Genomic DNA, 57671 nt, shown 5'->3' on the forward strand with positions numbered 1-57671 from the left:
CCAACCATGCGTTGAATCAAAATAGAACTTGAAAAATTATCAATAAAAAAGAAATATACCGCGGTACTCACGATTAGTGCAAAAGCTATTGGTACGTTTAGTAAGAACAAAATTAGAAGAACAGATAGTACGACAATTAAGGCCACTTTATTCTCCCCCTTCTTTTTTTAGCTCAGCTTTTAGACTTCGAATGAGTAATCGGGTAAAATGAATAGCTGTTAGCCCCCCCCCAATTGGTACAGCAATATCAATATATTGGTAGCTTATTGCTAATATTGGTGTGACCTTACTGTGAGCTTGTGCTGTTAAACTGCTTCCAAGATAGATTAATACATAGATAAGGGCTGAATAAATGGCGAGGGCCCTAATAATGATGGCGGAAATTTTTAGAGGACGTGGCATTTTATTTACAAAATAATCGACTCCAATATGGTTATCACGTTTCATGGCCGAGCTCATCCCAACAAAAACAAGCCAAATAAATAGTCCAACCGAAATTTCTTCAGCCCATGCAACAGGACTATTTAAGACAAACCGTAAAAAAACATTTATAACAGTAAGAGAGATAATAACAGCGAGTGCGAGTGTTGCAATAATATCATCAATGGGATCAAATATCTTTTTAATCATAATTTTCCCCTTTTACTGAACGATTTTAGCTTTCTCATAAACTATTAATTTGATTTAAGAAAGTAGGATTTCCTATTTAAGAAAATCCCACTCAATATGATTATTGTTTATTTTCAAGTAACTTTTGGATTTCCTCATATAAACCTGGAGTCCAATCTGGAAACGCTTCATACACGCTACTTACTTTTGCTTTAAAAGGTGCAATTTCTACTTCATGAACTTCTACACCCTCGTTTTTAAATTCTTCTAACACTTTATCTGTTTGTTCTTCTAATACAGTACGTCCATATTCTGCAGCATCATTACCAGTTTCTTTTAAGATTTCTACTACATCAGCTGGTAATGATTCGATAAAGCCTGTTCCTGCAATCCAAGATGTAATGAATTTTTGGTGACCAGTTAAAGATAAATGTTTAGAGATTTCTTGTGCTTTTACACCTTGTAAAACAGGAAGTGGGTTTTCAGCACCATCAATTAAACCTTGTTGTAATGAAGTATATAAATCACCAAGTGGAGTTGGTGTTGCCGTTGCTCCTAAAGCCTCAAATGTTTTAATGGACATTTGGTTATTAGGTACACGAATCTTTAATCCAGCTAACTCCTCTGGGGTTGTTACTTTTTCATTTGTCATTAAATGACGAACACCATATGCCGTGTTACCGTTTACAATATCAATATCTTGTTCTCTTAATTTATCTGTTAAACCTGCAAACCAATCAGTAGTTGTTAAGTATACTAAGTCATCTAAATTTTCAGTTAAGTATGGAGCTGTAAGAATACCTGCATCTGGAACATAATCCATTAAAAAGTCATAACCAGCCATAACAATGACGTTATTACCCATTTTTGCCTGTTCTACAACATCCTTTTCAGCACCTAGTTGCGAACTTGGATAAAGATTTAATACGATTTGCCCATCACTTGCTTCAGCAGCTAATTCCTTCCACTTATTTGCTTGTTGATCAATTGGCTCACCTGGTTGGTTACCATATGCAACATTAATTTCAATTTTTTCTTTTTCAGTATCTCCACCACTGGATGAGGAAGAACTCGAATTTCCTGAAGTTGTACCTGAAGAACATGCACTTGCAATCATCAATAAAAATACCATTAAAACTGCTAATAATGATTTTTTCATTTCCATACCCCTTTTCTTTAGACTTTTTTTATTTAAGGAGACGGATTACAGCGTTTTCATTTACTTATACACCTTCGTCCCCAATAAATTTGCTATTAAAATGTTGGGCCAATTCTCCAGATTCCAAAATCATGTTGTTTAAGTATTTCTGCTTTTGTAAGCTTGCCTGAGCAAACCATTCCGATTTCGTCAAAAATTCGCTTTCCAACATCTTCTACTGTTTCTTTACCATCAATGATCGTACCAGCATCAAGATCCATATTTTCTGACATTCTTTCGAACATTGGTGTATTCGTAGATATTTTAATAACTGGAGCAATCGGTGAACCAGTAGGTGTTCCTCTTCCACTTGTAAACAAAACAACTTGAGCACCACCAGCAACCATACCCGTTAGTTGCTCGATATCATGACCAGGCGTATCCATCCAAACCAACCCTTTTTCCGTTGGAGCTTCAGCATAATCTATGACCTCATTTAATTGACTTTTTCCAGCCTTGTTTGCAGCCCCTAAAGATTTCTCTTCTAATGAGCTTAGTCCACCTTTTATGTTTCCAGGACTTGGATTTCCTGTTCTTATATCAACACCCATTAGAATTGATCGGTTTTCCATCGCTTTAATAATTTCATATGCACGTTTAGCAACTCTTTCATTCTTTGCACGATTAGCTAGTAAATGTTCTGCTCCTATTAATTCAGTCGTTTCAGCTAAGATTGCAGTTCCTCCCTTTTCTACAATCATATCGCTCACTACACCAACTGCAGGATTTGCTGATAATCCTGAGCATGCATCAGAGCCGCCACATTCTGTTCCAATAATTAATTCACTGAAATCACACCATTCTCTCATTTGAGCAGAAGCTTCTTGTACTAGTTTAGTAGCTGCTTTTGCACCTTCAGCAATGGCCGATAAAGTACCACCATAATCTTGAATTGACACTGTTTCAACACGTTTACCTGTTTTAGCAATTTCACTTGCGACACTTCTAGCTTGGTGTGTTTCACAGCCTAATCCTAAAACAACGACACCATAAACATTTGGGTTAAGTCCTAATCCAACATATGTACGAAAAGTTTGTTCATAATCGACTCCGACTTGAGCACAACCATGTTGATGGATAAAAGATACTGTTCCATGTACAAGTTCAGTAATTTGTTTTGCCGCCTGAGTAGCGCAAGTAATTGTTGGTAAAATTAGCACATGATTTCTTACCCCTACTTTTCCATCGTGACGTTTATATCCTAGAAATTTAGCTTCAGCTTCATTGTTAGTTTCCAACAATTTTGTCACCTCTTCCTCTCACACCTTCTAAGTTGTGAACATGAACATGTTCGCCTTCCTCTATATCTCTTAATGCTTTCCCAATCACTTCCCCATATTTCATAATATAAGATCCACCTGTTATGGGTATAATGGCAAATTTATGCCCAAATAGTATAGTTTCCTTTACTATGATTTCCTTCGTTTTCTTGTCGGGAAACGTAACTGATAATTTGGTTTCAGCTGGTATTTCTTCTAATGCAACAGCTACACTGTCTTCAGGCCTCATAACAATTGTCCGATAGTTTTCTTCCTTCAAAATAATCATTTCCCCTTTATTCAATCGATATTATTTGATTTTTGAACATTTTAATATCTTTATATTTCTAAGATTACTATTTTTATAACCGTTTGCTAATGGGTGGTGTGGTAGTACCAGATTTGCGATAATATTAGACCAGATTGTTCCTCTCTAAGGATTGTTTCTTAAAAATATAACGCTTTCATTTTTTGTCTGTCTGGTAGTACCAGGCTTAAAAATAATGATATCATCATAATTATAGGTTTTCAACGGAATTTTCAAAACTTTTAGAATTTAATAAAATATTTACAATTATCCCTTTCTTTTGTATTTCATTTTTATTAAAATAAATCAAATGGTATATTGGTAATACCAGTCTATTGAAAAGGTGGCCCTATTATGGTTAAGATAAACCCAATAAAAAAAATAACTGTTACTGAACAAGTCATGGAACAGATTGCTTCATGGATCACATCAAATGAGTTAAATCCTGGTGACAAACTGCCTAATGAACGATTATTAGCTCAGGAATTTGGAGTGAATCGAGGGAGAATTCGAGAATCTTTACGCGCCCTTGCCCTAATTGGATTAATAACAATTAAACCCGGTGAAGGCAGCTTTGTAAATAAAAGTGAATCTCCTATTCCTGCTGAGACCATTGGCTGGATGTATTATAATGAAATAGACAATTTAGATGAAATATATGCTGCTCGAAAATTAATTGAATCCGAGGTTTTTCTTGAAGCAGCTAAACACATGACTGATGATGATATAAGTGTCCTAGAAAAAACGTTAATTGAATTGAAAAGTTTGTCCGTTAAAGAAAAGAACATTGTAGATTTTCAACAATTACTTGATGAATTCGATTTACACATGGGATTTTGTAGCAAAAATAAAATATATAACAAATTAATGCAAACAATTGTACATCTTCGCCATGAATCGATGTTAAAGATACTTAATATCCCTGGTGCCTGGGAAAATAGTATTGAATGGAGAATAAAACTTGTATTAGCGATAAAAGATCATGATGATAAAATGATAAAAGAAGCTATTAATCTTAATTTTACAAGAGCAAAACAATTCTATCGAAAAGCAGATTAAAGAGTTTCCCCGAAAGTCAATTGACACTTTCGGGATTTTTCTTTTTTTAAACTTCTTGTTTAAATGAATTCGTTAAACTCCCTAGCTTTTCAATTTCAATCGTAACCTCATCACCTTCTTTTAAATAAACTCTTTCTTCTTCTGGCATTCCTAAAATTACTCCTTCAGGCGTACCTGTAAAAATAAGATCCCCTGGACTTAATGTCATATGATCAGAAATATAGCTAACAATTTCATGACACTTAAAAACCATATCTGACGTATTAGAGTTTTGTCGTATCTCTCCGTTAACAATTGCCTTTATTTTTAATTGATTTGGATCGCCAACCTCATCACTTGTAACTAAATATGGACCAATTGGGCTAAATCCATCACACGATTTACCTAGTAACCATTGAGGCGTACGGAATTGTAAATCGCGTGAAGATAAGTCATTCGCATTACAATAACCAAAAACATAATCCAAAGCATCTTCTTTTGAGACACGCTTCGCTACTTTTCCAATGACTATAGCTAACTCAGCCTCATAATCATTCTCTGAAGAATTGAAAGGTAAACTGATTGTGTCACGATGGGATGAAATGGTATTGTCGAATTTATTGAAAAGAATTGGGTATTCTGGCAATGGCATATTTGATTCTTCAGCGTGTTTTTTATAATTAAGCCCTACGCAAATTATTTTCCCTGGTCTAGGGACAGCTGGCCCAAAAGTAATTTCTTTTTCATCTAAAAAGATGCTTTCATCACTATGCTCTAGCCCTTCTTTTACTAATACTTGAAGAGCTTCAACCTTACTCTGATTACGAAGAGTTTCTTCTATAGAATGAGGTACTTCTAAATTCAAAAGTTTTGCCGCTTCTTCAACATGTAAAACACCTTTATCCGTTTTAATTCCGAGCTTTAGTTTGTTATCTTGTTTAAAAGTTAATAATTTCAAGGTAATGTTCCCTCCCATATTTGTACTAAATTTATTAATAGAATTCTATTTAGCTAGATTTACCATTAACCACTCCACCGTCTATCATAAATGGAGATCCCATCATAAACTTCGATTCATCCGAAGCTAAATATAGTGCCGCATATGCTACATCTATTGGCTTACCCAAATCTCCACTCAATTGTCTTTCTTTAATTTTTGCAATAGCTGACTCTGGGTTAGGATCTTTTGATAAGTAGTCTTCAACAAAAGGAGTATAAATCGTACCTGGCATTAAAGCGTTTACTCTTATGTTATATGGTGCGTAATCAACTTGCATTGATTTTGTTAATGATAAAACAGCTCCCTTACTTGCTGCATATGATGCTCGATTGACTAATCCAATTTCTGCAATACATGATGACATATTGATGATTGAACCAGCTTTGTTTTTCATCATTAGAGGTACAATCGCCTTTGAAACAAGGAATACACCTGTAACATTAACATCAAGTACTTTTTTCCAAGTATTTAATTCTATATCATGGAGAGGGCCAATTCCGCTAATTCCTGCGTTGTTGAACAAAATATCTAACGATTTATATATTTTTCTATTTTGGAAGCCAATTCATTAACATTTTCTTCATCACTAACATCAACTTTTATGAATGAAGCCTCACCTTTATGTTCTTTTATTTCCTGTACAGTTGCACTTCCTGTTTCTTTATTATTGTCAGCTACTATAACTTGTGCTCCTTCTTTTGCAAAAAGGTAAGCAGTTTCTTTTCCTATTCCAGAACCCGCTCCTGTAATTAAAGCAATTTTATTTTTTAATCTCATAAGGTTCCTCCATTTGATTACACTTCAATAATAGCTTTTATAATATTGTTTGCAGGATTTGTAACTTCCTCAAAATCAGTTGCAATATCATCTAACTTAAAACGTTTTGTAATGATCGGATTTACATCTATATCTCCATTTTTGACGCATGAAATAACGTACTTGAAGTCTTCTCGTGTTGCATTTCGACTTCCAAGTAAACTCATTTCTCTTTTATGAAATTCAGGATCATTAAATGTAATATCATCCTTTACGAGACCAACATAAACTAGTTGTCCTCCATGACTAACATAATCAAAGGCATTCATCATTGATGACTTATTACCTGTAGCATCAAAAACAACTTCTGGAAAATTCCCATTTGTGATCTTTGATATTTCTTCAACTGGATCTTTAAGTGCATTAACCGTAAAATCAGCATGTGCCCAATCTTTACAAAATTGCAATCGCTCTTCATGAATATCCATTGCAATCACTTTTGCACCAGCAAGCTTTGCAAATTTCATTACACCTAATCCAATTGGGCCACCACCAATAACTAGAGCAAATTGATTGTCCTCAAGTTTTGCACGCCTTACAGCATGTGCTCCAATACTTAAAGGTTCAATCAAAGCAGCTTGATCAAAACTAATGCCATTTACTTTTAACACATGATCAATAGGTAATTTGATATACTCCTTCATACCACCGTCAATATGGACTCCGAATACTTTCATATTTGTACAGCAATTCGTTTTTCCTTGACGACAAGCAATACATTTCCCACATTCTAAAAAAGGAATAACCGCAACTGAATCACCGGCTTTTAATTCCCTATCATTCATACCAACTTCTACAATTTCACCAGATAATTCGTGTCCTAACACTCTGGGATATGTAAAGAATGGTTGATTACCATAAAAGGCATGAATATCTGTTCCACATATCCCTATCCTTTTAACCTTAATAAGCACTTCTCCTTGCTTAATCTTCGGTATCTCTTCTTCTTTTTCTGCAAATCGCTTTGGTTCTTCACAACTTATGACTTTCATGCGCCACACCCTTTTAGAGAGAAATTCAATTAAGTTTAATCCTTATTACATCACAAACATTTATACGAAAACGCTTTAACAAAATTATAAACATCATCAATAGAAATTGAAATTGCGAATATGACAAATTTATACCCTATTTTAATATATTACAAGAAACAGCAGATCGTTTAAGGAGTTCAAAAACATGAAACCTTTTAATCTATCAAAATTTTAAAAAGAGTAGCCTCAGACCATGAATCAACCCGAGGCTTTAGAAGGCATTTGATAGATTACAATATAAGCTTTAAGAACCCTTTACAAAAACTGTCTTAATTGAAGTGTAGAATTCTTTTGCTGCTTCACCTTGTTCACGAGAACCTGTACTTGAAGCCTTCATTCCTCCAAAAGGAGCTTGCAGCTCAACACCAGCACTTTCAGCATTTACACGAACAAGACCTGCCTCCATATCATCAATAAAACTTAAGAAGGAACTAATATTTCTTGTGAAGATCGATGCACTTAATCCGTATTTTGAATCATTTGCAACATCAATTGCATTTTCTAACGAATCTACTTTAAGTAAAGCTAATACAGGTCCAAAAATTTCTTCTTGCGCAATAATCATGTCAGAGTTTACATTTTCAAAGACTGCTGGACGAACAAAGAAACCATTTTGATATTCGTCATCAGTTAACACTTCACCACCATAAATAAGTGATGCGCCTTCTTGCTTACCTTTTTCAATATAGCTGCATACAGTGTTGAATTGTCCCTCACTTGCACAAGGTCCCATCCAAATACCATCTTTCAAACCATCACCAATTGTAATTTCATCAATTTTCTTAAGCAGAAGCTCTTTAAATTGATCATAAATATCTGCCTCAACAATAACACGACTTGTTGCCGTACATTTTTGTCCAGTAGACTTTAAACCACCGCTTAATACGGCATCAACAGCTAAATTTAAATCGGCATCTCTTGCTACGATTACTGGGTTTTTACCACCCATTTCAAGTTGGTATTTAATACCTCTTTCTGTTGCTGACCTTGCAACATTTTTACCAACACCTTCAGAACCAGTAAACGTAATGCCATTAAGTAATGAATGATCGATAAGTCCTTGACCAATAACTGACCCAGAACCTGTAATGAAATTAAGAACCCCCTTTGGAAAACCGGCTTTTGCAAAGCATTCAACAACTTTAGCAGCAGTTACTGCAGCCTCAGTAGCTGGTTTAAACACAACGGTATTTCCATACACTAACGCTGGTGCAATTTTCCAAATAGGAATAGCTACTGGGAAGTTCCATGGTGTAATAACACCGACAACACCTAAAGGAGTTCTTCTCGTAAACATTAGTGCATCAGGTTCTGTTGACGGAATTGTATCCCCATTTGAGCGCATTCCTTCCCCAGCATAATAACGGAGAATAGCAACTCCTCTTGCTGTTTCACCTTTTGCTTCTGGTAATGTTTTACCCATTTCACGCGTCATGGTTTCTGCAATATCCTCAAGGCTTTCCTCTAGAAGATCTGCTACTTTATATAACAATTGCCCACGAGCAACTTGCCCCAACTTACGCCACCCTTTTTTGGCATTGTGTGCTGCATTTACAGCTTCGTCTAAATCAGCCTTTGATGATTTTTGTACATTACCTACAATCTCTTCTTTATTTGCTGGATTATAGCTCGCAATCACATCATGATCAGAAGATTGTTTCCATTCATTATTAATAAAATTTGAAAATGTTTGTGCTACTGTTTTCGTATGACTCACTAAAATCCACTCCCTATTTTTTAAATTAATTTATTGAAACTCAAGGTGACAAATAAATTCACCTTAGTATGAAACTGTTTCTTTTTTTGCTTGTTGTTTAACTGGATTTATAAGAATACCAACTCCTGAAATTTCAATTTCAATTGTATCCCCGTCAGTTAATGTGAATTCATTTGGAGGAACTACACAAGTTCCAGTTAACAGTACTGTGCCATCAAAGATCTCGTTATCAAGAACTAGGTATGAAACTAATTCATCTAGCTTTCTTTTTAATTGATTTACACTCGCCATTCCATCAAACACTTTTTCATTATTACGGAAAATACGGCAAGTAATGGTTAATTCATATGGATCATCTACAGCATCCGCTAGTAAAATTGCTGGTCCAATTGAACATGAATTTTTCCAAACTTTTGCTTGTGGAAGGTAAAGAGGATTTTCACCTTCAATATCACGGCAACTCATATCGTTCCCAGCTATATAGCCTAAAATTTTTCCGTCTTTATTAATAACTAATCCTAATTCTGGTTCGGGAATTTGCCAATTTGAATCTGAACGAAGATAAACTTCCTGTCCCGGACCAACTGTACGTGCAGCTGTTGATTTAAAGAAAATTTCCGGACGCTCAGCATCATACACTTTATCATAAAACGTAGTAGCATCCAGTTTTCCTTCTGTTGCTTCATAATTTCTAGCATCACGACTTTTTTCGTATGTAACCCCAGATGCCCATACTTCTGGTGCATCAAGTGGTGTTGTAAGGATGATATTTTCATATTTTTCAACTGGCTCATTAGCAGTAAACTCTTGAGCTAATGCTAATACTGTCTTTCCTTGTTTCTCTGCTTCGTTAACAAAAGACATAAAATCAGGGTATGGTAAGTCAAATACTAAACTCTCATTATTAACTACTGCTAATTGAAGTGTGCTTTCATACTTCTTATAACGGATTATTCTCATAGTAAACCCTCCTGTTTTATATTATAAAACTCAGTTTTGTTATATAGATAAAAATAGGCTAAGGCCCATTTATCATATCCTTTTATATCCATATCCTAGTGAAACGGATATTTGCTCACCAGTTTCTTTTAATAACGTTTTATACTCATTTATTATTTCATCTTTTGCCTTAGCAGAAGATAAAGACATACTAATTGCTGCAATGACCTTATTTGTATGATCCATTATTGGAACTGCCAAACAGAAAATACCTGGTTCATTTTCTTCATTATCAATAGCAAATCCATTATGACGTACACTCTGTAGTTCACTCAAAAACTCTTCGTTATTCATGATCGTTTTATCTGTTCTTTTCGTATATTCATAGTTAGTCAAGATATTCTCAATTTCACGATCATTTTTAAAAGCCACTAAAGCTTTTCCAACTGCACTTGTGTGTATTGGAACACGACGCCCAACTTTTGAATAAAGCACAGTCACTCCATGACCTTCTACTTTATCAATATATACGCCTTCCTGGCCATCTAATATAACTAAATGGACAGTATTCTTTGTTTGAAATGCTAATGATTCTAAATATTTTCTTGCATTTGTGCGAAGGTCCATATTTTCGATAACATAATTCCCTCGTTCAAACAATTTAAGGCCTAAGGAATACTTTCCATTCTCTTCATTTTGTTTTATGTAGCGATGGCTCTGTAATGTTTTTAGCAATGAATGAATTGTACTTTTATGAAGATTCATTCGTTTACTAATCTCTGTAATGCTTAATTCGTTTTCGCGGTCATCAAAAAGTTCTAGAATTCGTAAAGCTCGATCTACTGATTGGATAATTGGCACATTTCTCATTCCTTTTTTGGTAAATAAACTATTTAACACAATTATATATCATATTTTAATTACTAGAAATTACTACTAATATTGTTATTCTAGATTTTGCGATCGCAGCTATTTAGGAACACCAATTGATAAAATGTACATTTGTTTAAAAACCAATCTTTATACCGCTTACATTTTTTGATTCTGTACATTTAATTAGCATGTTGTTTTACAATATAAAATACAATTCTATATTACAGAACCAATATATTTACAATACAATACATTGGTTAAATTATCAATATAAAATATAGAAAATTCCCAACATTTAGTTTTTACTGACTTAGGGGACAAAGGGACAGGTTTGTCGTACCACCATTTATTGGAAACATCGGGTAAGTGAATACCCTAGCTCAAAAATTAACTGTCGACTTTTGATATAAAGGACTCAACTTGCAAATAATATAATGCGAAAAAGTATACTTGTTTTATAGCTTTAACCGATTAAATTCATTTTTATTAATTAAGGCTTTCCTCAATGCATCAAACCTTTTGAAATACCCTTTTACTAATATACATCGTTAGGCATCCGAATGAACTAACTACTATGAAAGGAAATAACATCGGGAAGGTAATGAACACCGCAATCAATACAATTGTTCCAAGAAGCATAAGGATAGTATGATGCGGATATGACAAACTTATAATAAAAGCATATTTCACATATTCAAGTTTCTTTAATTTGAAATGAACAAATACAGGGAAGATATATAACACGATAGAAAGATAAATAAAAGTTACTGATATTAAAACAAACAACAATATTGTAAAAATGATTCCATTCATAACTGTCAAAAAGACAAAATCAATATAAATAAAGATTCCTATTAAAAGTAGCAGCCAGCCCAAAATATTTGCGTCAGTAAATTCCTTCCGATAGCTTTTTTTAAATGTGTGAAAAACAGAAACCTGCTCCTTCAGCATCCATTTCCGGATCACTGTAAACATAGCTGCAGTTGCAGGGAAAATACCTAGAAGAAATAACCCCATTACACTAAACAAAATCCAGAGAAAATTTAGGTAGGCAAGCCGTATTGCCCAATCTCCTATAAAATTTATTTTTGAAAGCATATTATCAATCATTTTTATTCCCGCCTTTTATTCCTATGATTCTATTTTTACTGAATTTATTAAGCTTCATTCTGTAAAACCAAGTCAATTTCTTTATCTCCAAAAGAAGGAAAGAAAACTCCCTTATTTTATTAGATTAAGAGAGTTTTCTGCGAATCTATTTATTATTGAACTTCAATAACAAGGACAGATTTCGATGGGATTGTAAAAGAAATAGTATCATGATGGAGTTCAATCTCATCAAATACAGTTGGCATAATTCGATTAGTAGCTTCAAATGTATTATGCTCATTCATTGATTCTGCTGTTAATATCCGTCCAGATGCAGTTGAAAAATCTTTAATTTCATTTAGGTTACATGTGATTTTTTCAGAATGATTTGGATCTAGATTACAGACGGAAATATGAACCTTACCTGAACGAGCTTGAGAAGCAGAGACATTTAGCATTGGAAGGCTATCTTCTCCATATGTATAGCTCCCAGTACTCACACTAACCGGAAGTAACGTTGCATCCTGGTGAACTTTATACATTTCAAATACATGGTAGGTAGGGGTCAAAATCATATCCTTTCCGTCTGTTAAAATCATCGCTTGCAATACATTGATCATTTGAGCAATATTAGCCATGTGTACACGGTCACAGTTGTTATTGAAAATATTAAGGTTTATGCCTGCTACAAGTGCATCACGCAGTGTATTTTGCTGATAGAGGAATCCAGGATTTGTACCTGGCTCAACATTAAACCAAGTGCCCCATTCGTCTACGATTAAATCAACGTTTTTCTCAGGGTCATATTTATCCATGATCGCTGTATGTTTTTGAATAAGTTCTTCCATAACATATGTTCTTTTCATATAATCAAACCATTTTTCTTCAGAAAATTCTGTTGCTGAATCATAGTTTGCTCGATTACGCGTGTAAAAATGAAGTGCCAGTCCATGCATCTCAGGACGGTGATGTTCCCAAATATCCGTTACGACACTGTCTGGAAATGGCTCGGTTCTTCCTATCCCCTCTCGCATCATTACTTCTGTCCAATGATAATCTGCCTCACTAGGGCCACATGCGATTTTGTAGATTGGGGTATCTTGAAAATCTCTTACAAAAGTTTGAAAGCGGCGATAAAGATCTGCATAATATTCCACTTTCATTTTTCCTCCGCATCCCCAGTTTTCATTTCCAATTCCAAAATATTTAAGTTTCCATGGTTTATCTCTACCATTCTTTCTTCTTAAATCAGCCATAGGAGATTTTCCATCAAACGTAATATATTCGATCCATTCTTGCATTTCTTGTACCGTTCCACTGCCGACATTTCCGCAAATATATGGTTCAGCATCTATCTGTTCACATAAATCCAAAAATTCATGTGTTCCAAAGTGGTTGTTTTCAACAACTTTTCCCCAGTTATTGTTAACAATGCTAGGACGAGATTCTCTAGGGCCAATACCATCCTTCCAGTGATATTCATCAGCAAAACATCCACCTGGCCAGCGCAAATTTGGAATATTCAGTTTTTTTAAGGCTTCGACCACATCATTGCGAATCCCCCTTGTGTTTGGAATCGGAGAATCTTCTCCTACCCAGATTCCTTCATATATACATCTTCCTAAATGCTCGGCAAAGTGGCCGTAAATGTGTTTACTTATAACTTCCTTTTTTTCACTTTTATTCACATTAATTAAAGATGTCATATTAATATTCCACTCCATTTTAATAGATTTATAGGATTAATTACCCTTTTACTGCACCTGCTGCAAGACTAGATATAAAGTATTTTTGAGCAAATATAAAAACAATAATAATAGGCAACACTGTTAAAACTGAACCCGCAATTAATACATCATAGTTATTTCCATACGGAGAAAGCAATCCGGCTAAACCAATTGGAAGTGTTAACATTTCTTTCGTCCGTAAGACAACTAATGGCCACAGGAAATTGTTCCAACTAAATAAAGCTAATAAAATACCCATCGCCCCATATGCTGGTTTCATCAACGGAACCATAATTCGAAAGAAAATACCATACTCTGTACACCCATCAATTCTAGCAGCATCCATTAAATCATTAGGTAGAGATAATGCATATTGCCTAAAGAAAAAGATTGCCAATGGATGAATAATCATGGGGAGAATAACACCTGTATAGGTATTTACGAAACCTAGCCCAATCATCATTCTAAATAATGGAAGCATTAATATTTCAAAAGGAATCATCATGATTAATAAAACTAAAAACAAAACAATACTTTGACCCTTGAATCGATACATGGCAAGGCTGTACCCAACCATTGATGAAAATATCAATGCTAGAATAGTAGAGATAAATGTGATCAACACACTGTTTTTAAACCAATGGAAATAGATACTGCCATCTGTGAATAGATACACATAATTATCTAGATTCCAAAGTTCAAATTGAGGATAAACATTCAGCCCATACCTCATTAGCTCTGTTGAAGGCTTAAATGAAGCCATTGTTAATGCGGCTAATGGAAAAACGGCAATAATTACAGGGACTATCATAAACAAAAGTAATAAACCTGATGTCCATTTTCCTTGACTCTGATTCTTCATTTAATTACCTCCCTTCCCACTGAAACCTGTTAGTTTTAATTGAAGGTATCCCAAAATCCCTACAATAATCAATAACGTTACGCCAACAGCAGAGCCAAAACCTAATTGGTTATATTGAAAACCTTCTTTGTACAAATAGCCAACAAGTGTTAAAGATATATTGCCTGGAGAATTCACTGCCCAAAACACATAAGATTCTTCAAACATTTTATAACCCGCGAATAAAGTAATCGTTAATACATAAACAGTAACCGGTTTTAAAAAAGGAAGTGTAATATGTCTAAATTTATTAAAGGTATTGGCGCCATCAATTTCAGCTGCTTCATACATTTCCTTAGGTATATTTTGTAAGCCGGTTAAGAAGTAAATCATGTTTACACCCATCCATCTCCAAGTTGCCAATCCAACCATCAGAAACATAAGTGCTGCCTCATTTTGCCTCCAGGCTATAGGATCAAAGCCAAAAAAACCGATAAAAGAATTACCAAATGCCGTATCCGATTCCGCAAAAAGCAGCCGGAAAATAACACCTGCAACAATGGTAGAGGTTAAGGCCGGAATAAAGATACATGCTCTAAAAAATGTCTTGCCTTTCATTTTTTTCGAATTTAAAATAATAGCCAATAGTAGTGGCAAAGGTATTAAAATAACGATCGTCCAAAAGGTATATAACGTTGTATTGGATAGTGCTTTATAAAAGGTTGGATTAAATAGCTTAAGATAATTATTTAACCCAATAAATTTCGTTTGGCCAGGCAGTATTTCTTGGAAGCTCATTAAAATAGTAGAAATAACTGGGTATAAGTAAAACCCGCAAAAAATGAGCAAAAATGGAAACACAAACACATAAGGTGCAATTTTTTGTGAATAGAAGATCTTTTTTATTGTGGATCTTTTTCCTTTGGCGCTAACATTGACGCTTTCTTTTGTATTTACATGTGGAGGAGAATCTGGCCTCATTAGTAAACCTCCCTTTGTTCTGTAAACAGGATTACTCATGAAGGTGCCCTAACTTTTTTTGCATATCGGGCATTCTTCTTCAAGAGTATCCTGTCTGACAATCAATTATTTTATGTTCTGTTAACGACTTCGCAGTTCATCCGCAGCTTGCTTTAAGGCTTCTTCAGGAGTTTGAGTTTTTTCTCTAAGTACATTGTGTAAAACGTTTGTTTCAATCAGATCTCTTGCCAATGGAGTATGCGAAGTAATATTTAACGGATTGATTTCATCCTTAATTCCAATTAACATATCAAACAAACCCTCGCCGAAATATTCTGTAAATCTATTAGACTCTTTTAATTCAGGCGCATCCCAAACATCATGTCGTGGTGGATCAAAGCCTAGAATCGTCCAAATCTTGATATTACCTTCTTTTGATAGCTTAGCAAAAGCTAAAAAGTCTTTTGCTAGCTGAACATCTTTTGCCTGCTTTGTTACCGCAGTGCCTGTACCACCCATTCCAGCAGAGCGAAATCCGCCTTCTTCCCAACTTGGCATTGGTTTCATCACAATATTTCCTGATTGATCAGGCATATGTTCAACAAAGCGGCTTGCGTACCAGGAAGGCATAATTAACGAAGCTGCTCCACCTTCATTCATGAAAGCAAAGAATTCTTCACTATCATGTCTTGAACCAGGTGCTAGAACGGCAATTTCATCTTTATAGACCATATCATTGATAAACGTTAATACTTCTGTGTTATCTTTGTTATCTAAAATAACATCACCATTGCTGTCAAAGAAATCGGAACCTTTTTGGCTGATCATAGGATAAAAGCTCCAAAATCCAGTTGTAAAGATCGGTGTCATCGGTATATCCGTTTTAGCTTTAATCACTTTCCCAATTTCTACAAAATCATCCCATGTTTTAATATCATCAGGACTTACTCCTGCTTCATCAAATATTTTCGTATTATAAAAGGCTACTGATGCTCCGACGTGTGTAGGTGCACCATAATACTTGCCATCAGTAGAATATATATCGAATCTTGATTTAACAAAATGATCTAATTCAGGCTCGACAATATCATTTAATGGTTCTAATTGGATATCCCCTTGTAGGAAGTTCGGAAAACGATTAACCTCAATATCTACAATATCTGGTGCTCCAACACCAGATTGTAAAGATAACAATAGGTTGTTATGCATCTCATCATAAGGAAAGGATTCTGCTTTTAAATGAATTTGTCGATCTGGATATGTCTCATTCCAACTTTTGGCAGCGTCTTCAAAGAATTCCACATGTAAACCTTGAAAAGTCCAGTATGTTAATTCTTGCGCTCCCCCTTCACTAGTAGATTCTGATGAATGATCTGAAGAAGTCCCTTGGTTGCTATTGCATCCTGCTAAAATAATGCACATAACCATCAACATGATAGAATACAGTTTGAACATCTTACTCAATTTTTTTCCCCCTTTAGATAAATCTTGTTGAATGAATATCTAAAATATAAGCATCACCTCCCTAAATAAAAATTAATACCTCAGGTGTAAGCGGTTTCTAAATAGAAAGAAATACTAATAATGTCAAAGATATTTTTTGTTATATCATTTATTCTAATTTAGCTTTACAGGTTGATTGGCGGAATATTAATTTCGGTAAAACCTCGGATTTAACAGGTTTCGTTTGTTTTTTTCGTTTAATTTTTTTAATCAGTAGTTTAGAAGATCTCTCCCCCATTTCTAGAACAGGTGTAGATACTGTCGTAAGCGCTGGATCTAATAGTTCATTCCATTCAAAATCATCAAACCCAATGACTGATATATCCTTTGGAATTTTCAATCCTTTTTCTCGTATTGCCTTTAACACTTCTAAAGTTAGATTAATATTGGTCGATAAAATCGCTGTTGGTGGATTCGGACTTTCTAATAGTCGTAATGTTGTTTGTATCCCTTGTCCCTTTTCCTGTTTAATGATATTTATTAAATTATGATCAACAGGAAAATGGTAATTCATTAATGCTTTTTTATATGCTTCCAATTTTTCTTGACGAACGAGGATATTTTCAATCGGATAAAGCATAATCGCAATTTGCTTATGTCCTAAGTTTACTAGATAGTCCATAGCTTCTGTCGTTCCAGTTGTATTATCAACAATGACCATATCTTCTTGGATATTTTGAGGTGAACTATTTATAAATACCATTGGAAATTTGATAGATTGAAGATAAGTAAATAGTTCACTACGAGGGTTAATCGTATTAATAATTAACCCATCAACTCGCTTTCCAATTAACATTTTAATATTTTCTTCCTCTTGTTCTGGGGACGATGATGAGTTACTAACCATTAAACTATAGCCATTTTTTAGACATTCTTCTTGAATACCCTTTATGATTTCTGTGCAAAAAGGAGACATATCTGCTATAATCAGCCCAATGATTTTTGTCTCTTTTTTTTTCAAACTTTGAGCCACTGAATTTGGTCGAAAGTCTAATTCTTCTATTGCTTTAAGTATTTTCTGTTTCATCTCCTCTGACATATGTTTATAATTTTGATTTAGCACTCTCGAAACTGAGCTTTTTGAAACACCTGCCTTTTTTGCTACATCCTCTATTGTCGTCATTGGCTGATCCTCCTATGGTATAAAAACGGTTTCTGAAAACGGTTTATGATAAAGATTATTTAATTAGGCAAGCTTTTATTCCACTTTTTTAAAAAAGTTGATATTTCAACCAGAGGAAATACACAAGAGAAAGTCACTCTATATATCGAGAGACTTAGTGTGTAGACTAAGTGAAATTGCTAGCCCTTCAGACTGATTGCTAACGTTTACCTTTCGAGGCACGAAGCCTTGTAAGACCACACTTTTTAGACCGTACCCTCTGGCACGATCTTACCCGTTGAAATTCTTCACCTCGCCGTTTTTCCATTCTTGGCAAGCTCTTTTCCTATATTTTTCTTTGAATTCATCAGACTTTAAATTTGTTGTAGTCTATATTCGTTTAACTCAATCGGATCTAATACAAAATAACGAACAATAGCAGAAATCGCTAAAACAATGATAATAAAAGAATGATAGTAAAACTTATTTTCTTCCTCATTTATTTCACTCACTCCCCTATATGATTCCATTATATGTGCATTATAACCGGTTTTAAATTTTATACTTTGTTTTAAACATAGAAGGTGCCTTTCACTTTTGCACTAATATAACTGTGACAGGCACCCAAATTAACACAACGGCTTATGCTTTTTTTACAAACAAATCTAATAGCTCTTTGGCACTATGTACTTCTTTATCTGGTTTATATGTAGCACTTTCTGGTAAATCTTTCTTTCGATGATTCATCCAGACCGCCTGCCAGCCTGCTTGTTTTGCTCCGATAATATCTTTTTCAAAATTGTCCCCGATATAAACCGTTTTGGTTTGGTCAAGATCCATTTTCTCTTCAATAAAATCAAACACTTCTCTTTTCGGTTTTGCATGACCAATCGTTCCAGAAATAAAGGTCTTTTCTACAGGAATCCAGTGACTAAGGCCGAGCTGCTTAATTTTCATTGCTTGATGTTTTTCCTCACCATTGGTAAGAATCCCAAGCTGTTTTCCTTCTTTGAAAAGTGCATTTAGTAGTACTTCCACTTCCGGAAACAATGTAATGTTCTTTTGTTCGGCAACATACATTTCATGAAAAATAGCCGCTTTTTCAGTATCGATAGGAATATTAAAGTCCTTACAGGCAGCTATAATTCGTCCTGTCTGCCATTCAAATTTTGATATTTCCCCTGCTTCACTTTGATCAAATAAAATCTCACTATACTTTCGACTAGCTTTATATAATTGATCAATTTCTTCGTTTGAAAATGGATCTTGAAACAGCTTCCTCACAGTTTTATGAAAAGATTGTGCTTGATCATATAGTGTATCATCGACGTCAAAAATTATCGTATCCATTCGCTTAGCCCTCCTCATATTATTATGATACCACTTATAATAGAAATATGAGCTTTTGATTTTATTACTACAAACTATCAATTGCCTCTTGAAAGCTATCAATAAATTCATTAAAAGTTGTGTATCTTTTTTTACTCCTATACTTACATCATCCATCGCACAATATTGTATTCATCTACTGTAGTTAAGCAGTAAACAAACTCATCAACATTTTCTATAACAATATATTGTTTGGTAGACCAAACAGTTGTATCTAGATTAAAAGCAAACTTTGATTCTCTTCAATATTTCCGGCATTATCCGATAAACGATAAATTACAATTAAAACCACAAAAAAGACAGATGAATCATCTGCCCTTCTCAAAGATCTAATTTTTTTGGCTACCATGTATCAATACTTCGAGTTAAAAAATAGACTTATTCGTTAATCTACATATTCCGCCGTACCCATAAACATAGTTTGTTGCTTTTCAAGGAAAATGAGATACATAAGGTTAGATTTTCCTTTTCAATGTAGATAGGTGTTGATACAATAGCTTTATATTTTTGGCATTAATTACATAACAATGGATTAATTGAGGTCTATTTTCATATTTCTTTACTCACATTTTAACAAATAATGTTATATTTTTAGAAACGCAGAAGAAAGTAGGATTAAGAATGGAAAAGAACAAAAAAATGTTTATTATTTATTTATTAGGTGTCTTTGTTGGAGCTATGGATAATGGCATAGTAAATCCAGCATTATCAATTATAGGTGATTACTTTTCCATAAGCGAGAACTGGGGTATTTGGAGTTTTACTATTTTTACACTTTCATATGCTATTACTGTGCCCATTACTGGAAAATTAGCCGATGATTATGGTGGAAAGTTCGTAGCATTTTTCGGAATAAGCTTATTCATTGTGGGTTTAGTATTATCGTGTATAACGTCAAATTACATAATTTTTCTACTAGGAAGAGTATTGCAGGGTATCGGTGGAGGTTCGCTAATTCCTATTGCTAATGCAGAAGTCGCCAAGATGTTCGACAAAAATAAACAAGGCAAAGCATTGGGAATCGTAGGCTGCGTGTACTCTGTCTCAATGGTATTAGGTCCTCTTGTTGGCGGACTTATTATTAACTATTTGTCTTGGAAATGGATATTCTTAATTAATATCCCAATATTAATTTTAATGTGGGTTGTGCTTTTAAAAGATGTTTCATTTAAACAAAAGGTTAAGGTTACAGTAGATATAAGAGGTGCTCTTTTTTTAAGTTTAGCGACTCTATTTATTATGATTGGTATTACTAACTCCTATCCCATAGCATTTATTATAGGGTTTTTCTTTGCGAGTATATTTTTAATTTCAGAATCAAAACACAAAAATCCAATCATTAACGTAAAATTACTAAAAGGTAAAAATTATTCATTAGTTCTTTTGCTTAGTTTCTTAGCTGGTTTTTTATATGTGATACCCTTAATCGTTCCACTTATAGGTGAAAACTTATTTGTTATGGAAGCAGGTACTTCAGGTTTTTTATTAATACCAATAACTTTAATCGGCGTTGTATCAACATTGTTAGGTGGAATGATTGTAGATGTAATTGGTCCCAAGAAGACTTTGATATTAGGATTCATAATTGTTTTGTTATCTAGTTCCCTTCTATATCTTATTAAAGGGGGTATTCCCCTTTTTATTATTTCTACGATGCTATTTGGATTAGGAGGTGGCATAGTAATTGGCTCACCTATTAAAACACTAATCATACAATTGTCCCCTAGTAAATATTCGAATGCTTCAATATCACTAGTAACATTATTCCGTTCAATTGGTACTACAGTTGGCGGAGCAGTGTCGGGGTATTTATTAGCTAAAGTATCGGGAGGCATAGAGGTGTTATTCATTACAGCGATTACGATGTGTATTTTTTGTCTCCTCGTTCTATTATTGATTGATGATAAAAATCAATATATAAAATTAAAGAGTGGTAGAGCTGCATAACTAGGCGCATCTTCTGTTACGCTACTAAGTTACCGATTAAATTAATTCATTATACAAAAGGAAAAAATGAGGGTTTCTGTGGTAGGTGCTACTGTTGCAACAGCACTCACTTTAGATTTATAGGAAACAATATTCATATCAAAAAAAAGCATGGATACCATGCTTTTTTTAAAATTATTCTATACTAAATGATAATTTACCTAGTCTCACACGAACGATGTCGCAAGCCAGCAGGATGAGCTTCAAAAGATTTTCAACAGGATTGATGACCTCTATGTCGATCGATCAGGCGAAGCCATGCTTCTACAACATCGATTTGGGCTCGATAAAAGTTCTTGATGGCATCAGCTCCCTTGCCTTGAAACTGATCATCTAGAGTAACGATGTCATTGCATTTTCGTTTTACCTGTTCAAGCTGTTCTCTGAGATTTATACACTCTTGTGACTTGACATCATTTAAATGAAATAATTGATAAAAAAAGGAACATTCACCTATTTGATGATATTCCAATGGGATAAAAACACTGATTAGTAAAATGACTCTACTCTTATTCTACTAGAAAAAATAGAGTCACCTTTTTCCTATCATAAAAGTATTTATTAAAAAAAACCCCAAATTAGTACCGAGAGCATCAAAGCTATCGAAAGACTGAAGAAATAAAAGCGTCCCCTTCTCTTATTTTCTCACCATCCCATAAAATACCCCGCTATCGCTGGAAAACTCTCGAATTCCCTCCTCATGTCCCGAAACGAAATCACCTCATTTCCTCTTGAAAGCTCGAAATCGAGGAAATATTCGTGACAGGACAATGGGGTTTGACGAAATGTTTCGGTATAGTATTGGCTTGCCTGTTCCTGGCTGTGAGCAAAGATAAACACATATTTATTCTGGTTCATTTTTAGTGAGTAGATGCCAATCTTTTGAAAACTTAAGACATTGTTTTCAATCATTTCCGCTACTTTCTGATGATCTGCTTGATCAAGGTCTATTTTGGATATGTTGTCATCTAATGATATTTTCTGTTCTGTAAGTAAATGGTGGATGTAATGGGCCAATGAGGATTCTTCTAAACGTATAGAATCCAGGTAAAGATCTTTTACAATCACGTGATATCACCTCGATCTGAGAATTTTTATCCTATTCTTAACGGGCAGTTAGCCCCCCACCTCTTGACTCAAGAGAAGCAAAGAAGAAGTTTAATGGATAACTGCGCGTAAAGGTCTGATAAGTTTCGTTACTATTCAGTGAGGAGTGAAGAAAACCCCCACTGATAGAAGTCTCGCTTTATCACCTTACGTCTTCGTTCTTAAAGTTATTGCTGGGTAAGCCTCAGTTCCTTTTGCTCCTCAATCTTTCCTGTATACTCGTTGTAATTCACTGCAATGGTTCCAACTGGCCCATTTCTGTTTTTCGAAACAATGATTTCAAGAGAATGATTCTGGGTTTCCTTGTCATAATACGCTTCTCGGTACAAGAACAAAATGACATCAGCGTCTTGTTCAACACTGCCCGATTCTCGAATATCAGACATCATCGGCCGTTTGTTGGCTCTTGATTCCACCGATCGATTTAGCTGGGCAAGACAAATGACTGGACAATGAAAATCCTTTGCCATCGTTTTGATCGATTTGGATATTTCAGTTACTTGTAAATGGGCATTACCTCCGTAAGATTCACTTGAAAGGATGAGTGTTAAGTAATCGATAAAAATGATGGGTTTTTTGTTTGGGAATTGATTTATCAATTTTCGCGTTTTCGCTCTCATCTCAGCAATCGTTTGTCCAGCACCATCAAAAATTTGCATATGAGTTTCATTGAGCTCACCAATCACGTCCGACCATTTATTCTTTTGGCGTTCACTTAGCATTCTTTTCGGATCCCGCATTTTTGTACGGTTAAAGCTCCCTGTCGAAGCAATTAATCGAGTGGTTAGCGACTTTTCAGGCATTTCCAAGGAAAAGACGAGTGGCAGAAAGCCCGTCCAACCCGACATTTTTGCAAAATGAAGCATGACATCGGTTTTCCCCATTGACGGTCTTGCCGCCACAATCGTCACTTCCCCATCCTGAAAGCCTCCTGTCACTTCGTCGAGCTTTTTAATACCAGTTGTTGCACTTTTTAAGTTGATTTGGTCCTCCCATGGTGCCTCATAGATATTTGTCAACGCTTGTTGTAAGGAGGTATGATCATCCATCTTCGTTTGGTTAATTTTATCCAATTCGGCAACAACCTTAGCAATCTCCCAATCATTGTTTGCTGCAATGGTTAAAATGTTTTTCTTTTCCCGTTCCTTCCAAAGATCGAGAATAAGCTTCTCAATTCCTTCAAATTTCTCCACGTCCGCAAATGATAACAGCTCCGAAAGGTAAGACATTCCGCCTAATGATTTGAGATCAGGTAAGGTTGTCATTGTGATTAAATCAACATTCTTACCTGCTTCTTTTAACTCCAGCATTCTTCGCATTAATTCTCTATGCTGTGTACGTTCCAGATGTTCAGGTTGGATGACGGTATCCTTGAGTAGGTACTCGGCCTTCATCAGGCTTCCTAAGAATGCTTTTTCAGCAATACCCATCACTCTTCACCTGCAGTTAAATCAAGTTCAAATCCACTCGGAATCGCTCGCCCACTAGGTAATGATTCAGTCGATTGCTTATGCACATGGTTTTCGTTCTCCTGATAAGAGTCAATTTCTTCAACGGTCAGTAAAGATTCATTTTCCCAGTTTTTAAGAATCCCAATGACATAGTTTAGCTTTCGCTTGTTATTCGCACAGGCTATAGCCAAGGCTTTTAACACCACATCTTTCGACTGTAAAAAGCTAGAATCATCTAACCAAGATAACAGCTGCTCTTTCGCATTCACGTTTGAAAAACCAAATCCATTGCTGTCCCAAAACTCAACAATTTCTTTCACATCTTTTGTTTTTTGATTTTGTGATTGGTCCTCGATGTCTGGATTATTCTCTTTATTTAGGTTAAAGGCTTTTTCTTTTTGGCCAGGTATCGTATCAGGAGGTAAGATTGTATCATCAACTTCATCACATTCAGTAACTGGATATGTATCATCTTCAATTTGTTGGCTAATTTCCTTCTCTAAATCGTGTTTAGAAAAAGATTCATATAGACTACGAATTTCCTCTTTATTAATAGTTTCGGCAACATATGAAATAAGCGAGAGATCCTCGACTTCTTTTAATTCAGTATTAATACAATCCATAACAGGTTTACCGCCCTTATGAAGGTTATATTTCCCCCAGTTTTTAATGGCGAGTTCTCTTGTTTCAGGATTGTAACGGATCAGCTTGTGATGCCGGGTGAATCGTTCCATTAATGAATGTACACTCTCAAGCGAATAACCCAAATCAAACGCCATTTGTTTCTTCGTAATTTTATAGATTCCAATTTGAGTCGTATTTGGATTCGTAAGTAGATAAAGGTAAAAATACTTATCCTCCGGGGTCATCTCTTCTAAAGCAATCGGGTTTTTCCAAAAATCAGTACGCACCATACGATATTTTGCCATTTACAATCACTACCCTTTCTTCTGAATATTCTTTTCATACTCTATATAGCGAAAAGTGAGGGGAAAAGTAGCGTATGAAAATGTGAATTTTTTGTGACAATACCATTCTGTGTGACTATTAATCTCTTGTTTAGTTAAAAATAATTTGTATAATGTTTTCATTTTCAAAATAAAAAACGTCCCTTACAATGTGTAAGAAACGTTTGTATTCTATATTCAGTTACCTATGGAAATTTTGAACAGTCACTCCAGAAGAAATCTATCATCTCTTTTACATCTTTTGATTTTTAGTTTTACGATTGATCATCTATTTCTGGATTATTCTCACTATTAGGGTTAAAAGCTTTTTCTTTTTGTTGTTGTTTTTCTTTTTCTTTTTCTTTTTCTTTTTGCCCACGTATCGTAGAACGACTCATGAAACCATCGTCTACTTCAACACATTCGGTTTCTGGATTCTGTTATTATCTCCCGTAGCTGATGTAGTTAGAGTAAAGGTAGTAGATCGCTAGGATCAGGATCTCATGATACTCACCAGACTTTTACACTAAGAAATCTTTGGTTATACTAATTATAGTAAAAGCATTAACTAAAAAAGACTGTTCGGTGCTCGAACACCAAACAGTCATGCAATAACTAGGTTCCCCTCAAAGGGATATGCGTTGTTGGGTCAATAACTCACCCTATTGCACTGTCAAAGCTCAAGGGTGGGTTATTTTTTGTCACTAAAAGATATGATGGTCAACACCAAACTAGCAAATGCTATCATAAGCATTATTGTTTGAAAAACTGTCATCATATGCATTACCTAATGGTATTTGTTGCAATTTATTTTTGGAATTAACGATCGTATTAATTACCATTCCAATGATAGATTAGTTGCACAACACCAGAAGAGAACGTTCTTGTATTAACCATTTTTAAATTCAACCTCTGTTTAATATCAATAAACAACGGTTTTCCTTCTCCCAAAATAACAGGGTGAATAGATAATCTAAATTCATCAACAATCCCTAAATTGATAAAAGTAGTAATAAGACTTGCTCCGCCATATAGCCAGATGTCTTTACCAGGCTTTTTCTTTAGTTTTAATACTTCTTCAAGAATATTATCATTTATGAATATTGCTTTATTATCGGTCTCTTTTAGTGTTTTGGAAAACACATATTTTTCTTTACAATGTACTAATTCCCAAATTTCTTTTTCAGTATCATCAATACTTTCAGGAGTAAATTGTCCCCATAAATCGTAGCTTTTTCTTCCATAAAAAATCGTATCAATTTGGTTTAAGAAATGAATAAACTCCATCTCAGAGTCCATGATGCACCAATCAACTTCTCCATTTTTCCCTTCAATAAAACCATCTAAAGTAACTGCTAAATCTAAAATAATTCTTCTCTGTTTTACGAAATTTGACATAACTCTCCCTCACGTTATCATACAGATTTAATGTTTGGACCATTAAAAATAAGTTCCCCCATAATAACTGGTCAATATAATGTATGGTAACATAAAATCCTTTAGAATGAGGTGGAACGGTGTATTTTTTAAAACCTATTTCTGATGAGGTTCGTTTATCTCAAAACATATTCAATACACATAAAAAAACGATGAGACTCATTTTAGTATCTATTTTTGCCTGTATTGCTGCTATTCTCCAGGCTGCTGGTGGCTTTTTACCAGGTATAGGATATTTTTTAAGTCCGCTTTCCACTGCACCTATTCTGTTATGTTCCATGTTTTCCATTCCATTTGGAATAATGTCCTATTTTCTGACAATTATGTTGTTATTCATCCTACAGCCAACTGAACTAATTGTTTTTCCTTTTACAACAGGCTTGTTGGGACTTGGCATAGGGGCATCTTTTTCCTTTTTTAGGAAGAGAATAAGTATTATTGCTACTGGTGCAATGCTTTTAATGTTAGGAATTATGTGTCTACTATTTATTTTTCACTTTCCAGTTTTAGGTCCGACCGTCCCTGATTCCTTTTCATTTCTTACAACAGGAAGTATCTTTTTATTTGCTTTCCTTTATAGCTGGTTATGGGTTGAAATGGCTTTATTCCTTTTTAAAAGATTAAAAATGAGTATCATTTAGTGATCCTACAAATCACTCCGGTCTAAAAGAACACTACCCATTTTTTCAGGCGGTTAAAAGATCCCAAGGTCGGTGATGTACATTTCATTTTATTTGCCAAATGGATAATATGAATTGGCCTTTCTAACCTTCTACATCAGTTAAATTTGCTGGGAGTTTGTTGTTCAATTTTGTAAGAAAACCTCGATTAAGACTATATTATCTAAGGTTTGCAGGGACTTTTGTAGAGCAGTCTGAAATTCTGTTAGGCTCCTAGCCTGCTTTCCTTTTATTCCTAATCCTTCAGCTAATTGAATATAATCTGTGTTCGCAAAGGTCACACCGTAACTTTCTCCAAATAACTTATCCATTTGCTGCTTTTCAAGTTTTAACATTGAATCATTTATTACAATGATAATAAATGAAAGGCCTAACCTGGAGGCAGTTTCTATTTCAGCAAAATTCATTAACGCCCCACCATCTCCAGTAATACATAGGACCGGGTCATTAGGACAAGCAAGTTTAGCCCCGATAGAACCTGGTATGGCTATTCCCATAAAAGCAAAACCGTTTGATATGATTAACCCATTTGGCTTTTTTGGCTGAAACGTTCGGGCGATTGACACTTTATGGGCTCCGACATCTGAAATAACAATGCTATTTTCCGCTGTGTAATCTTCTATACAGTGAAGCATATTTTCAATGGTAAATGGTAGATTAGTCGGTTTTAGTTGATTCCTATTTATTTGATAAGCAGTAAATAATCTTTCCTTTAGATTTCCGAAAGGTTCCCAAGACTTGGTAGGTAATTCGAATTCATTTAGTAATTGGAGTATTTTCTTTATGTTCCCAACCAGTTCACACTCAACAGGATAAAATTCATTTGTTTCTGCTGGTAATGAATCAATATGTAAAACTGGTATTTTTCTTCCATTCCACTCTTTTGGCAATTTTTCAACAAAGTCAAAACCAATAGTTATTAATAAATCAGCCTGGTTAATACCGGTTAAAACCTCATCATCCTCATTAAACCCGAATGTGAAATAATTACAAGGGTGTTCTTTATCTAATACACCTTTTGCCATAAAGCTGTGAGTAACAGGGGATTGAAGGGTATTAATAAAGGTTAGGAACTCAAGGGTTGCATTTTGTCTAAGTACTCCATTTCCTATTACTATAAATGGTTTTGTACGGTTATTAATTAGGGTAAAGGCAGCCTTGATAGCTTCCATAACAGGTACACTCTCAGGTAATTCCCTTACTGGCAATGGCTTATTAGGAATCATTTGAGATGAAAAATTCTCTGGTAACGTAATCGCTACCGATCCTGGCTTTTCCATCATAGCCAATCTGAACGCATTTCGAATGATAGCAGGTACAGTCTGTGAATCCTTGATTTGTGTACACCACTTTGTTACTGGTTCAACTATTTTTATAATGTCTAAATATTGGTGAGATTCCTTATGATTCCGCTCCACATCTGCTTGTCCAATTAATGCTAGCAAGGGTGAATGATCGAGTTGTGCACTAGCAATTCCAGTCAAAAGGTTTGTAGCCCCTGGGCCCAAGGTGGATAAACATACACCCACTTTCTTTGACAATCTTCCATAAACATCCGCCATAAAGGCAGCACCTTGTTCATGCCTCACATTGACAAAGTGAATTTTTTTAGATTTTGCTAACGAATCTGCTAGATCAAGAGTCTCTTTGCCTACGATCCCAAATACGTATTCTACACCTTCATTTTCCAAACAATTTACGATCAGGTCCGATACCTTCATAGTGGCCTCCTTAAAAGACTTGTTTTTTAGGATGCAATAATCAAAAGATTATTAATTCTTTATTGATTAAATGTATTTTATAAGGTAAGTATATAAAGTTCTTCTTGATTAGTTTGATTCAATACCCTGAAAAATAAACAACCAAGGGAGCATGATTGCTCCCTTGGTTTATTTTGGATTCAATTAAATTCATTCATGGAACGATTTCAAAAACGGTGCCTTTGTTAAAATCAGTCACTTTCATTGAGCCATAAACCCCTAAATATAAACTAGTTTGATTCAGATTCGCTCCCAAACTTATATAATAGGCTGATTGAGAGCCAAAATCATAATCAGTTTGAATCACACTAAAATCATTTTGTTTCCCATCGGGTCTCACCCTGGTATAAGCTAATGCCCCTCGAACCTGCGATTGAGATTCTTTCCGGGCAAGATCGGTAAACACAACGCTTCCTGTTAAACCAGGGATTCTATTCCCCATATAGGCTTGCATTCCTGTAAGTGCAGTTCCTCCAAACTTATTGGGTCTGGTATCTATATGAAAATAACTAGTTAAAGGCTGAAGACGACTCCCTGAAAGTGCTACTGATTCATTGTAATAAGCAATGGTTTTCTTATCCAAAGTCGAATGATTCGTACAGCCACTTATGGTCGAAGTAGGAAAAGTACCTTCCCACCCCCGCCAGCCAAAGTTAATAAATCCTTCTTGGTCAGGAACAGAATTCATGAGGGTAGCTTGAATTAGATGTGTAACCGGTATGGGTTTATAATGATCGAATGAAAAAATTGACTCGACCAAATCCTGTCCGACATTTCCCACATATTTAATATACTGATGATTAAACCGTTGAAATGAAATGCCTGGTATATTGCGAACCCCTTTGGCCATTACCGTGAGCGTTTGTTGAATAGTTGCGGGAAGTTCATTAAAACGAGTGACACTGGGGGGATTATTGATGTATGTATTCATACCTACATCAATTTCAATTATTTTACCAGCGATTTCTAAATCGTCTTGGCTTAAGTTAAATGGATCATAGCCTGACCCACCGTCTCCGGTTGTTAAAACAAGCTTTCCTGTTTCAGGTGAAAAGTTTAAACTATTGACACCATTATGATTCGAAAATGGTCTTCTTAAGTTAAGTAAAGTTCGTAGTTTTTGCGGCCCGCCATTCGATTGTAAAATCCATTCTTCAACTGTATCAATATGATCATATTGAGTTTCTCTATTTATCCACCTTAGGTTTAACGTGCTAGGATCACACGGGTCAGGTTTAAAATCTTCAGGAAGAGCACCTGGACCTTGTGTTCCAGCTACTGAATAATGAAGATAAAACAGACCGTTATAATAAAAGTTGGGATGGAACGCTAGCCCTAGCAATCCTCGTTCATCATATCCACCACTAGAAGCACCTAGTTTTATGACACGCGGGCGAATATCTAAAAAAGTCCTAATTTCTCCGTTTCCTATATAAAGGATCTCTCCTAGCTGGGTTGCAATAAATAATCTTTCCATTGAGTCACCTGGTAGTATCGCTGTTTTCAAAACAGTGGGTAAATTTATCTTATGTACAATGGGCCGTAATCGAACTTTAACTTTTTTCAACAGCTTAACCTCCTTTATATATTTTTCTTTTATAAGAATATGATTAGAACAGATCCATAAGTACCTAATTAGGACCAGGGAATCTGACAATGCAAAGTGGCTAAAAACACAAGTTTTATTATTTTGCGGATATTCGTACCTGTAGTAACTTTACAACCCTCTCTCTAATTTGCCTCCATAATATCAAACCTTCATCATTATCTACTTTAAAATGTACTCCTGCGTATAAACGAGATTGAGCACCTTCCTCCATTATTTTTTTCTATTTAATGATTCTGGTGGATAGAAATAACTTAATATAACATCTGTACATCCTGCAATAGAGCGTGTGCAGAGGGATATGTAGGAAATCGAGGGGTTGTTAACACAGGAGACAGGTTGCTGCTATATTGATTTGGAAGTGCCACATCCCACAAATATTTTAAATACCATGGTATAACAAAAACATCATTAATAGCAGCATGATAATATCCTAGAATCCTAGCAGCATTCGGTGATCCTAGTTTGTACTTTTCAATTAAACTGAAAATAAAAGGAGTAATTCGCTTAGTTGCTTCTATTGAACCCCAATAGTTTTATATGAAAATATTTCCTAGGCAACCGCAACAATTTACATTTTATAACAAAAAATAGTAGGATTCGAGTTTCTCAATTAGTCCTTGACTTATTTGGTTAATACACAGTCACAAAAATGGGCAATAAACCTCCAAACATTTCTGTGAAAATCAATTCAAACACATGATCTCCTTACCAGATTAAAATATAATCTCTAATTCTTGTTTTACCAACTTCCTCTTCCCATTCCGGTATTTGTCTCTAAAAGATATGTTTTAACAAAGCTTTTAACAAATAACGAATAGGTCACTTGTTATTTTCCTTACGAATTCATATGCTCGTTTGTATGTTAAAACGGTGATTTAACAGTGAAAATAAAAGACCAACCTTATAGAATTTGATCTTTAAAAAAGTAAGTTATTTGTCATTTTCCCCCTAAAATGAACCAGGTAACTATAATAAAACCGTATTTTTAGAGTACATTTTTTTACAGGCTACTTATTTAACTTCAAGTAATATTAACTTAGACATTGTGGGACAATAGTTAGAGCTTAAAATACTTGGAAAGGAGTAAATAATGCAAAAACAAAACATTTTATTTAACCTTGACGATACATTGTCATACTGTAATAGATATTTTAATCAAGTAATAGGTGAGTTCGCTGACCAAATGATCACATGGTTTGACTCTATAACCAAGGAAGAAATAAAACAGAAACAACTTCAAATTGATGTTACGGCGATTAGTCAGCACGGTTTAAAGTCGGAACGGTTTCCAGAGTCATTTGTTGGTACTTATAAATACTTTTGTGACTTAACAGGGAAGGAAAAGAGAAAAGACGAAATCCAATATTTAAGAGAGTTGGGGTTTAAGGTATTTGAAATTCCCGTTGAACCAATTCCATATATGAGTGAAACACTACAACGTTTAAAAGAAGAAGGACATGAATTATATTTACACACAGGTGGGGATGAGGCTAATCAAAGCAAGAAAATTGCCCAGTTAGAACTCGTTACATATTTTGAACATCGTATTTTTATTTCGGAACATAAAGATACAACAGCACTATCGGATATTTTAAAAACAATTAAAGCCGATCCTAAAGTAACTTGGATGGTTGGAAATTCATTAAGAACTGATATTGTCCCAGCACTTGAAATGGATATCCATGCAATATATATTCCAGCTGAAACAGAATGGGAATATAACGTTGTTGAAGTTAATGTTGAGCATACTAGTGTTTTTTTGACACTAAATTCACTTCAAGTAGTACCTGATGTCATTCATAAGCATATCCAACAGCATGCAATGTCAACTTATAGATAATACTTCAAGTTCGTAAAAAATGAAAAATAATTTTACCTAATGGAGATTGTACTATTCTATTACCTAGACCAGTGCGATTACAAAAAAGATAATTGCACTTTTTATACATGAAATCTGTTTTTAAGGGGCTCACCATGAATTAGTCGAGTAGAAGGGAACCTTTCTACCTTTTGCGTAGATTGTGTTCCTCTCCTCAAGTAATTGTAGTAATTAACATTGCTATTAACATACTCACCTGCAATCTATTTATTTAACTAATATTTCTGCAAAAAGGAATATAAATTCCTTCTTCAACCTCATCCATCATCAACCAGTTTACTTAAAAGTGTTGTTTAAGAATACGGCCCTAAATGGAAAATGAGCGCTTATCCTTGTTCCAGGTTCGTGACGAATCAATTAATATCCCCTAAAATCTTTTAACCTTCAAAATTCTTCCTTACTGTATGAACACCTTCCCGTTTATTTTTTTGCAAAAAAAGTCGACAAATGTAAAACGTTTATAACAGGAATTTAGAACATTTTGTAGAAATCAATGGTATTAGGCGCTCGGCATTTCACAACTTGAAACAATAAAGAGGGATGGTGATTGGTATGTTAAAATTGATCCGATATAAAGAGCAAGATATTATGTGTGAAAGAAAGCTTAAAAAGATTATGAAGCGTTTAGATATTGAAGAATTCAATTTTAATTGGGATCGTACAAGCTGTTATATTGAATTTCAATATAACGAAAATTCGTACAGGATGGAACACTCAATTCAAAAAGCAAAACGAAAAGGTCTTATCGTATTAAGGAACGGATTGGATTGTTTAATGGAGTTGGTCCAATCCCTTGAAGATCTGTGTGAAATCATTGAAAGAGGAACTTATAAACTCGAGACGTGGGTATCCGGCATGAAACAGTCATCTTCAATAGAAGAGAAACCTGAATTTGTAGAAGAAGTTCATATAAGATATAAGTCATTAGGGAAACAAAAACATTCCGAATATAATAGGAATGAGGAGTTTATTCATGTTGCACCTGAATCATCTCTAGAGGATTTTAATCCATACCAGAACATCCAACGATCTCAAAATGAATAGAGTCTTATTTGAAGAAGCCCTCTTCAATCATTACTAAGCTAAGTAGGAGAATAATAGTTTCCATCATAATTTAAATCAAATTCATTACCAATCATTTTCAACTTTGTATACGGGATTTTCCATTTTCATAAAGATTCACAAATTTTTTTCAATATTAAATAAGAATAGGACATCCCTTTGATGTCCTATTCCAATACTGTTGCTTTTAAAAAAAGTATCAACCACTCATTACTAATTTTATGTTTAGGTAGATAGATCATTGCTTTAAATAAATCTCCGTCAATTTGTATGTTAAATTTCCCCTTTTGTATTATCAATTAGGCTTTTCGCAATGGACAGTCCTAAGCCGCTACTTTGGCTAGTTCTGGACCATCGCCTCTTTTAAAACGCTCCATTAATTCGTCTGCTGAGATATTTAACTCATAAGCTGAGACGTTTTTGAAGGTAAGAAGGATATCTCTGCCTAAATCCTCGATAGAGATATATACCCTTGAGCCTTTAAAGGCATATTTAAATATATTGGATAATAAGTTCTCGATGGACCTCCACAATAAATTCCCATCTCCTGTAATATATAACTTCTCCTTTGGATAATTCTTCTTAAATTCTAAATCTAATGATTCAATTTTGTCATTCACTTCCCCTAGTACCTGGGTTATTAAAGACACGATATCAATTTTCTCAAAGTTAACTGGCATATTTCCGCTGGACGCCTTTGTAGCTTCAAATAAATCGTCTGTTAATATTTTTAGCCTTTTTGATTTTTGATCTAGAACTTCGATGATTCCAGAAAATGGCCCTTTAAATAAATAAAAACACATCTCTTATTCAAGAAATGCGCCCTTTAACGGAATAACACTTGTGCTACTATGGACTGGTTTTTTGAATAACCCTGATTTTAACGTAAATGCAAATGCTAATTTAAATATGTACAAATCCCACTGTTCAACTCTTGTACCTTTTAATTGTAAAAGACAATACCATTGTATGTATTTTCTAAGGAGGGAAAACTGCTCTACGCTAGCGTTAGAGTACGTCAAACGGAAGACCATGTTATGTTCTTTCTCGCAGAAGCTAGAAATGTTTAATAGTTTATAGGAGGGTTAATACTATTTAGGGTAAAGTGGAAAGATACAATTTTACAGGAAGAGGTATAAGTGTGCTTGAAAATGGTGTGATATCAGTAAGGCAATTTCAGATATTTGTTTTCATATTTACTATAGGCAGTTCTATCCTTTACATTCCTTCGTCTCTTGCTGCTGAAGCAAAACAAGATGCTTGGATTCCTGCTGGATTTGGAGTAGTGATTGGGTTGTTGGTTGTTAAACTCATTACTTCCCTTGCAAAGCTTTATCCTAATTTGAATTTTGCTCAATATACGGAAGTCATTTTAGGAAAATGGATAGGGAAATTAGTTAATTTAGCCTTTTTCTTTAATTTTTATATGATTTGTGCCTTTGTTCTTCGGGATGTGGGTGACTTCGTAATAACGCTCCTTATGCCAGAAACCCCTCTACAAGCTATCTTAATTATTTTTATTGTTGTTGTGATATTGGGGATTCGTTTAGGACTTGAGACGTTGGCTCGGGCAGCGGAAATATTTTATCCATGGTTAATCTTTATGATGTTAATACTGTTGATCGCTCTTACCCCTGAAGTTAAATTTACAAATATACAACCTCTTTTTGAGAGCGAAGTAAAAACCATAGTTCGAGCGAGTCTCCCTTTCATCGCCGTTCCTTTTTTTCAATTTTCTGTTTTTCTAATGATTATTCCTTATGTACAACAGAAGAAAGGAGTGGAAAAAAAATTCTTTTCGGGGGCATTAAAAGCAGGAATTCTATTAATTATATTTACAGTGGTATCCATATTAGTTCTTGGTGTAAATATAACAGCTAGGCAATTTTATCCGACTTTTACTCTTTCCGAAAAAATTAATATTGGGAATTTTCTGCAACGACTTGAAGCTGTAATAGCGAGCATTTGGTTTATTTCTATATTTTTTAAATTAGCCATTTGTTTTTATGCATCTATTTTGTCCCTAGCTCATACTTTGAAGTTAAAGGATTATAAGGTTTTGACATTCCCTTTAGGTATTATATTGGTTGTTCTTTCTATAGTTGTATACCCAAATATTGTATATACCAGTGATTTTATTAAATGGATGTTTTTTTATTTCGGAACGATGGGTTTGGTAATTCCGATTACACTATTAGGAGTTTCGAAATTAAGAAGAAGCATAACTAGGCAGTAAATTTTATTAACAATTTATTTCGCTAACAGGAATCGATAGTTGAATAACATAGAGAAAATGATCAACCTTTTTTTCAAAACAGGCTCGTTATCTTAATTAAATTAACGTTATTTGAACAATTATGATTAAACTTTATTTTAACTAGAAATGCTTTACAAACTTTTTCATCTCCATAAAATTTAACCCCAGCAATTGATACCGTTTCAAGTAGTTCCTTCCCATAATTATTAAAAAATTCATCGTGGATTAATAAACTTTCAATCGCATTACATATTGATGGACGCTGAGTATTAGCATTTAGTACGAATGGTCTTACAATATCGTATTTTGCGGTTGCATCAACAAAAACATGGCAGTTACCAGCCCTTGTTTCAATAACAGGCACACTTGCTTCACGTACCACTAAATCAATTAAATCTTTGCCTCCACGAGGAATTAAAAGGTCCAAATACTCTGTTAAGTTAAATAATGTTTTAGCAGTTTCGTGTGACGTATCCTCGATTAAAAGTACCGCATTTTGAGGGAATTGCACACGTTTCAATGCTTGATGTATAGACGTAACTAAAGCCAAATTGGAGTGTTTAGCTGAACTAGATCCACGTAGTAGAACTGTATTTCCTGTTTTTAAAGACAGCGTAGCTGCATCAATGGTTACGGACGGGCTTCATAAATCATACCGAGGACACCGAGTGGCACACGTCTCTTACTAATAATCAGTCCATTATCCTTATTTATGCGTTCCAATTCTTCTCCTATTGGATCGATCATCCCCCTTATCTTCAGCGAATTATCATTACTTTACAAGAGGTATAAAACTTAATAAACCTTTACATAAAATCCATCAGAACTTAAAAAATCACATTTATAATATAGTTATAATGAAAGGAGAAAGAACAAAATGTACAAGTATACAATCAACGTAACATTCAAGGGGAAAATTTATCAAACAAATGTAATAGCTAACAAAAACAATTCAAAAGAGGAAGTTTATCAAATTGCAAAAGAACAAGTGCTGAAACAATGGGCAAGTTAAACAACAACAAGAACATGCGTTATAATGTTTTTTCTTTACCTCTAACACTGGATGACTCTGGTTTCGTCCAATCCTTATAAAACCAATATCTTTCAACAAAATTCTTTTAAATATGATGTTCAATTAGATGAAATAGACAAGATGGATAAAAACTGGTACTTCTTTGTTGTTTCCCTCAACTCAAAATAATAATAAAAAGGGATCGCCACCCCCACTGTAAGAGCAGCCATTTGCTAATATGATACTTTGGACAAACGTGTTTATTTAACAATCGCACCCTTTCGTTACAAGTCATCTTGTATAGAACGTTCTCATTACGTTATTGAGTAGTTCCGTCCAGTTCTGTAGCAATAAAAAAGCCAGCATTATTTTTGCTGACATCTAATTCTATGTTTAATTGTAATACAATATACAAGTTGAAAGGATAGATGAAGATCATCTATCCTTATGCTACGTTAATTTTATTATTTTCTACTGATACAGTGATCGCAGTTACGTTTTCGCTATTAATAATTAAAGAAGTGATTTTATCTTCAATTTGCTCTTGGATAGCGCGTCGAAGTGGTCGAGCACCAAATACGCTGCTATAACCTAGTTCCGCAATCTTTTCTTTTGCTTCCTTATCGATTTCAATCGAAATCCCTTGTTCTTCTAATGTTTCTTTAAGCTCAACAATCATAATATCGATAATTTCCACGAGGTTCTCTTTTTGTAGGTGATCAAACTCAATAATCGAATCGATACGGTTTAAGAACTCAAGCTTAAAGTAATCACCTATTTTGTCGATAATATTTGATTTTACTCCTTCCTGTTCGTCGCTACCAAAACCAATTGACCCTAATTTTTTGCTGCCAACACCAGCATTTGAAGTCATGATAATAATCGTTTCAGTAAAGCTCACGACTCTTCCTTGGCTATCCGTTAATCTGCCATCTTCCATGATTTGAAGAAATACATTCATGACATCTGGGTGTGCTTTTTCTATTTCATCTAGTAGAATAATTGAATAGGGGTTTCTACGAACTTGTTCTGTTAACTGTCCTGCTTCCTCATGTCCGACATAGCCAGGAGGTGAACCAATAAGCTTAGAAACAGAATGCTTTTCCATATATTCACTCATATCTAATCGAATCATCGCATCTTTGCTGCCGAATAATTCCGCTGCAAGAGTTTTCGTTAACTCGGTTTTACCTGTACCCGTTGGACCTAAGAATAAGAATGAAGCTGTTGGACGTGTTTTAGGTTTTAATCCCACACTTGCCCTTAAGATTGCATTGGCTACTTTTTCAATAGCTTTATCCTGACCAATAATTTTACTTGCTAGTCTCTCTTTCAAATCTTTCATTTTTTGTTGCTCTGCTTTTTGTAGCTTTTGTACAGGGATTCCAGTACTTTTTTCAATAATCTCTTGGATCATTTCTACGGTAATATCTTTCGTTATATCGTCTGAGTATTCTGATAATATTTGTTTCATTTCTCTCTCTTCATCACGAAGAATCGCCGCTTTTTCGTAGTGTTCTAATTTCGTTGCTTGTTGTTTTTCTTTAGCTATTTCTTTTAAGCGCTTTTTTAAATAGTTAACATCTAGCTCTCCATGAGCAAGGTTTAGCTTTGCACCGGCCTCATCCATTAAATCGATGGCCTTATCTGGTAAGAAGCGATCTTGAATGTAGCGTTTTGATAGTGTGACACATGCTTTTAGGACCTCATCCGAATACGTCACATCGTGATACTTTTCATATGCTGGTCGAATTCCTTTTAGTATATCAAACGCCTCATTTACAGACGGCTCTTTAACGATCACCGATTGGAAGCGTCGCTCAAGTGCTGGGTCTTTTTCAATCATGCGATATTCTTTCAACGTTGTTGCTCCAACCACTTGGATATCACCGCGCGCTAACGCTGGTTTTAATATATTCCCTGCGTCCATTGAACCGTTAGACGTACCACCAGCACCAACCATCATGTGCAATTCATCAATGAACAAAATGACGTTTTCACGTTGTTGTAATTCAGTAACAAGTTGTTTCATTTTTTCTTCAAATTGTCCTCTGTATGCTGTACCTTCTACAAGTGAACTAATGTCTAGCAAATACACTTCTTTTGTTTTTAGTTTCGCAGGTACTTTGCCTTTGACGATTTGAAGGGCAAGGCCTTCAACAATCGCTGTTTTCCCTACACCTGCTTCACCAATTAAGACCGGATTATTTTTTGTACGACGGTTTAGTATCTGAAGGACACGTTCAATTTCTTTATCCCTACCGATCACGCTATCAATTCGCCCTTCTTTTACTTCATTCGTCAAGTTCCGTCCATGTTGATCAAGAAAGCCGTTTGTTTCACGATTCTTTGGCTGGTTTACATTGACATTTTGCTCAGACTGGCTGCCCTCTGTGTCCAATTGATTGAACAATTGGTTATCAAAATCAATGGAACCGCTTTCTAGTTTTTGTTTTGCAATATCATAGCATTCTGTACACAAACTAATTTCGCTTTGACTCTGATTAAATGATATAAAATTTAACTTATAATTCGCTTGCGTTGTTTGACAGTTTTCACAAATCATATTTCAATCCTCCTTTTGACTTTAACTATTTTTGACTTTTAATATATGAAAAAGAGCCACTTCTACTAGTAGGCCCGGTGAATTTTATTAAGTTTCTCCTATTATATTGTACTTCTTAAAACATTTCTACAGGTAATGGTTGGGTGTATATCCAACCTAGTAAACATTTTCTCCACCACATACTCTTGGAAACATAAGAATTGTGTATATAATTATCAGTCTATTATTGCCCAAGTCCTCTCTTTTACTAATATAATTAGTTAATAAATATATACCGATATAAATCGGAAATGAATAAATATGCTTCCAGTTTAACGGTTGATACAAGCCAATCCATATTAAAAAAGGTTCAGCAATAAATGAGGGAAACACCGGAAACACGATGACCTTAATAAATGGATTTATATTCGGTTTATTTTGAATCAAATACACTTTTTGCATTACATCATTTGCAATGAACTCGAATTTCACTTTATTTTTATAATCCCCTAGGATTAACTTTCTAACAATACGTCTTTTTAAAGCGAACTCTTGGGTTGTTGGCATTCAATAATCTTAGTTACGATAGATATTGATCATCCAAATCCTTTTCTGTTGGTTTATCTTGGCGTTTTAGCCATTTGTAATAGCCACTTATTGAAACACCTGCTACCTTATGTAACATAATGATGGTACAAAGATGGTAATTTATATATTGATAACAAAAATGATGTTTTACATTGAATTTAAGTGTATTAGGCAGGGAACAATTCTTCTCGTTTTTTTATGTCGATATTTGTGTCGCTAATGTATTAAACTAGCGAATTAGGACATAAAAAGTCATCGAACTCCATAATTATAGGAACATATTTACCTAAATAATTCTTTAGAATATTTTCTAAATCGTGGTTTCCTATGGTGAAATTGATAAGGTCATTTTTGGTATTATCGATTTCAATTGTCGTTTTGAGGTTCAACGAGACCCCTCCCGTGTTATTTCTATTTGCCAATTCTAATTTCCTAAAAAATTTCTTTACCAACATTTATGGTATAAAAAAAACGTTAAGTAAGATAATAAAATGAAGTTTATAATGGATGAGGTTTATATGGAAACTTTAGAACTAAATAATGATATTCTAAAAACATATTCAAAATATCTTGACTCACATAATTCCTTTGTAGATACATGGCAACAATTGATATTATTCTCGCCTAGATGGTGGTTAGGATTTATTTTGAGCATTTTACCTTGGATACTATGGTGGAAATTACATAACCGAAAATATACAGGGGATCTACTTCGAACTGGTTTTTTTATTGCTATAATTTCTTTAATACTTGATTCTATAGGTCTACAAATTGGTCTATGGATTTATCCTTATAACATGTTTCCTTTTATTACTGGATACTTTCCATGGGATCTTACCTTATTACCTTTTCCTATTATGTTCTTAATAGAATATAAGCCCCAGTGGTCACCTTTGTTAAAAGGAATTATTTATGCATTATTAGCAGCTTTTGTTGGTGAACCTATAGCCATGGGCTTAGATCTATATAAGCCGGTCCAATGGAGTAATTTCTACTCTTTCCCAATATATTTTTTGTTATTTGTACTATCAAACAAAGTTGCGAAAAGTAAAAAGTTTAACTCGTGTTTTAAATAATCGTTCTTTCAATGAAATATTCTTACGCCATATTTTATAGGAATTTAATTTTAAAAGTCAGGATACCGCCTGGCTTTTATTTTTTCATCATTAACGAATCTCTTAGCATAGCATAACCGTTCTTCAATATAAAGATCATTTTCATTTCCTCCCATAGCTAGCAAATCACCTATACTAATGCAAGTTGGTCTGCAATTTTGAAAAACTCATCTAAATAGCTCAATTATTTATCTCCTCTGTTATTTTGGTGAATTCTTTGTGTGGTTTGCGAACTAACTTCTTTTGTAATCCGTTCCTGTAACTTTTTTCTCTAATCCGTACGGAATCCTAATCAAATGTTTCTAAAATCTTTAATAATCGTTTAACTTGTGGTGCTCTCCAAGCTGACATAGCGTATTTGTGAGCCTTAGATGAATAATGATAGTGATTCTAATTCAATATTCGCTTTGCTTCTGCCTTAGTTAGAAACATTATGTTAGGGTGTACTATATGTTCTTCTCTAACAGGAATTAAATCTACATCCTCGTCATAGTGTTCTTTTGTTCTCTTATCCAATCAACATCTTGAATCTTCACACCCAATTTCTTTAAATTCCTCTTTTGCTTCCTTTGATAAATCTTCTAGTAATCTTTAAGTAGATCATTGATTTCCCCATAATATTCTCTGTTGGGTAAATGAACATGATATTCATCTTTACAACCTTCTGGACACGAAACCATTTTATAATCACCTACAGTCCAATAACGAGATGACTCTTGACTGTCATATTCCTGTGTATTGAATTCATTTTGCTGATCCTTCAGGAATTGGATATCGTCGTTCAAAATTCATTCCTCCTTTTCTTTTTGTCCGAATACTTGAATTGCATAATAAATTTGAATTAAAAGCAAAATAACAATTATCAACGAAAGGGTGATCTTATCTTATGTTGCAAAGTTTATTAACTAATTTTCTAGCTTCTGGTCTAGTAATGAAACATAATCTAGATTGGCATAGACGAATCCTAATTTTCTCAATACCACTTTTTATTCTTTTCATGTTCGCCCAGACAGAGTACATTATTCGTCGATTGAATAACTACAGATAATGTGCGAAGCATCTTTAGCAGCAAGAGCAAAGCGAGTATATTTAATTTCTGGATGCCCTAAGATGCATTCCATAAACCATTAACCTAATCCATTCCTTCTAAAATTATCATCTATTACAAAATCCAAAAGCCATGAAAATATAGCTTTATCAGTAATAACCCTTGAAAGCCAATTTGTTTATCCTTGTGATACATACCAAAAAAGAAAGAGAATTTTTAATACTTCTTTCAGTTATTTCTTTTGTTCTATCTGAAGCCTAGTATGTTTTTGACAACATATGTACCACAGTATCTAAACTTCTACTATTAAAATGGCGTCCTTTGACAAACTCCGTATTAAAGACTTTAAAGGTAGTCTCTGTGACCGCATTATCGTAAGGACAGTCCTTTCAAGCTTAGTGATCGTTTTATATTAAATGTCTCTAGAGTTTCATCAATTAACTTGTTTTTGAACTCATTTCCTCAGTCCGTATGGAAGAGATGCGTTCCAAATTGCCGTGAATAGAAGAAAATGCTCGATAGACTAGATATGTATCTTTATTGGGTTCAGTACTGAAACCTGCAATTTCTCTATTAAAGAGATCAATAAATAAACATATGTAATTCCATTTTTGATTTACTCTAACGTTTGTTAAATCATTTACGATGACTGCTCTTTCTTCATCTTGGTCAAACTCTCGATTTAACTTATTATGAATGACCGATTCGTTACATTTATCTTTCTGTGGTTTGAATTGAGGTACCGTATACGGGGATATTATCCTTCCAATACGGCGTCTAGATACGATCAAAGCCCGTTTCTTCAACTCTACTTTGATTTTTCGAGTACCATAATTTTGACGACTGGAACGGAAGATTTCAATAACTTTAGAAGTGCGAACATCTTCAGATGCTCTTCCTTTTGCTTCATAATAATAGGTGCTTCTTGGTAATTGCAGGACTTTGCACATTGTTGATAGAGAATTTGTGTTGATTGTTTTTGATCACATTTACTTTCATCCTAGTATCAGCGCCGCTTGCTTTAAAATGTCGTTCTCCATTTGTAGCTGTTTTAGTTGCTTCCGGAGCTCAGTAAATGGCACCCGTTATTGAAATATCAAACTTTACATTATATCTGTCAAAATACATACAATATAAACAAAATTAGGGAGATCAATGTTTATGGGGGATCACTCTGGACATCAACATGGTATAAATCGTGAAGGAAATAAAAAAGGATTAACAATTGCATTAATTATCACTTTAATTATTATGATAATAGAATTTATAAGGGGATTTATTACCTATAGCCTTGCTTTATTATCAGATGCTAAGTGATTCCAGTTCATTAGTGTTAAGCTTGATTGCATTTTGGTTTGCATCAAGACCTCCATCACCAAATAAAACATATGGATTTTATCGCTTTGAAATTTTAGCAGCATTTATTAACGGGATTACCCTATTTCTTATGGCAGGATGGATTGTTTACGAAGCATACGAAAGAATTGTTGAACCACCTACCGTTTCAAGTGGAACAATGATAGTTATAGCAGTTTTCGGATTAGTTGCTAATCTTCTAAGTGCTTATTTCCTTATGAAAAAAGGAAATGTTAAAGAGAATGTTAACTTAAAAAGTGCTTATTTACATATAATTGGTGATGCTCTAGGTTCTGTTGGTGCAATTATAGCAGGGACTTCAATGTTGTTTTTTGAATGGTATATAGCAGATCCAATCATTAGTGTAATTGTTGCTTTGTTAATTTTAAAAAGTGCATTTGGTGTATTAACAACCACTATTCATATCTTAATGGAGGGTACGCCGATTACAATTGACCAAAAGAAAGTAAAAAAAGTATTACTTTCTATTCAAGGTGTTAAAGATATTCATGATTTACACATCTGGACAATAACATCGGGATTAGATTCTTTAACTTGTCATTTACTAATTGAAAATAATGAAAATGAACAAAACATATTACAACAAGCAATAAAAATAATTGACAACAACTTACGAATTACTCATACAACTATTCAAATAGAAAAAACAGATCTTCAACACAAAGAATTAGAAGTTTAGAGCAGATTACCCTTTGGTCTTTTTCGATTCTAACCGTTATTAAAAGTGTTTATATAAAAAAGAAAGAGGTGATAAAATGCTTTCTTTAAAAGAGTTTATAATGAACTTCACTTATTTGGTATTTATTATCCGGTGTATAGCATCACTTATAGTGATAATTCCCGTTGGAATGCTTTTCTTCAAAAAAATCCCCTTCGGAATAGCAATAGCACTCTTATATTTATCGATTTTCACTTCAATATTTTTACTTCAGTTTACAATATGAAAAAGAACCACTTTTTTTTGCTTTTATGTCTATACCAAAGATTGAATGAAAATTACATACCTTCCTTCTTAAATTCTTAAAAAGGGTACACTCATTTAATGACGATTTTGATTTATTATGGTTTTTAGGACACAATACTTTTAAGCATAAGGAACGCATTATACTATTTAACAAGTTGTGATGGTGTATTACTCTTTCAAAGAAAGTTTAATCGAATCTATAAGTTACTTGTAAGCTATTAAACAAATGTTTCTGTATTTATAACCTTATACTCTTTTAAAGGAAGAGTAACCTCAATTGTTGTACCATTATTTTCTTCACTTACTATTGCAATAGATCCCTTGTGATTTTCGATAATCTTTTTACTTACCATGAAAACTAATCCTGTTCCTTTTTCTTTAGTTGTGTAGAATGGTTAGCCCAGCTTTGAAATTAAATCTTTTGGTATTCCACACCCTTGATCGATAAAGCAAATTAACAATTTCTCTTTATTAATACTCATAATTTGAATTAATAATTCTCCACCGTTTGGCATGGCTTCAATCGCATTTTTGATAAAATTAATAAACACCTGCTTTATTTGATTTTCTTCACAATTTACGAATCAAATTTAGTTATAATTTGAACATTTTTCATATTAGCTTGACCATCTAATAATGTTATAACTTCCTTAATCAACTTGGAAATATTCTTTGATTTAAAATTAATAGACTGAGGCTTAGCAAGCATAAGTAGTGACAACATTACATTAAGTGTGACGTCGAGTTGCATAATTTTAATTCTCAGCAATTAAAAACCCATCAGATAAATCTGATGGGTTCAGAGTGTAGACAAACCCCTTTTTCAAAAAGTTATCTGAAGAAAAAGGGGGTTTTATTTCTTTTTTAGTTACATATTTGGTTATTGCCCTAAGAAAAAACACCATATTTTGAAAACGGTTTTTATAATATTGATTTATGATTGAATTATTTATATGCCTTTTTTTGTTTTTTATCACAGCAAGTGCATTGTCCGTACAAAGTTGATACTTTCTCATTCTCAAAATGATCAATTGTGTTAGTGCAAATTTGGCAAATGATAGTTCCCATTAGAAAAACCCCTTTGTATGAATTTTATAAGATAGACAATATTAACCTCTTAAAATGTAAGCGGTTTTTATTTGTTGATATTATAATAGTATGTCACATTTAATTTGTCAATCGAAAATTGTATAACACATTCCACGGGATAATGTCGATTGTTAGGAAAACTATAAATTTAAGGTTCTGGTGCAAAATTTCAGCCAACTTGAAATTTATCTATAAATCTTAAGTTATGACTTTTGGAAATTACTTTTGGACAAGGTTGTCACTTTAGGATTTATTTTGCACCTTTTTTAAGTGCTTTTGCACATACAACTTTAAAACCCAGCTACCTTCACATGAGAAGATTAGCTGGGTGTCTTAATTATTTACATCCAATTATTATAGAACTTTTTGGATCCGACTAGTAAAAAAGCGACTGCTCATTGTTCAGCAATCGCGCCCTAATAGATAAATGAGCGCTTATCCTTGTTCCAGAATCGCGCTCGATCATGGAAGTGTAGCTTTAAAATAAGTTTGATCAAAAACACCTCGCAAACTCATATCTTTCAATAAATAAAAAGAATCCATTTTAAAAAAGATTGATCAAAACGAATTCTTCTTCAGCAGATTTAAGTTTGATTTTTATAAAAAAGTTTGATCATTTTCTACCTATGTTGTTCAACAATCATACTCTATTCTTGAATAAGCTACTACATAATGTTTGCGAATTGTTCACTAGACAGGTAGGTTTAACTAAACTTCGTTTCATGTGCATTTCCATTAATGTTTCCAAATTTAACCACTTTTCCAAACATTTGCATTACCTTTTAACCAACTGATCTATCATTTTATTTCCTTACCTAATTATTAAAATTTAAATGTATTAATTTCCTTAATTATGTTATAAACATTTATGACAATATTTTTTAAGGGGCGTGAAGTTTTGAATAGATACTTGGCCCTCTCTATTTTGGTTATAATATCTAGCTTATCCTGTTATTTTATTTACGATTACCCACAAGCTATTGCTGTTCAAGAAATCAATCTTGTTGATAACCAAAATTCAGACTACCCAATTGATGATAATGGAAAACTAAAGGATATTAATATTATCATGGCAACTGTTTTAGTCATGATTACCTTAATTATTACTAGTTTCTTTAATCTGATTTCTATATTTACTAGAAGACTTATGCTAATTACCACCATTTTTTATCAATCCAATTACGTGATCAACTCTTTTGAATAAATATCTAATAACCTTAAATTCAAAGGAGGAAATAAAAAATGATGTGGATTCGAATTATTATGATGGGTATGTTCTTGATAACTATTACTGCATGTTCTTCATCACCTTCTACAATAAACCACGATAATAAGAATGTGGCTCAGGTTGAAACGAAAAAAGAAGAACATGAGATACATTGGTCTTATTCTGGAGATACTGGATCAGAATATTGGGCAGCCTTAGACCCGTCTTTTAAAGCATGCGGAAGAATAATGGAACAATCTCCCATCAACTTAGAAGATGCAAAAGCAAATACAACTTCAGAGGCAGATATCCAAATCAATTATCAGCCGAGCTCCTTTACAGTTAAAAATAATGGACATACTGTGCAAGCAGATGCAAACACAGACGAAAACTCTATTGTTATTGATGGTAAGGAATATAAATTAGTTCAATTCCATTTCCATGTTCCATCTGAACATCAAATGGAAGGAAAAAATTTGGATATGGAGCTGCATTTAGTACATAAAAGTGAAGACGATCAATTAGCTGTACTAGGTGTATTGATGAAGGCAGGAAAAGAGAATAAAACTCTAGCAGAACTCTGGTCTAAGTTACCGAAAGAAGAATCGGAAGAAAATATTCAATTGGAAGAGGAAATTAATCTTTCTGCTTTATTACCTCAAGACAAAACAGCGTACCATTATAACGGATCCCTAACCACCCCACCTTGTTCTGAAGGGGTAAATTGGACAGTTTTTGCTGAACCGATTTCAGTATCTCAAGAACAAATTGACCTATTCGCATCCGTCTTTCCAGACAATCATCGACCAGTTCAACCTTGGAACGATCGCGATGTATATGAGGTTTTAACTCATGAAAATTGACCTTGGATTTTGTCTTCCAAAGCTTTAAGATCTTCTTATTTATATTTCAATAGAAAAAAGGTGAGCCGAAATTATTTTTTGGCTCATCTTTTTTTCCTTTTTGAAAATCCTTAGATTCCGTAGTCTTCATTTTATTCCACAATCTTTGCCCGATTGTTGAAGATGTAGAGTGTGCCATTTTTTCTAACTTTCAAAGTAAGATGGTTTGCGCTTAATGATTTGTTTAATTTTTTACTTGATCATAAAAATGTACATACATTTCTTTCATAGCTCTAAAGCCTGCCAGTTTTCTCCATTGGACCTCTTTGGTTTCTAGATGGATATTTACTTCGTTTTGTAAAATCGTCTGTATCGCAATTTGAGCTTCTAACCTTGCTAAAGCAGAACCTAAACAGAAATGAATACCTGACCCAAATGCAAGGTGAGGGTTTGGGTTTCTTGTGATATCAAAGACATCCGCGTTTGAGAATTGTTTAGAATCTCGATTAGCTGCTCCAATAAGGACGTACACATGATCACCTTTTTTAATCTGAACTTTGTTAAGTTCAACATCCTCTGATGCGATCCTAGCAATCATTTGAGAAGGGCTTTCATATCGTAAGCATTCCTCTATTGCTGATTCAATAAGAGAAGGATTTTCAATCAACTTATGGCATTCATTTGGGTTTGTTAAAAAACAATAAAGTGAATTGCTTACTAAATTGACGGTTGTTTCATGTCCAGCAATCACAAGTAACACAGAAGTCCCTAAAAGTTCTTCCTCCGTTAGTTTCTTTTCTTTTTCCTGAAGTAATAATTCGCTAATTAGATCATTTTGAGGAGATTGCCTCCTTTTTTTAATCAGATCTTTAAAATATGATAGCATCTCCAATGTTGTATTGTTTCCGTCAACAATGGATCGTCTTGAACGTGTAAGGTCGATTGATTGAATCAAATTCAATGCCCATTCACGAAAAATATGTTTATCATTATCCGGTACCCCTATTATTTTTGCAATTACAAGACTCGCAAAAGGAAATGCAAAATCGGAAATCACATCTATTTTCTTTTTATTCTTTAGGTTATTCCATAAATTTATTGCTATTTTTTCTATAAATGGACGATACTTTTCAATTCTAGTAGGAGTAAATGTGTGGCTGACAAGCTTACGTAACCTTCCATGATCAGGTGGACTTTTAAAAAGCATCATATGGCTTTGAATATTTTTTAAGGCTTCATACATTTTCGTTGTCTCGGGAATTAGGATTCGAGTTTGAAAACGGTTATCTTTAAGGATGGTTAATGCTTCTTGATATCCAGTTACGTACCATCCAGGATATTTAAAAAAACTCCCTTTATACACCGGATGCATTGAACGAATTTCCTCATAAAAAGAATAAGGGCATTTAGTTATATCAAATGTAAATCTATCCTTACTTTGATTAATCATGTTTTTCCTCCTAAACTTACTTTGAATAGAGTTAGAAAAACTTGACTTATCACCATATCCTAATGGCGAAAGCCTTAGTATTTTCTTATACTTTAATCCTTTAAAAGGTTTAAACTAAAAGAATAAATGCGCTTTTCCGCATCTGATATTGTCCTGCATCTGTTCCAGTAACAAAAAATCCTTTCATGAAATAATCTCCAATTCTCTTCCAATATATTTAAAGGATGTGAGTAAATGCTCGATTTGTGAATCAGTATGAGCAGCCGTAACAGTTAATCGGATACGACTTTTTCCATCGGTAACAGTTGGAGGACGGATCGCAGGTGCATAGATACCATTCTCCTGAAGTTTTTTTGAAAATTGAACCGACGTCTCTGCATCACCAATAATCACAGGGATAATTGGTGTATCCTGTCCATATACTATGAACCCCATTGCGTCTAGATTTCCTTTTATTACTTTTATCATTCTAAGTAAATGTTTCCTTTTTTCTTTATCTTTCTCTATCATATCTATTGCTGCATAGGCTGCTGCACAGCTTACTGGAGGGATAGCAGTTTGAAAAATAAAGGTCCTAGCATGATTTAACAAGAAATCAACCAACACTCTTGAACCAGTTACAAAGCCACCTTCTACTCCTATTGCTTTACTTAAAGTACCAATGATCACATCAGGGGAAACTCCAAAATGCTCACTCGTTCCTTTCCCTTCTTCTCCTAAAACACCAGTAGCATGTGCATCATCCACAATGACATAAGCATCATATCGGTTAGCTAGTTTCATTATTTGAACTAATGGTGCAATCGTTCCGTCCATACTAAAAACACCATCTGTGACTATAAATCTACGAGTATAAGCTTGTGTTTCTTTTAACTTTAACTCTAGACTATTCATATCAGTATGCTGATAAATGACAGTTTCAGCTTTCGATAGCCTGCAGCCATCAATGATACTAGCATGATTAAGTTGGTCGCTTAACAGCACATCCCCTTTTTCCGGTAACGATGATAGAACACCGATGTTAGCTAAATACCCACTTGAAAACAAAAGAGCAGCCTCTGACTTTTTAAAACTGGCAATCCTTTGCTCTAGCTTTTCGTGCCATTCCGTGTTTCCAGTTGTTAACCTAGATCCACTACTTCCAAGCCCAAATTCCTGTAACGTATTTACTGCTTTTTCTACTAGAATTGGATCATTAGCTAACCCTAAATAGTTATTCGATGAAAATACAATCTGCTCTGCACCATTAACGACCATTTTGGGCTGTGCTGCACTGCTCATTGTCCTTACTCCCCGATACAAGCCAGCTTGTTTCGTCTTTTCAATCCTTTGGGTTAACCAGTGATTAAAACTCACTATGAATAACCTCATGAATTGCTTGTTTCATTATGTTCACCATGGCCATAAGAACTTCCATCGTACTAACAAGTGGAGGCATAAAGACAATGACATCTCCCATTGGTCTTGTCAGCATTCCAAGCTCTCTCATTTTTAACGAAACGTGATAGCCCATCCTTCTTTGTATCGGAAAGCTTATGATCGCATCATCTAATTGCTTTTTCCTGTGCCCATGGACATTAAGCCATACAGACGAAAATCCATCGAAATTCTCCTTGCCATCAATGTCCTTCACTTTTATACCTACGCCACTATCAATGATTAAAGGATCTTTATCATAATCCTTCATTTGTGTAAAGGGTAACCATAAGTACTTTTTGCTTTTTTCAATCAACTCTTGTTTCATGATCTTCCTCCAATTGAACTAGAATTGGTTGTTCTTCTAAATAAGACATGTATGTATTGATATCAGATAACGTGTCAACAAAAAAGATACGGCATCCTCTCTCATCACCAAAGTGTTTAAGCTGCGTTATACGTTGATAACCTATGTTTTTACTAGCCACATAGCCTGTAATGTAATCTGGGTCATCTGACCAACATAATTCTGCAATGGTTAATTCGTGATTACACACTTTAGTAGCAAGTACAAGCGCTTCCTTTAACCTCGGGTTAGTAGGAACTGCTTTTGATTTAGCCCATTTTTCAAAATTTCCCGTTTGCCAATCCATTCTAGAGACACGAACACCTTTATCTGTTCTCCCATCTATCCGCTCCCCCGTTTGAATATCAATTAGGATAGCTCCTCTAACTCCATATTCAGGGATTTGCTTATAGGCTTTTTCAATAATGTTTTTAGGGACACCCGTTTTCTTAAGCAGATATCTAGCTAGCTCTTGTCCTTCTTTAACTGTAGTCACTTCATTTGTTTGGACTGGCAAAGGATTCACTAGTTTAATAGGTTGATTTACAATTTCAAATTGAATTTGAAAAAAATCTGGTTTTCCTCTTGAGTGATTTAACGCTTTTTCTAGTAATGTATTCACTGACATCCTTAAATCACTATAGGAAGAGAGTAGTTCACCACCAGAAATATGCTTTCCTCCATTTTCATGTGATTCCTTTTCTGAAGCTCGCATTCTTACACTATATAATCTACTCTGATCCATGCATGTCTCTCCTAAACTTAGTTATAACTGGAAAAATTTTAATTCTTGATTGAATTCTATAATGTGTGTGTATTTGATTTATTGTAAACCGAATACACAATTTAGTTTACAATAAATCATTAAAATTGTTAACTGTTATTGAAAATTAGTTAACATAAGATTGAGGTTTAAGGAGAGATCCATATCATTTTTATCCCTTCACACGACCAATTGATAACCCTTGTCCAACTTGCAGTATAATAGATTCGAAATTAGGATCATTCGGCATACGTTCATTAAATGCACGCATGTTTTCAGTCCGTACATCAACATGAGAGTTTCATATAAACGTCCACCTCGTAACACATTATCCGCAACAATCAGTGCACCTGGATTGGCTAAACGTGTTTAGTTAAAATTCATTAAAAACAATTTTACTCATTTCTATTTCCCCGTTCTCTCTATTTGATTTGATTATAATGAGTGTTCTATGATAATGCATAAAAAAATCCCGAATATTGGACTTTTTATAAGTGTCCATTATTCGGGATAAAGTTCAAAGCAGGGTTAACCATGCTTTTTTTAAAAGAAAAGTTCATTTATCTATATAATGAAGTATTAAAAAAGCAACAGTTATCCGCGTCTTCCGCCTCTACCGCCCCGTTTTGATTCTGTACTACGTTTAAGGGTGGATAAATTCTCTTCACTACTCTTTAAAAAACGAACCATTTTATCTTCAAAATTTTCCTTTGGTTTGAAATTGCTTTTTGAACGGAAGTCTTTGGATCTGCTATCAGATCTTCCCTGGCGTGGTGGGCGTTGGGAATAAGAAGAGGTTTGTCCTTCTGGTCTATCTATAGCTTTTTTGATGGACAAGGCCGTTTTTCCGTCTTTCTCACTAATTATTTTTACTTCAACTTGGTCGCCTACTTTTAGATGGTCATTAACATCTTTTACATAGCTATCCGCTACTTCACTGATATGCACAAGACCTGTTGAACCTCCGGGTAATTCTACGAATGCTCCAAAATTAGTGATGCCTGTTACTTTACCTTGTACCTTGCTTCCAACTTCAATTGACATAAATATAATGTTCCCCCTTAATAATGTAAAAACACTTCATTATACCAGATTGAAGATAATAATATCAAATAGAGCTATTTTCTTCTTATTTGCTAATTCGTCCTTCTAACCAAAGCAATAGTACATTTTTTTGCACCTTCATTTATTAAACGATGCGTTGTAGCTTCACCAATACCACTTGAAACACCTGTAATGAAAGTACTATTAATAGCATATAAGTGTCCAATTACAAAAGTCTCTAATAACATTTAATATTTACATTTATAGTTTCTGATGAGGTTATGGAGTGATATAAAAAAGAGAGGTTTTTCATTTTTTTCTTTGAGTAGAATTAAATAATACTAAGGCTGTTTTCGCAAACTTTGTTGCTATTAACCTAGTAATGCGGTGTGGTTGATTTCCACTCCAGTTGCTCGCTTTCCGCGGGGCGGGCGGTGAGCCTCCTCGGCGTAAACGCCTGCATGAGTCTCACCTATCCCGCTGCACCCGCAGGAGTCTCGCACCCCCGCTCCAATCAACCTGAATTAGTTTTTGTTTTAAAAGCCTTTTAGAAAATAGCCAATAATAAAAATAAGAAGGTTTAGAACGTTTATTGAAGGGTATAAGTTGGTTAAATCATAATATATATGGAGGTTCTACTATGGTTGTGAAAAGAATTAAAGAAATTCTGAAAAATCCTAAAGTAAAGGAAGCAGTAACTGAAAAAGTAATACCGGCTATTAAAAAGGAAATAAAAAAGAAAAATAATAGATGAAGTGGAAAACGATTGTATTTTAATTTCAAATCAATCATTCTTGACATAATTTTTATCATAATCGTATTCCTATCGATCAACATCCCATTATATGTACTGAGAACAATCTTTCTTTCTATGTTCATACTATCAACTAGATTGTTTGCAAGGATCATGATTGTAACTTCCTTACATTTGAGTAAATAACCCTATTACTTTATTGATACAAATCGCCAATTTTTGTCCTAGTGAACCAATTATTCTCTTCAAGCTTCAAAGGTAAGGGTTATTTTGTGAACTAAAGGATTTATTTGTCTAGTAATTACGATCATGAACATTGAGTTTCTTTTTTTTGCTTTTCTTTTCATTGCTTTTCTATCATTAAATCTTTGGTTATAATATTAGTAGAAAAGCATAAATTAAAAAAGACTGTTCGGTGCTGGTACACCAAACAGTCAAACATTAGCAGGTTCCCTTCAAAGGGGATCAGCGTGTTAAGGTAAATAACTCACCCTATTGCACTTCAACGCTCAAGGGTGGGTTATTTTTTGTCTCTAAAAGATATGATCGACAATTCCAAACTTGTAAATGCTATCATAAGCATTAACGTCTGAAATACTGTCATCATATGCATAACCCTTTTTCTGTCTGGGGTAATGCTGACCACCCTTGCGTAACCTGACTATTGCAATTCTATTATATCAAAAACAAAACAAACGTTCTTGTCTTGAGGATTAATAATTTAAAGTCATTACTTCTCTTATCAGTTTTTTCACCAGTTTGAGAAATTTGAAGGATTTCTAGAAGCTCATTCTTGATCTTTGGAAGAAATGGGAAAAGAAGCAATAAATAACTTTTCTATATGAGTTTTTGATAAATAATCTCAAATTGATATTTGTTTCATCTCGATTTGAGATATATAATAAAGACAAGAAAATAAAGCAATCGCTTACAAGACTGTAACTTCAACGTTACTTCTTATACATAAGGAGGACTTACCTATGAGCCAATTAGCAAGAGAATCTAAAGTGAAAAGTTTATTAGAAAAACAAAAATTCAATCAAAAAGAAATTTCACAAATGACAGATTCACAGATTGAATATTATCACTGGCTCTATTTTGAAGATTCTGTTTACGATTATATGTAAGTTGAAAATAAAATAATATTAATTGATAATAATAAAAGCCTTTGTACCGAGTACAAAGGCTTTATTGTACGTTTTAAGATTATTATTGAAGTAAAACCTTTTAGTTGCCCAACTATAATTTATGTATTTTTGATAACAAATCTTCAAATAAGTCTTTCTGAGAAGGGAAAAGCCTATCAGGTAATGAATCCAACGAAAAGAATTTAACATCCAACGATTCATTATTTAGAGTAATATCACCTTTAAAATCTTTACACTTAAAGAGTATTATCACATCATAAAATTTGTGCCCATTTTCTAGAATCTGTTTCCTACCATTGCCTGAATAGACATTAAATAATTCCATTTCACCCAGAATAATTCCCGTTTCTTCGTAAAGTTCCCTTCTTGCAGTTTCCTCAGCTGACTCTCCTAATTCCATAAACCCACCAGGTACTCCCCAATATTCATTATCTGACCGTTTATGAAGTAATAACCGATTGTGTTCATCTAAAACTAATGCACCTGCTGCAACTAAAATGACATAATTATTTCCGACCATATTTCTTATATATTTAATGTAATCCACTTAATTTCTCCTTCCCTGATTTATTTACTTGTGCTAAATGATGAATCTAATTCCCAAAAGTAATCTCCTATCGTATCTATTAGAGCTTTTGCCCTTTTTTCAAGATTTTTTGGAAGATTATCTCTACTGAAATATTCAAGACTTATACTTTCTCCATCATTCATTTCAAATTGCCCACTAACATCTATAGCACGGTAAAGGTTAATTACACTATATGTTTCATCCCCATTTGGATAACGAAAATAATATTGAGGACCTGAAAATACATTTATTAATTCAAAGTTTTTAGCTTCAAGACCTGTTTCTTCTTTTAATTCACGAGAAGCAGTTTCTTCTAAGGTTTCCCTTAGTTCCATTGAACCGCCAGGAAGTCCCCAATCATAAGTATCTGAACGATGCTGGAAGAGAACTTCCTTTTTCTCATTTACTACAAGTATAGTTGCACCAACACTAATAATAGGGTGATTACCGATTAATTTCCTTAACTCGTATATATAGTTCATAAATTGACCTCCTCGTATTATGTGTGTAAGCCCCTCAACTACCTTACCCGTTAGGAATATTTAACATCCTAATGAAATTTTTCGATGATCTTTATTTCGTTCTTTAACAACTGACCTAAGCAAAAAGACACAAACTTAATACTTGAGCCTAATCGTTGAAGATAGTTTTGAAAGGTAAGAAATTACTAGGTTAATGAAAATCTACCAGCTGCTCAATAATATCCAGCACCACTTACACTCTAACTATTTGGGTATCATGTGCAAATTCTACATTTAGACCAGAATCTTTTAACTTCGTTTCTAGTTCTTTAAACTCGCTAAAACTCAATCCGTTAGGTTCTTCAATATGTGTTAATAATACCTTTTTAGCTTTAAGAATCTTAACTACATCTATAGTCTCTGTAAAAGTTGCTTCCTCATTAAAGACTGGGTGATCCTTTGACATTAACCTTTCACCAGTTAATGGATGAAACTCAAATATACCCACTGGCAATATTGCGAGGTCAACATATAATACCATCCTGTCTGGTTTCCAATTATTTAATTCATCCATAGCAATGAGCACTTTTTTATTTTCACTTTCTAGCATAAAAGCATAAACATAATCCTCTGCCAATCGAAATGGAGAAATCTTTGTGCCATTTAATGAAAAACTTTCACCATCTTTCAATTTATTTAAATTTGCAAATCCTTGTGTTTCAAAAAAATCCAAATGGTCGCCACTACCAAGAAATGTTTTGAAATCCTTTTCTACCTGTTCAGGAAGATAAATGTCGATTTTTTTGTTTTGAGGGGGATGGTTAGTCCAGTCTGCACTTAAGGTTTCGATTATTCTTCTACCCATTACGTGGTCTGGGTGCCAATGTGAATATATTATTCCTTTAACCTCATCAATCGAAGAACGATTGATTTGATGGTAAATATCTTCTGGTGTATCAATTAATAAATTAGGACCATGAACAAATATGCTTGGACCCATTCTGCTATAAGGAACCCCTTTATCCCTTGCTTCTAAACAAACCTTACAATTGCAAAGTGGTCGTGGTATTGTAATTGCACCACCAGATCCAAGAAATTCAATTTCCATTCTTATCAATACCCCTTCAGTTAAGTATACTTCCATTTGATTAAAGTACATATTTCTTCACTTAAGGTCTAATTTCCTTTATTCCAAAAAGAAAAAGCGCCCTTCTTTATTGAAGAATTGCGCCCGATTATGAGAGACTACTTATAATTAGGTACCTAAACCCCGGTGAGATATAAATTTCACGTAGTCTGCCTCTTAGATAACTTCAGCTTTCTTTTTTCGAATAAAACTCCAAAAGCTACAAACACACAACACGATCCCAAAAACAGTAATAAAGACAACAGGAGAAATTACTTTAATAAAAGAAAACCCAATCATAATAACACCGACAATTAAATAGTGATTAACATTATGTAATCGATAGGTCTTCTGCTCTATATGCCATGCACGAAAGTAACCCTGTAAAAATCCTAAGATGATTTGCAATAGAAGTGCAGCATAGGGAAGAAATTCAAGCGGATTTTTTATACAGCCTACGAGTATATAGACAAATCCCATCCCTGCGTAAATAAAAGGGATATAAGAATTGTTCTTATTCTTTTTCGACTGAAAGACACGATATCCCCAAGCAGCCGCAAAAGAAAATGCGGCAAATAACCATGCAAATAAGGTGAAGGTCAAAGATACTTCTTTTAACCAAACGATATAATATGGAAATATAGCGACCTGTCCAACTGTTACAACAAGAGGGATATACCGTTCACTTTTATTCTTCATGTTGTGCTCCTTCACTTGATGTAATAGTCATAAAATAGATTTCGAAAGACTTCATTTGGATCTCTTCGTAATTTTTCTTCCTGGAACCTTTTCCATTCAGGATAAGACCTCATGAATTGTTCTTTTGTTTGATAACGATAATAAGGGAGGTAATACGTTCCTCCATGGTCGAGGGTTAAATTAGTCCAATCTTGGATAATAGCTTCGGCATTAGCAATCTCGTTTTCTTTTAATCCATGTTGGATCAAAATAACTAGACCCAACATATCTTCCTTGGCATAGTTTAAAGTTGTGTGGTTGTCTTTTGCTGCATATCGCACCGTAATATTATGTACTTTAAAATCTTCATTTTTGTCGTTTGGTAAGAGTAATTGTTTTACATCAGTTATGTATTCTTCGTAAGAATGGACTGGAATAAAAAACTCTTGCAAGACTTCGACTCGACCAGGTTTCGTAAATTCCATAAATGTGGATTCCGAGCGCATAGCGTTATTTCTAGTAATCGTATTACCGTCGATTGAATCAATATATAG

Annotated in this window: 54 protein-coding genes and 6 pseudogenes (2 of these 60 running past the window's edge); 12 read left to right on the forward strand and 48 right to left on the reverse strand. The window is 34.1% G+C overall.

Annotated elements, in window-relative coordinates:
- From I7822_RS05680 to I7822_RS05700, 5 genes are all read right to left on the reverse strand, one after another.
- On the reverse strand, nt 1-146 hold the beginning of the coding sequence (locus tag I7822_RS05680) for a TRAP transporter large permease (protein WP_207975931.1). It extends 1138 nt beyond the left edge of the window; only the first 146 of its 1284 coding nucleotides appear in the window; the start codon lies at nt 144-146; its stop codon lies off the left edge, out of view.
- A 1-nt stretch (nt 147) separates the two neighbouring features.
- Entirely contained in the window at nt 148-630 is a 483-nt protein-coding gene (locus tag I7822_RS05685) for a TRAP transporter small permease (RefSeq protein WP_207975933.1), read from the reverse strand.
- A gap of 100 nt (nt 631-730) precedes the next feature.
- A complete protein-coding gene (locus I7822_RS05690; protein WP_243459283.1) occupies nt 731-1768 on the reverse strand; it encodes a C4-dicarboxylate TRAP transporter substrate-binding protein in 1038 nt (345 codons plus the stop codon).
- Between the two features lie 95 nt (nt 1769-1863).
- Complete coding sequence (locus tag I7822_RS05695; protein WP_207975936.1) at nt 1864-3045, reverse strand: UxaA family hydrolase; 1182 nt, start codon at nt 3043-3045, stop codon at nt 1864-1866.
- The gene (locus I7822_RS05700) at nt 3035-3346 is read right to left on the reverse strand and encodes a UxaA family hydrolase (protein ID WP_307847685.1); all 312 of its coding nucleotides are present in this window, start codon (nt 3344-3346) and stop codon (nt 3035-3037) included. The genes I7822_RS05695 and I7822_RS05700 overlap by 11 nt, the downstream gene beginning before the upstream one ends.
- 381 nt (nt 3347-3727) lie before the next feature.
- Here I7822_RS05700 and I7822_RS05705 point away from each other — a divergent pair, with 381 nt between their 5' ends.
- The gene (locus tag I7822_RS05705) at nt 3728-4432 is read left to right on the forward strand and encodes a FadR/GntR family transcriptional regulator (RefSeq protein WP_207975940.1); all 705 of its coding nucleotides are present in this window, start codon (nt 3728-3730) and stop codon (nt 4430-4432) included.
- Nucleotides 4433-4478: 46 nt separating this feature from the next.
- Here the strand turns inward: I7822_RS05705 and I7822_RS05710 are convergent, their stop codons facing one another.
- The 14 genes and pseudogenes from I7822_RS05710 to I7822_RS05775 form a co-directional block, all read right to left on the reverse strand.
- Nucleotides 4479-5369, reverse strand: a complete 891-nt coding sequence (locus I7822_RS05710) for a fumarylacetoacetate hydrolase family protein (RefSeq protein ID WP_207975942.1) — start codon at nt 5367-5369, stop codon at nt 4479-4481.
- Nucleotides 5370-5418: 49 nt separating this feature from the next.
- Nucleotides 5419-6188, reverse strand: a pseudogene (locus I7822_RS05715) (SDR family NAD(P)-dependent oxidoreductase).
- Between the two features lie 17 nt (nt 6189-6205).
- Complete coding sequence (locus tag I7822_RS05720) at nt 6206-7219, reverse strand: zinc-binding alcohol dehydrogenase family protein (protein ID WP_207975944.1); 1014 nt, start codon at nt 7217-7219, stop codon at nt 6206-6208.
- Nucleotides 7220-7505: 286 nt separating this feature from the next.
- Nucleotides 7506-8978, reverse strand: a complete 1473-nt coding sequence (gene gucD / locus I7822_RS05725; RefSeq protein ID WP_307847686.1) for an alpha-ketoglutaric semialdehyde dehydrogenase GucD — start codon at nt 8976-8978, stop codon at nt 7506-7508.
- Between the two features lie 63 nt (nt 8979-9041).
- Nucleotides 9042-9938 carry a fumarylacetoacetate hydrolase family protein gene (locus tag I7822_RS05730; protein ID WP_207975946.1) on the reverse strand — a complete coding sequence of 299 codons (897 nt, stop codon included), beginning with the start codon at nt 9936-9938 and terminating at the stop codon, nt 9042-9044.
- Between the two features lie 72 nt (nt 9939-10010).
- On the reverse strand, nt 10011-10778 hold the full coding sequence (locus I7822_RS05735; RefSeq protein WP_207975948.1) for an IclR family transcriptional regulator: 768 nt from the start codon (nt 10776-10778) through the stop codon (nt 10011-10013).
- 522 nt (nt 10779-11300) lie between these two features.
- Nucleotides 11301-11900 carry a YesL family protein gene (locus I7822_RS05740; RefSeq protein WP_207975950.1) on the reverse strand — a complete coding sequence of 200 codons (600 nt, stop codon included), beginning with the start codon at nt 11898-11900 and terminating at the stop codon, nt 11301-11303.
- A 152-nt stretch (nt 11901-12052) separates the two neighbouring features.
- Nucleotides 12053-13585 (reverse strand): alpha-N-arabinofuranosidase, encoded by a 1533-nt coding sequence (locus tag I7822_RS05745; RefSeq protein WP_207975953.1) that lies wholly within the window; start codon nt 13583-13585, stop codon nt 12053-12055.
- 40 nt (nt 13586-13625) lie between these two features.
- Entirely contained in the window at nt 13626-14468 is an 843-nt protein-coding gene (locus I7822_RS05750) for a carbohydrate ABC transporter permease (RefSeq protein ID WP_207975954.1), read from the reverse strand.
- Entirely contained in the window at nt 14469-15428 is a 960-nt protein-coding gene (locus I7822_RS05755) for a carbohydrate ABC transporter permease (protein ID WP_207975956.1), read from the reverse strand. It abuts the gene before it with no gap.
- A 120-nt stretch (nt 15429-15548) separates the two neighbouring features.
- Nucleotides 15549-16862, reverse strand: coding sequence for an ABC transporter substrate-binding protein (locus tag I7822_RS05760; RefSeq protein WP_207976321.1), 1314 nt, complete (start codon nt 16860-16862; stop codon nt 15549-15551).
- A 157-nt stretch (nt 16863-17019) separates the two neighbouring features.
- On the reverse strand, nt 17020-18033 hold the full coding sequence (locus I7822_RS05765; RefSeq protein ID WP_207975958.1) for a LacI family DNA-binding transcriptional regulator: 1014 nt from the start codon (nt 18031-18033) through the stop codon (nt 17020-17022).
- Between the two features lie 353 nt (nt 18034-18386).
- The gene (locus I7822_RS05770; RefSeq protein WP_207975959.1) at nt 18387-18524 is read right to left on the reverse strand and encodes a hypothetical protein; all 138 of its coding nucleotides are present in this window, start codon (nt 18522-18524) and stop codon (nt 18387-18389) included.
- 130 nt (nt 18525-18654) lie between these two features.
- Nucleotides 18655-19362, reverse strand: a complete 708-nt coding sequence (locus tag I7822_RS05775; RefSeq protein WP_207975961.1) for an HAD family hydrolase — start codon at nt 19360-19362, stop codon at nt 18655-18657.
- Between the two features lie 660 nt (nt 19363-20022).
- Here I7822_RS05775 and I7822_RS05780 point away from each other — a divergent pair.
- On the forward strand, nt 20023-21348 hold the full coding sequence (locus tag I7822_RS05780) for an MFS transporter (protein WP_207975963.1): 1326 nt from the start codon (nt 20023-20025) through the stop codon (nt 21346-21348).
- Between the two features lie 253 nt (nt 21349-21601).
- Here the strand turns inward: I7822_RS05780 and I7822_RS05785 are convergent, their stop codons facing one another.
- From I7822_RS05785 to I7822_RS05805, 7 genes are all read right to left on the reverse strand, one after another.
- On the reverse strand, nt 21602-21859 hold the full coding sequence (locus I7822_RS05785) for a T7SS effector LXG polymorphic toxin (protein WP_207975965.1): 258 nt from the start codon (nt 21857-21859) through the stop codon (nt 21602-21604).
- Nucleotides 21860-22032: 173 nt separating this feature from the next.
- Entirely contained in the window at nt 22033-22455 is a 423-nt protein-coding gene (locus tag I7822_RS05790; RefSeq protein ID WP_207975967.1) for a hypothetical protein, read from the reverse strand.
- A gap of 206 nt (nt 22456-22661) precedes the next feature.
- Nucleotides 22662-23924, reverse strand: coding sequence for a replicative DNA helicase (locus tag I7822_RS05795; RefSeq protein ID WP_207975969.1), 1263 nt, complete (start codon nt 23922-23924; stop codon nt 22662-22664).
- On the reverse strand, nt 23924-24874 hold the full coding sequence (locus I7822_RS05800) for a DnaD domain-containing protein (protein WP_243459284.1): 951 nt from the start codon (nt 24872-24874) through the stop codon (nt 23924-23926). Before I7822_RS05800 ends, I7822_RS05795 begins: the two co-directional genes overlap by 1 nt.
- A gap of 293 nt (nt 24875-25167) precedes the next feature.
- On the reverse strand, nt 25168-25290 hold the full coding sequence (locus tag I7822_RS30165) for a hypothetical protein (protein WP_279381921.1): 123 nt from the start codon (nt 25288-25290) through the stop codon (nt 25168-25170).
- 293 nt (nt 25291-25583) lie between these two features.
- On the reverse strand, nt 25584-25676 hold the full coding sequence (locus I7822_RS30600) for a putative holin-like toxin (RefSeq protein ID WP_372442109.1): 93 nt from the start codon (nt 25674-25676) through the stop codon (nt 25584-25586).
- 47 nt (nt 25677-25723) lie between these two features.
- Nucleotides 25724-26290, reverse strand: a complete 567-nt coding sequence (locus I7822_RS05805) for a dihydrofolate reductase family protein (protein WP_207975971.1) — start codon at nt 26288-26290, stop codon at nt 25724-25726.
- Nucleotides 26291-26409: 119 nt separating this feature from the next.
- Between I7822_RS05805 and I7822_RS05810 the strand changes: the two genes are divergently transcribed.
- Nucleotides 26410-26970: a hypothetical protein gene (locus I7822_RS05810; protein WP_207975973.1), complete on the forward strand. Its 561-nt coding sequence runs from the start codon at nt 26410-26412 to the stop codon at nt 26968-26970.
- A 164-nt stretch (nt 26971-27134) separates the two neighbouring features.
- On the opposite strand, the gene I7822_RS05815 is transcribed toward I7822_RS05810, so the two are convergent.
- Nucleotides 27135-28730: an acetolactate synthase large subunit gene (locus I7822_RS05815; protein ID WP_207975975.1), complete on the reverse strand. Its 1596-nt coding sequence runs from the start codon at nt 28728-28730 to the stop codon at nt 27135-27137.
- Between the two features lie 193 nt (nt 28731-28923).
- Nucleotides 28924-30336, reverse strand: a complete 1413-nt coding sequence (locus tag I7822_RS05820) for a PQQ-dependent sugar dehydrogenase (protein WP_207975977.1) — start codon at nt 30334-30336, stop codon at nt 28924-28926.
- 1132 nt (nt 30337-31468) lie between these two features.
- Here I7822_RS05820 and I7822_RS05825 point away from each other — a divergent pair.
- Both I7822_RS05825 and I7822_RS05830 read left to right on the forward strand, forming a co-directional pair.
- On the forward strand, nt 31469-32218 hold the full coding sequence (locus tag I7822_RS05825) for an HAD family hydrolase (RefSeq protein ID WP_207975979.1): 750 nt from the start codon (nt 31469-31471) through the stop codon (nt 32216-32218).
- Nucleotides 32219-32809: 591 nt separating this feature from the next.
- Nucleotides 32810-33301, forward strand: coding sequence for a hypothetical protein (locus tag I7822_RS05830; RefSeq protein WP_243459285.1), 492 nt, complete (start codon nt 32810-32812; stop codon nt 33299-33301).
- Nucleotides 33302-33642: 341 nt separating this feature from the next.
- Here I7822_RS05830 and I7822_RS05835 read toward each other — a convergent pair whose 3' ends face one another.
- Nucleotides 33643-34122 (reverse strand): sensor histidine kinase, encoded by a 480-nt coding sequence (locus I7822_RS05835; RefSeq protein WP_243459286.1) that lies wholly within the window; start codon nt 34120-34122, stop codon nt 33643-33645.
- A gap of 338 nt (nt 34123-34460) precedes the next feature.
- On the opposite strand from I7822_RS05835, the gene I7822_RS05840 reads away from it, so the two are divergent.
- Nucleotides 34461-35555 (forward strand): GerAB/ArcD/ProY family transporter, encoded by a 1095-nt coding sequence (locus I7822_RS05840; protein ID WP_207975983.1) that lies wholly within the window; start codon nt 34461-34463, stop codon nt 35553-35555.
- A gap of 145 nt (nt 35556-35700) precedes the next feature.
- Here the strand turns inward: I7822_RS05840 and I7822_RS05845 are convergent.
- Nucleotides 35701-36317: pseudogene (locus tag I7822_RS05845) on the reverse strand (aldehyde dehydrogenase family protein); the annotation flags it as partial.
- A 136-nt stretch (nt 36318-36453) separates the two neighbouring features.
- Between I7822_RS05845 and I7822_RS05850 the strand changes: the two are divergent.
- Nucleotides 36454-36588: a BA3454 family stress response protein gene (locus I7822_RS05850; protein WP_207975985.1), complete on the forward strand. Its 135-nt coding sequence runs from the start codon at nt 36454-36456 to the stop codon at nt 36586-36588.
- A 445-nt stretch (nt 36589-37033) separates the two neighbouring features.
- On the opposite strand, the gene I7822_RS05855 is transcribed toward I7822_RS05850, so the two are convergent.
- From I7822_RS05855 to I7822_RS05865, 3 genes are all read right to left on the reverse strand, one after another.
- Nucleotides 37034-39154, reverse strand: a complete 2121-nt coding sequence (locus I7822_RS05855; protein WP_207975987.1) for an ATP-dependent Clp protease ATP-binding subunit — start codon at nt 39152-39154, stop codon at nt 37034-37036.
- Nucleotides 39155-39310: 156 nt separating this feature from the next.
- Nucleotides 39311-39700 carry a hypothetical protein gene (locus I7822_RS05860; RefSeq protein WP_207975989.1) on the reverse strand — a complete coding sequence of 130 codons (390 nt, stop codon included), beginning with the start codon at nt 39698-39700 and terminating at the stop codon, nt 39311-39313.
- 245 nt (nt 39701-39945) lie between these two features.
- The gene (locus I7822_RS05865; protein WP_207975991.1) at nt 39946-40110 is read right to left on the reverse strand and encodes a hypothetical protein; all 165 of its coding nucleotides are present in this window, start codon (nt 40108-40110) and stop codon (nt 39946-39948) included.
- Nucleotides 40111-40239: 129 nt separating this feature from the next.
- Between I7822_RS05865 and I7822_RS05870 the strand changes: the two genes are divergently transcribed.
- A complete protein-coding gene (locus I7822_RS05870; RefSeq protein ID WP_207975993.1) occupies nt 40240-40797 on the forward strand; it encodes a CBO0543 family protein in 558 nt (185 codons plus the stop codon).
- A gap of 620 nt (nt 40798-41417) precedes the next feature.
- Here I7822_RS05870 and I7822_RS05875 read toward each other — a convergent pair.
- Entirely contained in the window at nt 41418-41621 is a 204-nt protein-coding gene (locus tag I7822_RS05875; RefSeq protein ID WP_207975995.1) for a hypothetical protein, read from the reverse strand.
- Nucleotides 41622-42183: 562 nt separating this feature from the next.
- A pseudogene (locus I7822_RS29765) lies at nt 42184-42951 on the reverse strand (IS3 family transposase); the annotation flags it as partial.
- Between the two features lie 88 nt (nt 42952-43039).
- Here I7822_RS29765 and I7822_RS05885 point away from each other — a divergent pair.
- A pseudogene (locus tag I7822_RS05885) lies at nt 43040-43940 on the forward strand (cation diffusion facilitator family transporter).
- A 503-nt stretch (nt 43941-44443) separates the two neighbouring features.
- Here I7822_RS05885 and I7822_RS05890 read toward each other — a convergent pair.
- Nucleotides 44444-44785, reverse strand: a pseudogene (locus tag I7822_RS05890) (ATP-binding protein).
- Nucleotides 44786-45170: 385 nt separating this feature from the next.
- Complete coding sequence (locus I7822_RS05895; protein ID WP_207975998.1) at nt 45171-45293, reverse strand: GapA-binding peptide SR1P; 123 nt, start codon at nt 45291-45293, stop codon at nt 45171-45173.
- Between the two features lie 919 nt (nt 45294-46212).
- On the opposite strand from I7822_RS05895, the gene I7822_RS05900 reads away from it, so the two are divergent.
- Nucleotides 46213-46518, forward strand: a complete 306-nt coding sequence (locus I7822_RS05900; RefSeq protein ID WP_207976000.1) for a hypothetical protein — start codon at nt 46213-46215, stop codon at nt 46516-46518.
- 38 nt (nt 46519-46556) lie between these two features.
- On the forward strand, nt 46557-47384 hold the full coding sequence (locus tag I7822_RS05905) for a carbonic anhydrase (protein WP_207976002.1): 828 nt from the start codon (nt 46557-46559) through the stop codon (nt 47382-47384).
- A 223-nt stretch (nt 47385-47607) separates the two neighbouring features.
- On the opposite strand, the gene I7822_RS05910 is transcribed toward I7822_RS05905, so the two are convergent.
- The 6 genes and pseudogenes from I7822_RS05910 to I7822_RS30605 all read right to left on the reverse strand — a co-directional run bounded on the left by I7822_RS05910 (nt 47608) and on the right by I7822_RS30605 (nt 53749).
- Nucleotides 47608-48813: a cytochrome P450 gene (locus I7822_RS05910; protein ID WP_207976004.1), complete on the reverse strand. Its 1206-nt coding sequence runs from the start codon at nt 48811-48813 to the stop codon at nt 47608-47610.
- 183 nt (nt 48814-48996) lie between these two features.
- Complete coding sequence (gene bioF / locus I7822_RS05915) at nt 48997-50169, reverse strand: 8-amino-7-oxononanoate synthase (protein WP_207976006.1); 1173 nt, start codon at nt 50167-50169, stop codon at nt 48997-48999.
- A gap of 181 nt (nt 50170-50350) precedes the next feature.
- A pseudogene (locus I7822_RS05920) lies at nt 50351-50557 on the reverse strand (adenosylmethionine--8-amino-7-oxononanoate transaminase); the annotation flags it as partial.
- Entirely contained in the window at nt 50538-51320 is a 783-nt protein-coding gene (bioW, locus tag I7822_RS05925) for a 6-carboxyhexanoate--CoA ligase (RefSeq protein ID WP_207976008.1), read from the reverse strand. The gene bioW and the pseudogene I7822_RS05920, both read right to left, overlap by 20 nt.
- Nucleotides 51321-51932: 612 nt before the next feature.
- The gene (locus I7822_RS05930; RefSeq protein WP_207976010.1) at nt 51933-52382 is read right to left on the reverse strand and encodes a S1 domain-containing RNA-binding protein; all 450 of its coding nucleotides are present in this window, start codon (nt 52380-52382) and stop codon (nt 51933-51935) included.
- Between the two features lie 1274 nt (nt 52383-53656).
- On the reverse strand, nt 53657-53749 hold the full coding sequence (locus I7822_RS30605) for a putative holin-like toxin (protein ID WP_372442115.1): 93 nt from the start codon (nt 53747-53749) through the stop codon (nt 53657-53659).
- A 367-nt stretch (nt 53750-54116) separates the two neighbouring features.
- Between I7822_RS30605 and I7822_RS05935 the strand changes: the two genes are divergently transcribed.
- On the forward strand, nt 54117-54263 hold the full coding sequence (locus I7822_RS05935) for a BH0509 family protein (RefSeq protein WP_207976013.1): 147 nt from the start codon (nt 54117-54119) through the stop codon (nt 54261-54263).
- A gap of 112 nt (nt 54264-54375) precedes the next feature.
- On the opposite strand, the gene I7822_RS05940 is transcribed toward I7822_RS05935, so the two are convergent.
- The 5 genes from I7822_RS05940 to I7822_RS05960 form a co-directional block, all read right to left on the reverse strand.
- Nucleotides 54376-54831 (reverse strand): NUDIX hydrolase, encoded by a 456-nt coding sequence (locus I7822_RS05940; protein WP_207976015.1) that lies wholly within the window; start codon nt 54829-54831, stop codon nt 54376-54378.
- A gap of 20 nt (nt 54832-54851) precedes the next feature.
- Nucleotides 54852-55334: an NUDIX hydrolase gene (locus I7822_RS05945; RefSeq protein ID WP_207976017.1), complete on the reverse strand. Its 483-nt coding sequence runs from the start codon at nt 55332-55334 to the stop codon at nt 54852-54854.
- Nucleotides 55335-55566: 232 nt separating this feature from the next.
- The gene (locus I7822_RS05950; protein ID WP_207976019.1) at nt 55567-56421 is read right to left on the reverse strand and encodes an MBL fold metallo-hydrolase; all 855 of its coding nucleotides are present in this window, start codon (nt 56419-56421) and stop codon (nt 55567-55569) included.
- A 195-nt stretch (nt 56422-56616) separates the two neighbouring features.
- Nucleotides 56617-57138, reverse strand: coding sequence for a hypothetical protein (locus I7822_RS05955; protein WP_207976021.1), 522 nt, complete (start codon nt 57136-57138; stop codon nt 56617-56619).
- Between the two features lie 11 nt (nt 57139-57149).
- Nucleotides 57150-57671, reverse strand: partial view of an FAD-binding oxidoreductase gene (locus tag I7822_RS05960; protein WP_207976023.1) — the end only. 948 nt of this gene lie beyond the right edge of the window; only the last 522 of its 1470 coding nucleotides appear in the window; its start codon lies beyond the right edge, outside the window; its stop codon occupies nt 57150-57152.

It is taken from the genome of Metabacillus bambusae (assembly GCF_017497975.1).
In the GTDB taxonomy this organism is placed as follows: Bacteria; Bacillota; Bacilli; order Bacillales; family Bacillaceae; genus Metabacillus; species Metabacillus bambusae.

Excerpts from the sequence above, each read along its gene's own strand:
- I7822_RS05935 (WP_207976013.1), top strand. The coding sequence starts at position 54,117 with ATGAGCCAATTAGCAAGAGAATCTAAAGTGAAAAGTTTATTAGAAAAA.
- I7822_RS05740 (WP_207975950.1), bottom strand. The coding sequence starts at position 11,900 with ATGATTGATAATATGCTTTCAAAAATAAATTTTATAGGAGATTGGGCA.
- I7822_RS05905 (WP_207976002.1), top strand. The coding sequence starts at position 46,557 with ATGATGTGGATTCGAATTATTATGATGGGTATGTTCTTGATAACTATT.
- I7822_RS05860 (WP_207975989.1), bottom strand. The coding sequence starts at position 39,700 with ATGCCAACAACCCAAGAGTTCGCTTTAAAAAGACGTATTGTTAGAAAG.
- I7822_RS30600 (WP_372442109.1), bottom strand. The coding sequence starts at position 25,676 with ATGCATATGATGACAGTTTTTCAAACAATAATGCTTATGATAGCATTT.
- I7822_RS05945 (WP_207976017.1), bottom strand. The coding sequence starts at position 55,334 with ATGAACTATATATACGAGTTAAGGAAATTAATCGGTAATCACCCTATT.
- I7822_RS05705 (WP_207975940.1), top strand. The coding sequence starts at position 3,728 with ATGGTTAAGATAAACCCAATAAAAAAAATAACTGTTACTGAACAAGTC.
- I7822_RS05765 (WP_207975958.1), bottom strand. The coding sequence starts at position 18,033 with ATGACGACAATAGAGGATGTAGCAAAAAAGGCAGGTGTTTCAAAAAGC.
- I7822_RS05800 (WP_243459284.1), bottom strand. The coding sequence starts at position 24,874 with ATGGCAAAATATCGTATGGTGCGTACTGATTTTTGGAAAAACCCGATT.
- I7822_RS30165 (WP_279381921.1), bottom strand. The coding sequence starts at position 25,290 with ATGAGTCGTTCTACGATACGTGGGCAAAAAGAAAAAGAAAAAGAAAAA.
- I7822_RS05855 (WP_207975987.1), bottom strand. The coding sequence starts at position 39,154 with ATGATTTGTGAAAACTGTCAAACAACGCAAGCGAATTATAAGTTAAAT.
- I7822_RS05750 (WP_207975954.1), bottom strand. The coding sequence starts at position 14,468 with ATGAAGAATCAGAGTCAAGGAAAATGGACATCAGGTTTATTACTTTTG.
- bioW (WP_207976008.1), bottom strand. The coding sequence starts at position 51,320 with ATGGATCAGAGTAGATTATATAGTGTAAGAATGCGAGCTTCAGAAAAG.
- I7822_RS05850 (WP_207975985.1), top strand. The coding sequence starts at position 36,454 with ATGTACAAGTATACAATCAACGTAACATTCAAGGGGAAAATTTATCAA.
- I7822_RS05825 (WP_207975979.1), top strand. The coding sequence starts at position 31,469 with ATGCAAAAACAAAACATTTTATTTAACCTTGACGATACATTGTCATAC.
- I7822_RS05815 (WP_207975975.1), bottom strand. The coding sequence starts at position 28,730 with ATGAAGGTATCGGACCTGATCGTAAATTGTTTGGAAAATGAAGGTGTA.
- I7822_RS05780 (WP_207975963.1), top strand. The coding sequence starts at position 20,023 with ATGGAAAAGAACAAAAAAATGTTTATTATTTATTTATTAGGTGTCTTT.
- I7822_RS05950 (WP_207976019.1), bottom strand. The coding sequence starts at position 56,421 with ATGGAAATTGAATTTCTTGGATCTGGTGGTGCAATTACAATACCACGA.
- I7822_RS05730 (WP_207975946.1), bottom strand. The coding sequence starts at position 9,938 with ATGAGAATAATCCGTTATAAGAAGTATGAAAGCACACTTCAATTAGCA.
- I7822_RS05795 (WP_207975969.1), bottom strand. The coding sequence starts at position 23,924 with ATGGGTATTGCTGAAAAAGCATTCTTAGGAAGCCTGATGAAGGCCGAG.
- I7822_RS05720 (WP_207975944.1), bottom strand. The coding sequence starts at position 7,219 with ATGAAAGTCATAAGTTGTGAAGAACCAAAGCGATTTGCAGAAAAAGAA.
- I7822_RS05930 (WP_207976010.1), bottom strand. The coding sequence starts at position 52,382 with ATGTCAATTGAAGTTGGAAGCAAGGTACAAGGTAAAGTAACAGGCATC.
- I7822_RS05895 (WP_207975998.1), bottom strand. The coding sequence starts at position 45,293 with ATGGGAACTATCATTTGCCAAATTTGCACTAACACAATTGATCATTTT.
- I7822_RS05755 (WP_207975956.1), bottom strand. The coding sequence starts at position 15,428 with ATGAGGCCAGATTCTCCTCCACATGTAAATACAAAAGAAAGCGTCAAT.
- I7822_RS05830 (WP_243459285.1), top strand. The coding sequence starts at position 32,810 with ATGTTAAAATTGATCCGATATAAAGAGCAAGATATTATGTGTGAAAGA.
- I7822_RS05870 (WP_207975993.1), top strand. The coding sequence starts at position 40,240 with ATGGAAACTTTAGAACTAAATAATGATATTCTAAAAACATATTCAAAA.
- I7822_RS05835 (WP_243459286.1), bottom strand. The coding sequence starts at position 34,122 with ATGTGTTTTTATTTATTTAAAGGGCCATTTTCTGGAATCATCGAAGTT.
- I7822_RS05685 (WP_207975933.1), bottom strand. The coding sequence starts at position 630 with ATGATTAAAAAGATATTTGATCCCATTGATGATATTATTGCAACACTC.
- I7822_RS05745 (WP_207975953.1), bottom strand. The coding sequence starts at position 13,585 with ATGACATCTTTAATTAATGTGAATAAAAGTGAAAAAAAGGAAGTTATA.
- I7822_RS05690 (WP_243459283.1), bottom strand. The coding sequence starts at position 1,768 with ATGAAAAAATCATTATTAGCAGTTTTAATGGTATTTTTATTGATGATT.
- I7822_RS05910 (WP_207976004.1), bottom strand. The coding sequence starts at position 48,813 with ATGATTAATCAAAGTAAGGATAGATTTACATTTGATATAACTAAATGC.
- I7822_RS05775 (WP_207975961.1), bottom strand. The coding sequence starts at position 19,362 with ATGGATACGATAATTTTTGACGTCGATGATACACTATATGATCAAGCA.
- I7822_RS05760 (WP_207976321.1), bottom strand. The coding sequence starts at position 16,862 with ATGTTCAAACTGTATTCTATCATGTTGATGGTTATGTGCATTATTTTA.
- I7822_RS30605 (WP_372442115.1), bottom strand. The coding sequence starts at position 53,749 with ATGCATATGATGACAGTATTTCAGACGTTAATGCTTATGATAGCATTT.
- I7822_RS05805 (WP_207975971.1), bottom strand. The coding sequence starts at position 26,290 with ATGTCAAATTTCGTAAAACAGAGAAGAATTATTTTAGATTTAGCAGTT.
- I7822_RS05955 (WP_207976021.1), bottom strand. The coding sequence starts at position 57,138 with ATGAAGAATAAAAGTGAACGGTATATCCCTCTTGTTGTAACAGTTGGA.